This window comes from Acinetobacter sp. SK-43, from assembly GCF_015351505.1.
Taxonomy (GTDB): domain Bacteria; phylum Pseudomonadota; class Gammaproteobacteria; order Pseudomonadales; family Moraxellaceae; genus Acinetobacter; species Acinetobacter junii.
The window spans coordinates 1-51,799 of sequence record NZ_JADKPY010000078.1 but is presented as its reverse complement, the minus strand read 5'-3'; the positions used below and the strand labels follow the sequence as shown (position 1 = coordinate 51,799).

Sequence of the window (51,799 nt, the reverse complement as noted above, 5' to 3'; positions counted from 1 at the left end):
CCCCAAACATAATATGATCTTTGAGGAAACAAATATTTATTTGTTTCATAGTATCAATTCACTAGCGACCCAATTCCCTATCATAGACAAGATCGCAGTTTTTTTAGCGGATGATCTAAATACTGTTTTTATCAGTTTGCTGGTTCTGATGTTGGTTCTAAAATGGAAAACACATCATCTAATCTTTGCTAAAACCTTATTTATAGTGCTTATCTCTTTGATATTAAGTGACTTAATCGAATATTTTTATCATCATCCACGTCCATTTCAGTTGGATTTGGGACATAAGTTGATTGGGCATGGCCTGAGTTCATCTTTTCCTAGTCAGCATACGCTAACCGTTGTCATTATTGCATTTGCTTATCTACTTGCTGGATTTAAGACAATTGGAATTATTGGCTTGTTCGTCAGTCTGGTTGTTGGTTTATCTAGAATTTATGTCGGTGTTCATTTTCCATTTGATGTGGTTGGTTCGTTTTTAATCGGCTTTTTACTGGTTGTTTTTAGCAACTATATGTTGAAAGAAATGAGCTTGCGTATAAGACGAATGAGGCTACAGCAGTTGTTTGATTGAATTGAAAATGCGATTTAATATTCATTTTATCTTTTTGAATTTATGATTTTTTTACTGGATAGGTAAAATAATTTATAAAGTCTTTACGTTACAACTTTTGTTGCATTCACTAAGCTGATTAGATCGAAATAACTTAGGTCTATAGCCATGAGTGCAGCATTAGCTGAGATAAATTCTGCGACTAAAATTAATAATAATCTTCAACCCTTAGTTGCACGCACTAGGGTTAATGACTCCATTCATAATCACAGCTTCCTCAATGAAGTGGATAGCTATTTAGATACTTATCCTAATACTAAGCACATCGATATTTTCCTTTATGATCTCAATGGGCATTTACGAGGCAAAAGGATAGATATCAGTTGTCTCAAAAGTTTAGATAAGGGTTGTTATCTACCGCTGTCTATTTACGCCATGAGTTTGGATGGAAATGTTGTTGAGGAAACTGGACTAGGCAAGTTTGTCGGTGAACCAGATTATTTATGTGTACCTGTGTTGGGGTCATTACGTCCCAATCCTATAGATCCACATATCAATGCTCAGTTACTTTTAACGATGAAAGAAAATAATTTACAAGCTTGTCGTTATGAACCGCGCAATATTTTAAATAAATTGCTGAATCGATTACATCAGTTAGATTATTTTCCATGTATCGCTGCTGAGCTTGAGTTTTACTTACAGCCTCTATCCCAAGAGAGCCAAAAGTCAGCCATTCCTAAACAATGTTTTGATTTAAACCCACATGCGATATCCAAGCAGTGTTGGATGAAATAGAAACGATTGCTGAAATACAGGGAATACATATCACTGGAATCGTTTCTGAGTCATCGTCAGATCAGTATGAAATTAATCTGCCGCATGGAACTGATATTTTGAAGCTCTGTGACCAAATCTTGATGTTAAAACGGAGTATTAAACAAGTTGCAAATAAACATGGCTTTAAAGCTAATTTTTTAGCAAAACCAGATTTGCATAAAGCAGGGAGTGGAATGCATTTTCATATGAGTCTACTTGATGCTAACAGACATAATATTTTTAGCTGTTCTGAACGTGACTTTGCAAAGCCATTATTAAATGTAATCAGTGGATTGATTCATTTTATGCCAGATTCTATGGCGATCTTAGCCCCCAATTTCAATTCATATCGCCGATTTAAGTTGGGTCAGCATGTTCCTTTGGAAGCAAACTGGGGGTGGAATAATCGTAATGTCGCACTGCGTATCCCATGTGCGGATTCAGAAAATCAAAGAATCGAATATCGAGTAGCTGGAGCCGATTGCAATCCGTATTTAGCAGTCGCCATCATATTAATGGGAACGCTGCATGGCTTAACTCACATATCGGCAATCCCTAAATCGGTGAATCAATCTAAGCAGATTAGTAAACATTATTTTCTTCCGACAGAACAAATGGATGCATTGAAGCGATTTAAAGCTAATCATTGGATGTGTGAATATTTAAATCAAGATTTTGTTGCATTGTGGTGTACTGTTAAACAGGCAGAGTATCAGCATGTCTTGAGTCAGATCACTGCTATTGAAAAAAATTGGGATATTTAAGTCATCACATATTTTGATGTCGGACTCAAAAAAAAGCTGCTAAATGCTTTAATTGGAACAGCATTTATTTAGGCATAGCTTTGTAATGAGTTAAATATAGGCTCAAAACTCTATGAATTTTAAGGCATAACGCATCGAAGGACATAACAAGTCTTTATAGGACAAATAACACTGGTATATGAAAAACAAATTGACAGCATTCAGAAGAGGCTATAATTTAATCTTTAGTTCTAATTTGGAACTTTTTGTAGCCTCTATTTAATTTCAAATAGTTGAGCTAATGTTTTGATTGAAGTAGTAGATCAATAAGAGATGTAAGTCATAAGACTTGCTCATGTGATTTAGTGTTTGCTTACAGAAATGTTATGCGTGAGGAGAGCGACGATGTCAAATGATGTGAATACAATTACAGTGCGCCAAACGCAATTCAAAGCCGAAAAAATTACCACGCAATACACTGAATCTACTTTGATGTCACATTTTCTCACAGCTCTATCCATGAGTTTCCCACAGGGTGAACGCTTTTTTGTTGAAACCGTCCGAAATGTGCGTGATCAAATCCATGATGAACAGCTACAAAAAGATATCTCAGGTTTTATTGGGCAAGAGGCGCATCATGCGCGAGCACATGAGCAGTTTAATCAACTGGTGCAAAGCAATGATTATCATCTAAAAAAGTTTGAAAAGGCTTATGAGCAGGAAATGATCCGCTTAAGAACTTTAAGCAAGCGCCGTCAATTGGCTGCTACAGTTGCACTTGAGCATTTTACGGCGATGATGGCAGGCTATATGCTTGAATATCCAAATATTATGTTTAAAGGCTTATCTGAAAATATGAAGAATCTTTGGCTTTGGCATGCTGTTGAAGAAATCGAACATAAGCATGTGGCATTTGATGTATATCAGCAAGTCTTTGCCAACTTAGCTCAACGTCGTAGAAGTATGCGAACAATTACGGTGGGATTCATCAGTAGCACGATCATAATGACAGGTCATTTAGTCTGGCAAGATCGAAAGAATACCTTATATTCACCGAAGCAGCTGTTCAAGAACACACAAACACTTATGGGTCTTGTCCACATGATGTGGCGTTTATTACCTGACTATTTAGCATTTTATAAAGCAAGTTTTCATCCATCTGAGATTGATCAGCAGGATTTATTGATCAAAGCGAGAGCGTTATTAGCTAGCTAATTTAATGATTGAGATTTAAAAGTACTGTATTTTTTAGCGTTTGCTTGGTAAATAATTTACGGCATAAAAATGCGCATCTATTTTTGATTTTAAAAAGCTTAAATGATTTATCAACTGTTACTTCAATGTACAAAGCTGATCTTTTTATGCAGGGTATGAATTTCTATATCACTGGCGTAGACCATATTAAAAAATATTGACTTCAACAGCTAAATGGTGCGCTCAGCGGGACTCGAACCCACGTCGGTCGCTTAGGAGGCAACTGCTCTATCCAGTTAAGCTATGAGCGCATAATTAAATGATTATAAACAAAAAAGTGATTGCCTTAGCAATCACTTTTTGATGAAACCGACTAGCTGTATTTAGCTCTTATTTTTCAAATTTAAAACACGATAGAGCACAAACATTAGAACAATCCAAATAGGAATCATGAGCACAGATTCTTTAAAACCTTGCTGCCACATGATGTAAAGTACAACCGCAATAAATGCGAGTACAAGATAATTGCTGAATGGTGACCATAAAGCAGGGAAGCTCGTTGTTAATGCTTTTTGTTTGACCATCGCTTTAAATTTCAAATGCGTCAAACTGATCATTGCCCAGTTTAAAACTAAAGCACCCACCACCACATACATCAAATGACCTAAGGCATCTTCTGGTACGAAGTAGTTTAAAAGTACACATCCGAAGATGAGCAATGCGGAAAGCAATACGGCTGGAACAGGAACACCTTGTTTATTCACTTTAGCAAATACTTTAGGTGCATTACCTTGTTCAGCTAAACCAAACAACATGCGGCTGTTTGCATACATACCACTGTTATATACAGATAATGCTGCGGTTAAGATAATGAAGTTAAGTAGGTGAGCAGCCCAACCAATTCCCATTTGGCTGAAAATCATTACAAATGGGCTTTTATCTAAGCCACCTAAATCAAGCTGATTCCATGGCACAAGTGATAATAAAATTGTGAGTGAACCGATGTAGAAAATCAGAATACGGAACACTACTTGGTTGATCGCTTTAGGAATCGTTTTCTTTGGATCATTGGCTTCAGCCGCTGCCATACCGATTAATTCAATACCACCAAATGCAAACATCAAGAATGCCAGCATGAAGAATAGACCTTCAAACCCATTCGGGAAGAATCCACCATGACTCCAAAGGTTGGTAAATGAAGCCGTAGAGTTGGCATCCGCAGTGAACAGCAAGAACAGACCAAATAAAATCATCGCTACAACAGCGGTAACTTTAATAATGGCTAACCAAAATTCTGACTCACCATAGAATTTTACATTAGTGAGGTTGATCGCTGTAATAATCACAAAGAAGAATAAAACTGACTGCCATGCAGCAATATGGGGCCACCAGTAATTGATATATTTTGCGACTGCCGTGAGCTCACTCATCGCAACGAGGATATACAATATCCAATAATTCCAACCTGATAAAAAGCCTGGAAATTTACCCCAATATTGATATGCAAAATGACTAAATGAACCTGCTACAGGTTCTTCTACGATCATTTCACCGAGTTGACGCATGATTAAAAAAGCAATCAAACCGCCAATCGCATAACCCAAAATAATAGATGGTCCAGCAGACTGGATGACTTGCGCAGAACCTAAAAATAAGCCCGTACCAATAGCCCCACCCATCGCGATGAGTTGGATATGGCGGTTTTTTAGTCCACGCTGAAGTTTAGAAGAATCGTTGTTCAAAGGACTGAGCTCGACGAAGAATAAGTGGATTATTCTAATAGATTGAATGATTTTCGACTAGTAAAAGTACAGGCGGGCTATGACTGTAAAGTTGTTTTTAAAATTCATTTAAAATCTTATATTTGGGTGAATAGTAAACTAAGTGAAGTTTGTTTTCTGATCATTTAAATCGGGCACTAGATTTTTAAACCGCGTATAAATGTTTCGATGCCATTGTTAATCTGTACAAAAATACTCAATATAGTGAGCACATTTTACCCATAACAATTGACCGAAAAGCAATTGGTCGTATGGCATATTTTATTGCTGTGAAGTAATTTTAGACTCAAGATTTACTTGCACCAAGAACATGATAAAAGGATGAAATTGACATGAGCTCAGTACCGCAAATCAAAGTCCCTGCAACATATATGCGTGGTGGCACAAGTAAGGGTGTTTTTTTCAAACTTGATGATTTACCTGAAGCGGCACAAGAAGCAGGCAAAGCACGTGATCAACTTCTTCTCCGTGTGATTGGTAGTCCTGACCCATACTGTAAACAAATCGATGGTATGGGAGGGGCGACCTCAAGTACCAGTAAAACGGTAATTTTGGCTAAAAGTACACAGCCTGAACATGATGTTGATTATTTATTTGGACAGGTTTCAATTGATCAGCCTTTTGTAGATTGGAGTGGTAACTGCGGAAACCTCACTGCTGCTGTAGGTTCTTTTGCAATTTCAAATGGTTTGGTGGATGCAGCTCGTATTCCTGAAAATGGAATTTGCACAGTTCGCATTTGGCAGAAGAATATTCAAAAAACTATTATTGCGCACGTACCAGTGACCAATGGTCAAGTTCAAGAAACAGGTGATTTTGAATTAGATGGTGTCACTTTCCCTGCAGCAGAAGTTCAAATCGAATTTTTAGATCCTGCTGATGATGGTGAAGAAGGTGGGGATATGTTCCCTACAGGAAATGTTGTTGATGAATTGGTGGTACCTGAGATCGGTACTTTCCATGCAACTTTCATTAATGCAGGTATTCCAACTATTTTCTTAAATGCAGAAGCGATTGGTTATCAAGGTACTGAATTACAAGATCATATTAATGGTGATGCCGCAGCACTAGCTCGTTTTGAAAAAATTCGTGCGTATGGTGCTGTTCAAATGGGTTTGATTAAAGACATTTCTGAAGCTGCTGCGCGTCAGCATACTCCGAAGATTGCTTTTGTATCTCAACCAAAAACCTATACATCATCAAGTGGTAAAACAGTTGAAGCTGCTGATGTTGACTTATTAGTTCGTGCATTATCTATGGGTAAACTTCACCATGCCATGATGGGAACTGCTGCAGTTGCAATTGGTACTGCTGCTGCGATTCCTGGCACGTTGGTGAATTTAGCTGCTGGTGGTGGTGAGCGTGAAGCGGTTCGTTTTGGACATCCATCAGGCACGTTACGTGTTGGTGCTCAAGCTGAGTTGATTGATGGAAAATGGGCTGTGAAAAAAGCTATTATGAGTCGTAGTGCACGTGTTCTGATGGAAGGTTGGGTTCGTGTACCAGGTGATACCTTCTAAGCCGTTTTCATCAATTTTAAACACCTCCATTTGGGGGTGTTTTTATTTTGTATAGCTTGAAAAATACAAAGATAATCTATCGGGATAAATAGTGATATGATGTTGCCATTCTGACAGATGCTGTCACTTCTTCATTTATTCATTTTTCGAGGCAATTGTGTCGTCTATTTCTCCAGTTAATGCGGATGTTTTAAAACAAGCTCAACAACGTATTCAACAAGATTTATTGACAGCATTGGCTGCATTTTCTCTCCCAGAACCACTCAAAGCAGCTGTTCACCATGCCGTCATGCTTGGTGGTAAAAGAGTCCGCCCAGCTTTATGTTATGCGGCTGCTTCGTTACAAGCCAACCAAAACTTTGCTGCCGCACGTCGTGCAGCTGTCGCAGTAGAACTGATTCATTGCTACTCACTCGCACATGATGATTTGCCTTGCATGGATAATGATTTACTGCGTCGTGGTCAACCGACTTGTCATGTTGCATTTGGTGAAGATACTGCTTTGTTGGCAGGTGATATTCTGCAATCAATGGCATTTGAGATTTTAGGCAGTCGTTTATTTGACGACCAGGCACAAGGTACAGATGCAGCTATTGTTCTTAAGCAAATGCAAATCTTAGCTACAGCAAGTTCAAAGATGGTTTGCGGTCAGGTTTTGGATCTTCAAGCTGAAGGTAAGCATGTTGCCCAAAATGAATTGGAAAATATTCACCGTAATAAGACAGGTGCTTTAATTCAGGCTGCCATCATGATGGGGGCAGTGACTATTTACTCTGGCACAGATCAGGCGATTCCAAAATTACGTCAGTTTGGTCAGAGCATTGGCTTAGCTTTCCAAGTTCAGGATGACATTTTGGATATTACGGCGAGCACTGAAACCTTAGGTAAAACCGCAGGCAAAGATGAACAAGTCCAAAAATCAACATATCCTGCTTTAATGGGTTTAGAGCAGGCACAAGTCTATGCACAAACCTTACATGATCAAGCATTTGAAGCATTAGAATACTTTGGTGAAAATGCCAAAGAGCTGATTGAGATTTCTAAATTTTTATTAGATCGAAAAAATTAATTTGGGGAAGTATATGAACGTACAAGCTTTACGGTTTGTGGGAACGCTTGAAGGCATTTCATTTTTATTATTGCTCGGCGTTGCCATGCCGATTAAGTATATTTGGGGAAATCCTGTTTTTGTCAAATATATTGGGATGGGGCATGGTGTTTTATTTGTACTATTCCTTGTGATGCTTTTAGTTGTTTGTCATCGAATGAAATGGTCTCTGTCGATCTTTAATTTGGGCTTGATTGCTGCCATTTTACCATTTGGCCCTTTTATCTTTGATCGTAAAGTTAAGCAATTAGCCGAAAAAGATCATTCAACGTTGATCGCAGAGTAAGATGAACTCAAGCACAAAAAAAAGCCATGATGATCATGGCTTTTTTTGCAAATAAAACGTTAAAAACAATTAACGTCCCATAAGACCACGAATTGTATTTAAAACATCGGCTGGTAAAACCACTGTTTTTGCATTATTCGATTTCGCCATATCTTGCATAGCTTTTACATATTGTTCGCCCAATAGGTAAGCAACAGGAATTTCTTTGTCGCCAACAGCATTGGTCACCATATTAATTGCTTTCTCTGATGCTTCTGCAAGAACAACTTGAGCTTCTGCATCACGACGAGAGGCTTCGAGACGTCCTTCAGCTTCCAAAATCGCTGCTTGTTTTTCACCATCAGCTTTAGTAACAGTTGCACGACGCTGACGTTCAGCTGCGGCCTGTGCTTCCATTGCAGATTGCATCGTATGTGATGGTTGAATATCTTGAATTTCTACAGTTTTAAGTGTAATCCCCCAATCAGAAATATCATCTGAAATGGCAGCCTTTAATTTCGCTTTGATATGATCACGTGATGACAAGGCATCATCCAAATCCATTTCACCTACGATCGAGCGCAGAGAAGTTTGTACAAGATTTTGAATCGCCCAAGTATAGTTTTCGATACCATACACAGCTTTTTCTGGTGTGGTCAGATTGATATAAGCAACTGCATTCATCACTAACACAGCGTTATCACGTGTGATCACTTCTTGTGATGGAATATCTAAGACAATATCTTTCGTCGTGATTTTATATGCAACTTCATCTACATATGGAATCACAAAATTGAGACCTGGATTCAACGTGGTATGGTATTTACCAAGACGTTGAACAATCCATTTATAACCTTGGGGAACAATTCGAACCCCTTTAAAAATGGTTATACCAACAAAAGCGAAGAGCGCTAAAACAACAATAGTACCGACAGACATTAGAAACCCTCTTTATGTTTATGAAGTGCTATGCGGTTGAACAACTAAATCATTACCCATGATATCAATAACACGAACACGATCTCCGATTTTTACAGGAGCTGTGCTTCGACAGTTCCACTCATCAGAGCCGAGTACAGGCATTGGAAAACGCACCACGATTTGACTGTGATCCAGTCCAGTTTGGATGACCATCCCCACTTGACCAATGGTTGCTTCACGGGATAAACCCGCTTTGGTCTTATCAATTGAGAGTGGTTTTATAAATTTAAACCAAAGAATCGTACATAAAATCGATAAAATCCCCCAAGTGATCACTTGAGTGGTAAAGCCCATCATTGGGAAAAGCCAAAGTAAAATACACACCATCACTGCTGCTATACCAAACCATAGTGCAGCAAATGCAGGTAATACCAATTCTGAAAGAATTAACAAAATACCTAATACCAACCAGTGCCAAGGCTCAACTACAAATTCCATAGATTTGCTCGTATCGTTAAACGGTAAATAGAGGTGAAAAAATATTCACCTCTAGCACTGTAACAGATGATTATCTTTATGAATATATAAAGATAATGAATGTGTTTTAGAATTTTGGTCGAGGGGCAGGTTTGAATGCTGCAGGGGATTTTTTGAAGTTAGTAATTGCAGCTCGGATCGCTGTGATCTTGGCTTGAGCCGCCTTTTCACCTTCTAAGATAGCTTGGTTACTTGATTTTAGATCAAGTACACCGAGATGACCGACTTTCGGCTGAATCACGACAGTAGCTTGATTAAGTTCTTCGTTAATACTTTGCTGACCCATGATATTAATCGTCTGATCTAGTAATCCCCACATATTCATGGGTTTATCACCTGTAGGACGCGCAGAAATATCAACCGCGATTACGATATCAGCACCCATATCTTTCGCTGTTTTTACAGGAATAGGGCTGACTAAACCACCGTCGACATATTTGGTACCACCGATGACTGTTGGCACAAAGACATTTGGAATACTACATGATGCACGTACGGCTTGACCTGCATTGCCTTTAATAAATTCAGCTTTCTTGCCGTTGTCTAAACGAGTTGCTACAGCAGCAAAACGTATTGGGAATTTCTCAATCGGTTTGTTGGCAACTTGACTGTTGACATAATTCTGAAGTTTTTGCCCCATGATAAAACCTTGGCTATTTAAGGTGAGATCACGGATGTCAGACTCTTGTAGTTTTAATGCAAGACTTTGCATCTGATAAGGCGTTTGCCCACTTGCATAAATGCTACCAACAAAGCTGCCAGCACTGGTGCCGGTCACAATTTTAGCTTTAATGCCATGTGACTCAAGGACTTTGATGACGCCAATATGTGAAAAGCCTTTAGCACCGCCACCGCCTAATGCTAAAGCAATCACGGGCTCACGTGCTTTTAAGGTTGAAGTTGGTGGCGTTTTTTTTGCAACTTGATCACAACCAAATAATGTCAAGCTAACAAGTGCTAAACAGGAGAGTTGAGCAATTTTCATATCAAAAGGAGATAAAATCGACGAAAAGATGGGCACATCTCAGCAGATTTGCCCTCGATTTTCTAGTTTTTTTTCACAAGTTTTTGTAATGGCTCTGCTAACCAATTTGGATTTTTGGGAGAAAAATGTCCTTGGTAAAAACCCATAATTTTTTCAAGATCTTGTTGATAATGACCTGTTGGCGTAAAGGCACCTAAGCAGTAAATCGTTTTGTGGTCATAATCAAAAGAAAACATCACAATCGGAATACCTGCTGCATGTGCAATATGGTAGAAACCACTTTTCATTTTTTCGGCTTTTTTACGCGTACCTTCAGGTGCCATTCCGACCCAGATTCGATCGCACTTTTGAATTTCCGCAACGACCTGTTCAGTCAAACCATTGGTACTGTCACGATGCACAGGGATTAATCCCGCCCAGTTGAGAAGGGGCTTAAACGGAGGCTTAAATAGTGTATCTTTGCCTAGAACCGTAATCTTGAGCCCCAAACCGCCAATCGCAAGAAAACCGTACCACCCATCAATATTAGACGTATGTGGTGAGATAATAGCGACTGCTTTGGGTAAGTTTGGAATTTCACCAATCACTTTCCAACCTTGACTTAGAAAGAGTTTCTTACACAATGCACGGCTATAACTGGTTCCTCTTTGTGGTACTAGAGGCGGTAATTCAGGAAAATGTTGTGACATAGGTTCAGAAAAATAATGACAACTTTAATCATCTTAAACTTTCACTACCTGCATCGCATTGGCAAAAAATGAGATTTTAATGTGGTGGTTTTGAGAGGATTAGATAGTTGAACTTACAAAGAAATACTTTAGGAACAGCCTTACATGCCTAATCTTCGTCAAATCTATTTATTGCTATTTTCGTTGTATTGGGCACAAGGATTACCTGTCGGTTTTATGACACATGCTTTACCTGTGATTTTAAGATCTCAAGGTGTATCTCTGGCACATATTGGCGGTTTTGGATTATTGATGTTGCCGTGGTCGATCAAAATCTTTTGGGCTGTATATGTTGATCGTTATGCAATCTCGAATTTAGGTCACTATCGCAGTTGGATTATTCCTACTCAATTCGCTAGTGTCATTATTTTGGTGATATTGTCCTTTTTTCCGATTCATGCACTTGATCAACCTCTGTATTTATTAATCTTCTTTACTTTGCTGTTATGTATAAATCTTACAGGTGCGACTCAAGATATTGCGACGGATGCTTTAGCTGTTAATTTACTTAAAAATGATCAATTACACTGGGGTAATACCTTTCAAGTGATTGGTTCTCGGTTAGGGTTTATCGTCGGTGGAGGTGTCGTACTTTGGTGCTTGGATTGGTTATATTGGCAAAAAACATTTTTATTGTTGGCGGTTTTAGTATTCCTGAATACCATTCCTATTTTATTTCATAAAGAACCTGAACGAATTAAATCGATAAATTCAAATAACAGCTCAAATCATTCAAAAATTAATTCGATTAAACAATATCTTCATTATTTTAGCTCGTCTCCACAGTTAAAAGCATGGTTGCTAGTATTAATCACTTTTAAGATTGTTGATGGATTGACAGGGCCTATATTAAAACCACTTGCTGTTGATTTAGGTTTAAATTTTTCTCAAATTGGACTTTATATTACAATTTTAGGTGCTGTAGCTGCATTGGTAGGTGCAGCAATTGCAGGGGTGTTGTTGAAATATCTGTCTAAGGCTTATGCCTTGATTATATTTTCTATGTTAAAAATTCTAAGTCTATTTTTCTATGTTTATTTGGGTTATGTATTTGAACATCATAAAAAAATTGATTCTTCTATAATATATGTAATCAATGCCTTTGAGGACGCATGTTCCGCGATGTTGTTGGTAGTCATGCTCAGCTTAATTATGAACTACAGCCGTAAACACTTTGCGGGAACTGACTTTACTTTGCAGGTTTCAATTATGGCGACAGTCAGTGGTTTATTATATTTACTAAGTGGATTACTTGGTGATTTGCTTGGATATTACAATTATTTGTCTGTAATTTTTCTAATATCATTCATTTGTTTGCTACCAATTTTTAATTGGAAGAAATATGTAAATATTAATCAAGGTTGATTACAAATTTATAAAGCTTAGATATTAAACTGTAATATTTCAATGTGAGAATCTACGGCTTTTCGATAAATGTATATCTTCATTCAATTTTTTTTTAGCTCTATTTCTTGAGTTTGAAACATGATGGGTAATATTGTAAATTACTGACTAATAAATATTTTTTGGTGTGGATATAATAAAAAAAGATAAGGTGTTAGTCTCGGCTAAAAATTAAACTTTAGTCGAAAATGGAATAAATAAATAAGATTTTAATCGTTTTGTCATATAAGGTTAATGTGTAGGATTTGTTACAAATTTAACTAGGATGGCAAAAATGAAAATCAAAATTGTAACAGCAGCAGTATTAGGTTTACTTGCAACCTCTACTTTTGCAGCACCAACAATCTACGGTGAAATCGACGCGAGTGTTGATTATTTACCAGAAAAAAATGCGACAAAATCAAACAAAGATGTTTGGGAAATTAGTTCGAACATCACCTTTATCGGATTCAAAGGTGATGAGAAATTAACAGAGCGTTTAAGTGCTGTTTATGCTGCTGAATGGGGATTCAGTGCAGATGGTGACAGCAGTGATTGGACTCAACGTAACCGTTTTGTTGGCTTAAAAGACAGCAAGTTGGGTACAGTGAAAATCGGTAAACATGACACACCAGTCAAGCAACTCTCTAGTGTTGTAGATACCTTCAACAACTATGTTGCTAACAAAGCAGATGTAACAGGGATTTTTACTGGCGAAAACCGTATTGATAATGTAGTGATCTATGAGTCACCTGCAGTCAAAGTTCTTGATGGTGCATTTAAATTTAATGCTTTACTGGCAACAGGTGAGGCGACTGGAATTAAGCAAAGCAGTGGTGGTGCCAAAGTTGAAGGTCAGGGCTTAGGTGATGCTTGGTCAGCTTCGGTAACTTATGAAAACCCACTTTTTGTTGCGGGTCTCGGTTATGACAAAGCGATCCCAAGTACGTTCTTAGGTAAAGGTATTTTAAATGCATCTGATCCTGAAATTGCAGGCGGATCAGTGTTTGCTGCGGCAAATACAGTTCGTGCGATTGGCCGATTAAATCCAATTGAAGGTTTAGCGCTTAAAGCACTTTATCAAAGTTCAGAAGTTGAAGAAACTTCTTATGCTGATGCGGGTGATGCAACTAAATGGGCTGCAAAAGCTAAAAATATTGATGATGCACAAGGTTGGTTAGTCGGTGCTGAATATAACATTCCACAGTCTAAAAACTGGACAGTGAAAGCTCAATACAGCCAAAACGATACCAGTTTCAAAGACAACAGTGCAGACTTCAAAGCTAAACAAGTCATCGCAGGTGCGGATTATGCATTTAGTAAGCAAGTAAAAACCTATGGTTATGCTGGCTATTTAACGCTTGAGCAAGCGGATAAAAAAGACAAGCAACCTGTAGGTGGCCTAGGATTAGAATTCAAATTCTAATCTTATCTTTCCCAAAGCACTCAAAAGTTATTTGTTTTGAGTGCTTTTTTATTATTTGAATGAATTATTAAGATTTAAATAATATATGAATATTGAAAATGATTATTGTTAACTCAATTATTGTTTTAAATTTTTTGAAAAAAATAATAATATAGATAAAATTTATTAAAATTGGTTGCTGAAAAATTAATCATTTAAGTCATTTTTAAGTTTCAGCTCCTATTTTAATGTCACCCAAAATTATCATTTCTATCTATTGTGACGATGACTATGCTGCTGAAAAAACTAAGGGCAAAGCCTATTTCGCTACTCACGTTTAACCTATTGCTTTCAATTTGGTTAGGACTTTTCTTAAATTTTGCTTTTTATGAAAAGCTTCAGTCGCTTACACCTTATACAGGTATTAAAGCAGGGTTATTCGTAGCCGCTTCAGCTGTAGTCGTTATCTCAGCATATTTCTTTCTTTTTCAATTTTTGAACTGGAAATGGACAGCGAAGCCTGTTGCAATCGCCATGGTATTTATTGGTGGATTTGCTTCATATGCTGTCAGCACATTAGGGGTGTTAATCACTTCAGATCAGATTCAGAATTTGATGCAAACAGATATCGCTGAAGCAAGAGATACGTGGTCGATACATTTGGTCACTTGGACACTGGGCATGACCGTATTACCGATTATTGCTATATTGATCGTAAAACTGAAATCTGAACCGATCTTGAAGCAGTTGTTGAAAAAGGTCATGGCGACGATTGTATCACTAGCGATGGTGGGTGGGTTATTGTTCGTGTTTTACGTGGATTTTGCGGCAATCTTCCGTGAAAACCGTGATTTAAAAGGAATGATCTCTCCACAAAATATGATTGCTTCTTTTGTGTCTTATTATAAAAAGAAAGCGCCTAAAGAAAATTTACCATTGGTCACTTATGGGACTGATGCAAAACTTGTAAAAGAAAATTCTGCTCGTCCGAAATTGATGGTTTTGGTGGTAGGTGAGACAGCTCGTGCTGAAAACTTTTCTTTAAATGGTTATGCGAAAAATACTAACCCGAAATTATCAAAGCAAGACATTATTAACTTCTCTCAAGTAAGTTCATGTGGTACAGCAACGGCTGTTTCATTGCCATGTATGTTCTCTGGTATGCCTCGTAAAGATTATGATGAAGGGCTTGCCCGTCATCGAGAAGGTTTACTTGATATCGCACAACGTGCTGGCTATAAAGTCACTTGGATTGATAATAACTCTGGTTGTAAGGGTGCTTGTGACCGCGTTGAGCAGTTTAAAATACCTGAACCTATCAAGCAAAAATGGTGTGAAGAAGGTGAATGTTTTGACGATCTTTTAATTGATAGTTTGAAAACATATATCGCAACTATTCCTAATAATGATACGCAACCTCGATTGATCGTTTTACATCAAATGGGCAGTCATGGACCTGCGTATTACAAACGTGTTCCGCCACAGTTCAAAGTCTTTAAACCAACTTGTGATACCAATGCGATCCAAGGATGTAGTCAAGATGCACTGATTAATAGTTATGACAATACCTTGTTGTACACTGACTATGTGTTAGATTCATTGATTGAAACATTAAAAAATACAACGCAGTATGAGACAGGTTTGTGGTATTTATCAGATCATGGTGAATCAACAGGTGAAAGTGGTATGTATCTACATGGTGCACCATATGCGATTGCACCAAGTCAGCAAACACATGTACCGATGTTGATGTGGTTCTCTGATGCGTGGAAGCAACAAGCCAGTCGTCAAGTCCAGTGTTTAACACAGCAAAAAACTAAAGCATTAAGCCAAGACAATTTATTCCCGACTTTATTGAGCTTGCTGAATGTCAAAACGAAAGTAATTGATTCAAAAAATGACATGCTGTCTGCATGTTCAAATTCCTAAGAATGAGGAAATCATGACTAAAATCTTGATGATCGAAGATGACTTTATGATCGCAGAGTCAACCTTGACTCTATTGCGTTATCATCAGTTTGAAGTGGAGTGGGTCAATAATGGTGTGGATGGTTTAACGATGTTGACCAAACAACCATTTGACTTAGTACTGCTAGATCTAGGATTGCCTCTGATGGATGGGATGCAAATCTTAAGACAGATTCGTCAGCGATCTTCTATACCTGTTTTAATTATCTCAGCGCGTGATCAACTCCAAAATCGAGTGGATGGACTGAATCAAGGTGCTGACGATTATTTGATTAAACCTTATGAGTTCGACGAATTACTCGCACGTATTCATGCTTTGTTACGACGTGGCGGTACTGAGAATGCACAATATAAACAACAAACCCAATTGCTCAAAAGTGGTGATTTAGTTCTAGATGTGGAACAACATTTAGCGACCTTTAAAGGGCAGCAGATTGAATTATCCAATCGTGAGTGGGCGATCTTGATTCCATTAGTCAGTCATCCCAACAAGATTTTTTCTAAAACAAATCTAGAAGATAAGTTGTATGATTTTGACAGTGAAGTCACGAGTAATACCATCGAAGTCTATGTCCATCATTTGCGAGCTAAGTTGGGTAAAGACTTTATTCGTACTATTCGTGGATTGGGCTATAGATTAGGACAAGCATAAGTATTATGAAGGTATCCAAGCAATATTCCCTCAAGAAAAGATTAATCTGGGGGACATCAGTTTTTAGTTTATTGCTTGGATGTTTATTAATTTTCACCGCTTATAAGATCGCTTTGCATGAAGTTGATGAGATCCTCGATACGCAAATGCAATATATGGCTGAACGGTCTACTACTCAGCCTTTAACCACCATCACCAGTAAAATCGAATTGCATCGGACTTATCACGAGGAAGATTTACTGGTTGATATTTGGGCGTACAAAGATCAAAGTCACTTATGGCATCAAACACATCTATTGATTCCACCAGTGAAGCAAGCAGGTTTTTACACGCAAGAAACACCACAAGGAAAATGGCGTGTTTATGTCATTCCTTTAAAAGATTATCAAATTCAAGTTAGCCAACAAGAGCAGGTACGCAAGAACTTCGCTTGGGAGTTGGCAGGCAGTATGTTTGTGCCATATGTGCTGTTACTACCTTTTGCAATTATTATCTTAGCATTCATTATTAGTCTCAGTTTAAAACCTTTAGAAGACTTCAAGGCCGAATTGCGCAGTCGAGATTCGGATGGCTTAGCACCGATTGATAGCCAAGATTATCCGCAAGAGTTGATTCCAACCATTGAAGAAATGAATCATTTGTTTGGACGAATCCAACAGGCACAGGCTGAACAAAAGCAATTTATTGCAGATGCTGCACATGAACTCAGAACACCTGTAACGGCATTAAATCTACAAACCAAGATTTTAATGAGTCAATTCCCTGAGCACGAAGCCTTAATTAATCTAAGTAAAGGATTGGCGAGGATTCAGCATCTGGTGACGCAATTACTGGCATTGGCTAAACAAGATGTAGGTTTAAATTTGATTGAGCCAAATACGGAGTTTCGTTTGAATGATGTTGCACTCAATTGCGTCGAGCAATTGGTCAACTTAGCCATGCAAAAAGAAATAGATTTGGGTTTTGAGCGTAATGATGTGATTGAAATGAATAGTTTGGAGTCAACGATTCATTCGATTATTTTTAACCTGATCGATAATGCGATTAAGTATACGCCTAATCAAGGCATCATTAATATTTCAGTCTATAGTGACCAAGACAATTTTGCATGTGTGCAAATTGAAGACAGTGGTGTTGGCATCGACCCTGAAAACTACGATAAAGTATTAAAACGTTTCTATCGTGTGCATCACCACCTAGAAGTGGGCAGCGGCTTAGGACTTTCCATCGTTGATAAAGCTATTCAACGTTTAGGCGGTACGCTGCAACTGTCTCGTAGTATTGATTTGGGTGGCTTATCCGTTTTAGTGCGCTTACCTAAAATTTTAAATCATCACTGAGTCACTTTGATTTAAGCATTGCTTTCTGCATGCTCTCGAAGATAACGCAGAAACAACACACATTTTTGGATGCGTTTACCATCATTGCCAACACGGTTTACGTTGAGTCTGAGCACCCAGTTTAAGCGTTTTCCAACTTTGCAAATGTCTTTATACACTTGTGGTTCAGCGAGTAGAGCTTGGTAAAGGATATAGCTTGCATCATTAAGCTGTTCAAATTCGAAATGATAGGCCGTCGAGAAAATATATAAAATCCAATCACGGACAAAACAATCGTGCAAGCTGAGCACAGATGCAGGATCAGTTTCGAAATCAATAAAACTAAAATGTCTTTCTTGATCGACTAAAATATTACGTGCAAAAGCTTCGCTTAAATAACCACCTTGCAAATGAACATATTGAACGGCTTGAATCGCTTGGGTAAATAAAGTGGTTTTAGCTGCTAAATCATCTTTGCAGTATGCAAGTGCTTGATCTAATTGTTTAACTTTACTTTGATGTTGAGCGCCAATATCTTCCAGTAAAATCCCTTTGTCAGAATGAGCAAGTACATTAGGTGTTGATACACCAAGTTGTTTGAGCTGTTGAATACGCTGATATTCACATCGAATCGCCGCCGCACCACCTTGATTCGGGACAGGCATAATGGCACCAAGATTGAAAATCTTGGCAAGCCATTTCAATGGCGTATATAACCATAGACCATGACGTTCAGATGCTTTTTTTAACCATACTTTACCAGTATCGAGCTTATAAGCCTGAATAGATGCTTGTTGGGTTTTTAAGGTATTGTCTAAAAAAGTCTGAAAGTCATCCATTCGCAGCAAACTATAATTAGGTGATTGTATAAGGGTATTTGAGTAATCACTTTACCACATCAGGCAAAACTTTCGGAGTATCAATTATGTTCGAGCGTATGAGATGGCGTTGGTAGGTTAAAGCATATACAGCAAGATTGATTGCAAAGCAGATCCACGCTGTCCATAAATTATGGCTGAGAAAATGAGCACCACGCATCATCTGCGCCCATCCCATCGCAAAACCAAGTAGGATACCTGCAAATAAATAAAACCATGCTCTTTTTTGTTCATCGAGTCGATAGACAAAATAACCTGTTACCAGTGCAAAGCCTGTACTAGCATGTCCACCAGGAAAACAATGTCCTGCTGTAGCAGAAAAATCCCATGTGAAGCCTGTGGTTGTTGCAGTCGTCATCGCCCAAGGACAAGCATGAGCAGCATTTGCTTTGATTAGCCCGATCACACAAGTACATAACATGCTGACCCAAAACATATAGCCATATTTCCAGCGCTTTGCTTTGAGTTTTTCAACTTTGAAAGATGCTATCCATAATAAGAAAAAACTAATGTAGACCAGCGTTAAAACCTTTTTGACATAGGTATGATTGAGTTTTGCTAGATACCAATCGCCTTTTAGCGCAAAATCACCAAATGTACCCACCCAAGGTTGGATTAGGTACATATCTATGTTGCCCCCTACAGGAAAGACCCACCACAAAATAAAAAAACTGATTAAAAGTAAGAAACTGGTCAGTAGAAAAAATGGCGTTTTAATAATCATAGGATTAAACGTCGAAAAGTAAACAATCTATGATTTATTAAACTGTTTTAATCTTAAACAGCTCTTAAAATTGACATAAAAAAAGCGGCGTTTCCGCCGCATAAAACATTAAAACTTAAAACATTGATTCTTCAGAATTCGCTGAAATCTTATGAATCGAAAGGTCAGCACCACGATACTCATCTTCTTGAGATAAACGGATGCCCATAGTGACTTTTAAAATGCCATATACGACAAAACCACCTACCAATGCGATGGCAACACCTAAGCCAGTTCCGATGATTTGAGAAATAATCGATACTCCACCCAAACCGCCAAGCGCTTGCTGGCCAAAGATACCTGCTGCAATACCCCCAAAAGCACCACAGACACCATGTAATGGCCAAACACCCAAGACATCGTCGACTTTGAGTTTGTTTTGCGTGTAAGTAAATAGATAAACGAACATGCCACCAGCAGCTCCACCAATAACCAATGCACCGATAGGATGCACGATGTCAGAACCAGCACAGATCGCCACTAAACCAGCTAAAGGACCATTGTGCAAGAAGCCTGGGTCATTTTTACCCATAAAGTTAGCTGCCAAAGTACCGCCAACCATCGCCATCAATGAGTTGATCGCAACTAAGCCAGAGATAGCATCAACACGTTGAGCACTCATTACGTTGAAGCCAAACCAACCTACGATCAAAATCCATGAACCTAAAGCAAGGAATGGAATAGATGAAGGAGGGTGAGCACTTACACGACCGTCATTTTTATAACGACCATTACGCGCACCTAACAAGATCACCGCAGCTAAGGCAATCCACCCACCCATCGCGTGTACAACCACAGAACCAGCGAAATCATGGAAAGTTGCACCAAAAGAGCTTTCAAGCCATTTTTGGAAACCATAGTTTCCATTCCAAATCATCCCCTCAAAGAACGGGTAGATCAGGGCAACTAGAAGTAAAGTTGCGATCGCTTGTGAACGCATTTTGGCACGTTCAGCAATACCCCCAGAGACAATCGCTGGAATGGCTGCAGCAAAGGTCAATAAAAAGAAGCAACGCATCAGGTTATAACCATGATCAGCAGCTAAAACTTCGCCTGCATGAAAAAAGTTTTGTCCATAGGCAATCCAATAACCAACAAAGAAGTAGGCAATTGCGGAAATGGCAAAGTCAGTCAGAATTTTACTGAGTGCATTGACTTGGTTTTTGTGACGAACGGTGCCTAGCTCTAAAAATGCAAAGCCTGCGTGCATTGCCAAAACCAGTACTGCACCGAGCAGTAAGAAAAATAGATCTACGTTTTGCATAGTGGTGCTCAAAAAAAGTGCTAAATTTTATTTTGGTGCAAGTATTTGATTCGTTTTTGCACCAAAATGGATTTAGTAAATCTAAAAACCAAGCTGTAGCGTCACAACTCAATTTGATGGATTTTGTGATGCAAAAAACGCACCAATTTAGAAAATAAATTGTAAATATGATGAAAATTGGTGCGTGTTGTCTGAAAAGCATAGGGCCTTAAAGATTGATACAAAGGAAGGCGAATCATTTGTATCAATAAAACACTTGAGAGCATGAGTTTGCACTTTGTTGGATTTAGTGTAGAAGTCTGAATCAGTTGCGATCAAATTTATTTGATTTTAATGAGTAGTTCATCTAATCCGAACATAATTCATAAAAAATACCTGATATATTTGAGAGATCAAAAAATCATTTGCGATAGGGAGCAATGAAAAAGAATATGTTCCAAATCGACACCTTTCGTAATCGTTTACTGATTGTATTTGCAGGCATGGCCCTTATTCTAGGGTTGTGTATTACCTTGTATATTGGATATAAAGCCTCAGCGCAAATGACTCAATCCAGTGGTCAAACGCTGTACGCGACGGCAAAAAATATTAGCAATACTTTGGCAAATTCTCTGACAGAACGCGAGCGGGAGATGGTGCTTTTAAGTGAGTCTCCATTTTTTATAGATACCGACTTTAAAAATCCTAAACTGCAATTGAAACTCGATCAAGTACAACAGTCGTATAAGTATTATGCATGGTTAGGAATTGCAAACCCTAGTGGGAAAGTAGAAGTTGCGGCCAATAAACTACTAGAAGGGGCAGATGTTTCAGCAAGACCATGGTTTATTGAAGGCTTGAAACATGTTTATTTGGGCGATGTACATGAAGCAGTTCTGCTTGCGAAAAAATTAAAAGCCATTAATCCCAATGAACCCATGCGTTTTATTGATTTTGCAACGCCAATCTACGACCCAAATACCAAAGTATTGAAAGGTGTTTTGGCCGCACATGCAGATTGGAGTTGGGCTCAGCAAGTTTTAAAAACAGCTTTGCCAGAAGATGCAGCTGAAAAAGGCATCGAGGTATTTATTGTCAATAAGCAAGGGGAGATTCTTTATCCCTATAAAAGTATTGGACAAGTTCAATTACCTGCGATCTCGCAGCAGCACAATCATTATTTTGTTGATACTTGGAATGAGGGACAGAAGTATTTGACCACAGATGTTGCCGTGATCTCAGATACAGAAATGAGCTTAGGATGGCATGTCATAATCCGTCAACCCGTGTCTACAGCACTTGCGGAGGTTCGTGCTTTACAGCAACAAATTGTGCTGATTGGTTTAATCGTCACCTTATTCATGCTTACTCTCACTTATCGCTTAGCCAATCGTTTTAGCCGTCCAATTGAAAATTTAGCGAAAAGTGCACATGCGGTCGAAGAGGGACAAGAAGATATTCATTTTGAGGTAAATAGTAGTATTCGAGAAATTACAGGTTTATCACAGTCTTTAAATAGCATGACTAAAACGCTGTTAACCCAAAAACATCAGCTCATGGATGCCAATATCACGCTTGAACAAAAGGTACAAGAACGCACGCAGGAACTCGAACAAGCCAATATTGAATTAGAAAAATTGGCTCGGTACGACGCATTAACGGAATTATATAACCGACGCGCACTCACGGATTATTTAGATTATTTGTACGCACAGTTTGCACGAAGTCATTTGGCTTATGCGGTGTTGTTAATGGATGTCGATTTCTTCAAAAAAGTGAATGATCAATATGGGCACGAAGTAGGCGACTTTGTTCTGAAAAGCGTAGCGCAACAGTTGTCCTCGACGGTGCGTGAGTCTGACTTTGTTGCCCGTTATGGTGGTGAAGAGTTTGTAGTGTTGTTACCTGCTACATCGCTTGAAGGGGCAGTAGCTTTGGCGGAAAATCTGCGACAGGCGGTAGAAAATGCGCCTATTTTGGATCATCATCCAATTTCCATCAGCATCGGAGTGAGTGTGGTACAGGCTGGGGATAGTGATGCACAGGCTGCGATGCGTCGTGCCGACCAATATTTGTATCAAGCTAAAGCACAAGGTCGTAACCGAGTGATTGGAGCTTAATTGCCTGCTTAGTGATGTAGCAGATCGGGGTGATCTGTTACACTACGACCTTCTGTTTTATCTTCTTCTGTTGCATGTCTTTCGATATAAAAATAAGCCGATCATCTAAAGATGAACCTTCACCACAGCAGAAAAAGCTGAATCGCCTGATTGCTCAAATTGAACAGCAAAAAATCAGCCTTGCTGCATGGCAGAATGCACAAGCTGAGATTCAACAGCACACACGGCAAAAGCTGATGCCTGTGTATAGCGAGCTGCATGAAATCCTGTTTCAGCAGTTAGATCAGCTTTGGATGCTGTTACAACAGCATGAGTTTTCCAAAGCGGATATGCAGCAACTCGATGAGAAAATCGCACAACTTGCCCGTATGTTGAAACGTTCACAAATGTTGAATGAAGTACAGCTCTCACTTGTGAAGCAGATCGATACTTTTTATCAGCAACATGCCCAGCAATCCGTTAAAAAGAATAAAAAAGTACAGTCAGCCAAGTTTGAACTTCATGAAAGCTCTGACCAAAGTTCAGAATTTGAACAAGATGACTTTGAGCAGTATGCTGCCGAGCAACAACAGGCACGAGAACAAGCTAAGCAACTGAGGCAGCAACAGAAACGTGAACAAGCTGAGCAGATGGCAACGCAGTCGCTGAAAACGGTTTATTTAAAAATTGCTGCCATGATTCACCCCGACCGTGAGCAAGATGAAACCAAGAAAGAAGAAAAAACTGAGTTGTTCCAACAGGCGAGTCAGGCTTATGAACAGCAGGATTTGTTTTATTTATTGAAACTTCAATTACAGCTTGAACAGAATAAAGGTCTAGGAACTAAAGAGCTTTCTGCGGAGCAAGTGAAGTTTTATAAATTGGCATTGGATGCACAAAGTCAGCAGCTTGAAAGTCAAATTGAAGAGATTTTAGATTCTTTTCAGTTGGCGAAGAGAGTAAAAGCCGAGCATCTTCATATTAATGATGTGTATAAAGCTATAGATATTGATTGTGCTGAATTAAAGCAGCAGTTGAAATGGGAAAAAGAGCGTTTAAAGCATATGAAAAAGGTGAGTGGGGTGGAGATGTTGTTGGGGCATGGGGCGCTTTGATTTTACCTCACCCCCTTGCGAAGCAGTGCTTCTCATCCCTAAGGGAGAGGTAATAATAAAAATGATAGACCCACAATTATTAGAATTCGCAAAAACCATGCGTAGTAATGCGACAGATGCCGAAAATCTGATGTGGCAATTGCTTCGCGCTAAACGATTTATGAATCTGAAATTTCGCCGTCAGCATGTGATTGCACCATATATTGTAGATTTTTATTGTCATGAATTAGGTTTGGTTATTGAGTTAGATGGTAGTCAGCACGGTACTAACGATGGAAAAGAATATGACGCTGAACGAACTAAGTTTTTAGAAGCTTTGGGTTTGAAAGTCTTGCGGTATTGGAATCATGATGTGTTGCATCAAACGGATATAGTTTTGGAAGATTTGTGGCGGAGATGTTCTGAATTAAAACGGAACTCTCGCTAACCTCTCCTAGAAGGAGAGGGAATATTTAACTAATTCAGCTCGGTAATTTGAGTATTTTCATTAATTATTAAATCAGCAGATTGCTCACTAGAATCTGATTTTTTATTAGCTATTCCAAAAGGAATATGTACAGAAGCAATACTATCAGCTGTTTTTTCTAAATGGCTGACTTGATCATCAAAGAAAATATGGGGATTTAAAATTTCTAAAACTTTGCGTTTTTCTATGCCTCCCAAGAAAAATGCTTCATTTATTGTATCTATACCCCATGATCTCAAAGAATTAATAACTCTTTTATGTGCAGGAGCATTTCTTGCTGTGACAATCGAAAGTCTTAATCTACTTCTATAATCAGAATTTTGTGACTGATATTTAATTTCCTCTTTCTGTAGAGTCGAGAGTTCTTTTAATAATTTATGTAAAGGACCAATATTTGCAGGTTGGTTGGCTAAATTTTCTTCATTTTCAATAAATGCTGAAAGTCCATTTTCTTTATAGACTTGTTCTGAGGAATCATCTGCGATGACACCATCAAAGTCGAAAGCGATTCGTAATTCTTCATCGTGCTCAATATCAAAAATATTGCCTTTTAGAATTAAGCCAGCAGGGTAACCAGCGGTAATTGCTTGGTTTACATCAGTTTCATTAGCAGACAAAAATAAACTGATATTCAGAGCATCAATATATTTATGAGGTGTTCGACCTTGTAAAAAAATTGCTCTTTTTATATTTAAGCCATAATGCTCGATAGAGTTCATAACCCGTAAACCAGTGTTTGGGTCATTTCTAGAAAGTAAAATAACCTCTACAAATGGCTTATCTTTAGGAAAAATACTATTTAAACTTAGAAGGCGCTGAATAAAAGGGAATGCGACGCCTAAGTCTAGAATCACATTTTCATTTTTATGCTGGTATTCTCGGTATACAAGTTCACCTTTTGTTCTAAATACTTCATCGGATTCTTCTAAATTAAATAATGCACTTGAAGCTAAACCGATAACGAGTTTTTGTTCTAAATCATATCCACTCATTTAATTACTCCTTTAGCTTCAATTTTTTGACCATTAATTGATAATTCAATATTAATAGGTTGATTATTATTGATTTTTTCAAAATCTTTAATTTGAATGTTTAGTGGGGTAGCTGTATTAATAATTGGTTTATCAGCTGAAAAATAAATTTCTTGCTTAGCCGCTTCTTTATGAGTAGGAAAACCTCGTAAAAAACTTTCATTCAAATTTTTATCTTCTAGCCATTTGTTTGGGAACCATAATGTAGATATAAATAATAACCCCCACGCTATCATAAAAAATCTTCCAACACGAATTGGAATTTTACTTACAGATGGTTTATTTAAAATTAGTTCTCTACTATAGATAATTTTTAAAAATGTAAAGTAAATTATAACTCTTAGATTTAAGATGTAATTCCAAAAATTATTTAGTTTGCTCGTAAAACTTTCATCTTTAGTATTCCTATCTAATTGCTTTATAACATCATTATTTATTTCAGATTGCTCTGTAGAGAACAATTGATAAAATTCAGTTAGATTATTATCTACAGCAAGATTCTTATCATCTTTTTTATAAAATTTTAAAAGATGCTGTTCTATAGTTTCTAATTTTTTCTCCCAAAATTCTTGCCAATATTTAGCTCCCGCCGCTACAGCAGTCTGAGAATAGGCAACATAAAATCCTACCTAACAAAGAATTAGATGGACGTATGGGACAGTATTGCTTGAGTAAATTAAGCATGCAAATAAAACACCCTGAAATATCATAAAAAAATTATTTCTTTGAACTAATTGTCCAATTTCTAAGTTTCTTGTTGCTATCGTAATTTCATAAACACTTTTTAATCGACTTAGATGTTCTTCATCCTTTGTTTTCTCAAATGGATTATTTTGACCTTCAATTACAATATTATTGTTAACAGTTCTATTATCGTTATTAGTGATATTTTTGGTAAAAAAGTCTTGGAAAAAATCTTTCATATGGTTAAAAATAAAGGGCTGAATATTCAGCCCTTTATACACAAAATAGATTAAATTAACAACACATTAAAGCGCAGCAATTTGCTCCATACTTGCTTTAATTTTACTTAACTGATCAGCAAACTCAGCGAGTTTCACTTTTTCACCTTCAACTACGGCTGCTGGTGCTTTAGCGACAAAACCTTCATTTGCAAGTTTATTGGCAATTTGATCATGCTGCTTTTGAACCTTATCCAAGTCCTTCTGCAAACGACCCAATTCAGCTTTAGGGTCAATTAAGCCTTTCATCGGTACAAATACAGAGGCATGGCTTACAACACTTGAGCATGAAAGAGGTGGCTCTTGCTCATTGGTCAAGAACTCAATGCTTTCAACTTTTGCGAGTGCTTTGAACAACGCTTCGATACGGATGATTTGTTCACGTTCTGCATCAGAAATATTCTTAAGCAATACTGGCAATAAACGCGCATTACCCAAGCCCATTTCACCACGGATGTTACGCACCGCACCGATCAAACCTTGTAACCACTGCATGTCCGCTTCAGCTTGCTCATTGATTTTCTCTTGAGCAGGCACAGGGTATGCCGCAGTCATAATGGTTTCGCCTTGAATGCCGAGCATTGGCGCAAGGGTCTGCCAAATTTCTTCAGTCAAGTACGGCATAATTGGGTGAGCTAAACGTAAAGATGCTTCCATCACCGCAAGAAGTACACGGCGCACTTCAGCTTTACGCTCTTCAGATACATTGGCATCATTGAGAACAGGCTTAGTTAACTCAACGTACCAGTCGCAGTATTCATTCCAGATAAAGTCATAGATCGCTTGTGCAGCAAGGTCTAGACGATATGTTGCAAATGCTTGATGTACCGCAGCTTCTGCTTTTTGCAAACGGCTGATGATCCACTGTTCTGGAAGTTCCCAAAGATCAGGGCGTGCTTCTTGACCAACCGTTTGACCTTCAACATTCATCAGAACGAAACGAGTTGCGTTCCAAATCTTGTTACAGAAGTTACGGTAGCCCTCAACACGTTTTAAGTCGAACTTGATGTCACGACCTGTGTTTGCAAGCGCACAGAAGGTGAAACGTACTGCGTCCGTACCATAAGCATTGATGCCCTCTGGGAATTCTTTACGAGTTGATTTCTCAATCTTCGCAGCATCTTTTGGATTCATTAAGCCAGTAGTACGTTTCGCAACTAGGCTTTCTAAATCAATACCGTCGATCAAATCTAATGGATCAAGGACGTTACCCTTAGACTTCGACATTTTCTGACCTTCACCATCACGTACTAAGCCGTGAACGTAAACCGTCTTGAATGGAACTTGTGATGAACCATCTTCATTCTTCATGAAGTGCATGGTCATCATGATCATACGTGCAACCCAGAAGAAGATAATGTCAAAACCAGTCACCAACACATCTGTTGGATGGAAGGTTTTAAGGAAATCATTTGCTGCATCTTTTTGTGCGTCGCCAGTCCAACCTAAAGTTGAGAATGTCCACAGTGCAGATGAGAACCATGTGTCCAAAACGTCTTCGTCTTGTTTCAGTTCTACGTCAGCAGCGATGTTGTTTTTGCTACGAACTTCTTCTTCGTTGCGACCCACGTAAATGTTGCCTTCTGCATCATACCAAGCAGGGATACGGTGCCCCCACCAGAGTTGACGAGAGATACACCAATCTTGAATATCACGCATCCAAGACATATACATGTTGGTGTATTGCTCAGGAACAAATTTGATACGACCATCTTGAACTGCTTCAATTGCAGGCTCAGCAAGTGGTGCAATTTTCACATACCATTGGTCTGTCAATAATGGTTCAACGATCACACCTGAACGGTCACCGCGTGGTGCTTTTAAATCATAAGGTTGAATTTGATCTAACCAGCCTTCAGCCTCAGCTTGTTCAACCAATTTCTTACGTGCTGCAAAACGCTCTAAACCGATATAGTCAGCAGGCGCAGGAAGTAGTTGTGAAATTTGCTCACCCGCTTTAGCGATGTATTCAAACTCAGCCAAAACTTCTGCATTTTTGTTGAAGATATTGATAATCGCTAGACCACAACGTTTACCTACTTCATAGTCATTGAAGTCATGCGCAGGCGTGATTTTTACACAGCCTGTACCGAAATCTTTTTCAACGTATTCATCAGCAACAACAGGAACTAAACGACCTGTGATCGGTAGAACAATGTTTTTACCGATAAGGTGTGCATAGCGTTCATCTTCAGGATGTACCGCTACGGCTGTATCGCCCAACAATGTTTCAGGACGTGTCGTTGCAACTACAAGGTAGTCATTGCCATCTTTGGTTTTAAGCGACTTGTCTTCAAAGAAATATTTAAAGTGCCACAATGAGCCTTTTTCTTCTTTGCTTTCAACTTCAAGATCAGACAGGGCAGTTTGTAGTTTTGGATCCCAATTCACCAAACGCTTACCACGATAGATCAAACCATCTTCGTGAAGTTTAACAAACACTTCTTTTACAGCATTGGATAAACCTTCATCCATCGTGAAGCGTTCACGTGACCAATCGACTGATGAGCCTAAACGACGGATTTGACGTGTAATTGTTCCGCCTGATTGTTCTTTCCATTCCCATACTTTGTCGATGAACTTTTCACGACCTAAGTCATGGCGGTTAATCCCTTGTAGACCAAGTTGACGCTCCACAACCATCTGTGTTGCAATTCCAGCATGGTCGGTTCCAGGTTGCCACAAGGTATTTTTACCCATCATACGGTTATAACGAGTCAGTGCATCCATGATGGCATTGTTAAAGCCATGACCCATGTGCAAGCTACCCGTAACGTTTGGTGGTGGAATCATGATACAGAATGATTCACCTTGACCTGATGGTTTGAAATAACCGTTTTGTTCCCAGATTTGATACCACTTCTTTTCGATCTCGGTTGGATCGTAAGTTGTTGCGATATTTTGAGCAGATTGAGCGTCAGTCATAGTACAGAAGATCAAAATAGAATAAAAAATTGCATCTATTGTAGCAAAAAATCCTCGCTTCTGTAGGCATTTCGGTCATGTGGATCGGTTTCAAATCTAAGCAGATGCATTCTTATTTAGATCGATCCATCCAAGTGATCAACTTGTTATGTGTCATCATAAATTAGCCTTACTTTTTCAGTTTAAAAAATAAGTGGTATGTCTCCGAATGAGAGTAGATACGATGCTGTATGTGCTTAATTCAGAAAGCCGACGAAATGCGGTGGTTTTTTAGACAAAAACGTTAAATTTATGTGTACTGGATCACATAAATAAAAGATGTAGATGCATAAAACAACAATATAAAAATGCGAACATAATAGGCATAACGGGTATGAGCTATTCAATTTTGTTGAAAATTGACCAAGGTACACATGGACGATTCGAAGCTATTCGTCAGCAGTTAAATCTAGGGATCAAAGAAAGTCAGTCACGTGTATTGGGTGAGGTTCTTTCAGAAATTGCATGTGATATCGTCGAGCAAGTTTTTTCTGTGTTATTGATTCAAAATCGTCAACCAACTTTGCTTTCACAAAAATACACTGCTGAATCTGAGAAGGTGATTCAGCAAATTCTTGCTGCTGTGCGTAAATATATGCCGTGGTCAATCGCATTATTTAGCAATTAACGTTTATGTCCTTTTGTGAATTATTTTTCGGATATGATCAAATATCACGATGAACAGGTCTATGTATCTTATCCGATTGATCGTGGATTGGTTCAACAGGTACATTCATTAGCCAATCGACTTCATAATAATGAAATTCATGACATGGTAGATGTTTTTCAGACCCTGATTCAAATCGTGGACTCAGGGGTGACGAATCTAATTCGAGAGCCAAAGAAATGACTGAATTTCAATATGATGATTGATAAAACTTTAAATGGTGTCATCAATATGACCGCAGATTTAAGTTATAAGCGATTGGAAAAAATGAGTGATCAAGTCGATAGTAGTGCGGCATCAGATTGTGTGAATCACTTTTTGGCATTTATGCATGTTGATCGTGAATAGAATGTGGTAAATTCAGCATTTGAAAAGCCAAAAATGAAAGAAAAACAGAATCTAAGGATGAATAAGGGCTTATTGAATAAGCCCTTATTTTATGGAATCTAGAATAGGGTGATTAGAATGAACACTGCCGTTTTTTTAAATATTCATGCCGATACATACGCGCGATTTGCTCACATCCGTACGCAGCTCTTACAGGGTAGTAAAGAAAGCCAAGCAAATGCTTTGGGGGCAGTTTTATCTGAAATTGCATGTGAAGTGATAGAACAAGTTTTTATGGTGCTATTGCAAGACAATCAACATCATTCACTCACAGGTGAATCTGAAAAAGTGATTCAGCAGATTTTAGAAGCAATCCGAAAATATATGCCATGGTCAGTGTCATTCTTTGGGAATGATCGTCTAGTTCCATTGATTGAACATTTATCTAAAACAATTCGAGTTGAAGATGAGTCGGTATATATGACTTATCCGATTGAGCAACAGTTGACTCAACAGGTTAAAGCTTCGAGTCAAAAATTAGCTGAAGGGGAAAGTCGGGAAATTGCCAATTCACTGAAGTTGCTCACAGAAGTGATTGATGTAGGTGTCACTCATTTAATTCGTGAGCCGAAAAAGAGCCTAAAATTTAATTTTGTAGTCGATAAAACCTTAAATGGCGTCATTAATATGACGACACATTTAGGGTATAAGCGTTTAGAAAAATTAGGTACTAAACTTGATCAACAAGCTGCGGCAACTTATGTAGATCACTTTCTTAAATTTATGCGTTACCCTGCATAAATAAAGGAGATATATGACATGGCGAAACTTAAAAGTCTTGAAAATAAAGTCGTATGGATTACAGGTGCATCTTCGGGCTTAGGTAAAGCTTTGGCACGAGAGTGCGCTTTACAAGGTGCTCAAGTGGTACTGACCTCACGTCGCTATGATGAATTGGAGTCTGTTCGTGTTGGTTTACTCAAGCCTGAACAACATCTTTCGATTGCAGCAGACATTACGGATGAATCACAAGTACGTCATGCCTATGAACAAGTTCTCGCGTGTAAAGGACGTATTGATTGGCTGATTAATAATGCAGGTTTGAGTCAACGTGCATTGATTCAAGATACGACTATGCAAACTGAACGTGCGATCATGGAAGTAGATTATTTTTCACAAGTGTTTTTTACCAAAACTGTGTTACCAACCCTGTTAAAGCAAAAATCTGGACGAGTTGTTTTTGTATCGAGCGTTGCGGGTCTATTAGGCACCCAATATCGAGCAAGTTATTCTGCAGCGAAAGCAGCGATTCACATGTGGGCAAATAGTTTACGTGCTGAGGTTGTGAAAGCAGGTGTGGAAGTTTCTGTTGTCTTCCCTGGTTTTGTGAAAACCAATGTTTCGTTTAATGCTTTAAATGGTGAAGGTAAACCACAAGGACATCAGGATGAAGCGATTGAAAATGGACTTGAAGCCGATGTATTTGCTGAACGAGTGGTGAGTTCATTAATGGCAGGTGATGAATATATTGTTGTTGGCGGGAAAAAAGAACAACTCGGAGTATTGGTCTCTCGCTTATCACCAAGCTTGTTATATAAAATGATTCGTAAAACACGAGTTAAATGATAGTGCAAACACCTAAGAAAGCCGTTTTTAATTGGAGTGGCGGAAAAGATTCTGCCCTCGCACTTTATACTGTCTTACAGCAAAAACAATTCGAAGTGGTTGCTTTGTTGACCACAGTCAATGAGGAAACGGAATTGTCATCTATGCATGCGATTCCATTTTCATTATTGATGAAACAAGCTGAAAGTATAGGTATTCCACTTTACCCTGTATTTTTACCCAAGAACCTGCCTGTTTATGAACAGCGCATGTTAGATGCTGCTCAGCATTTCAAGGCACAGGGGGTAGAACACTTTATTTTTGGTGATATTTATCTCAGTGACGTGCGTAAATATCGAGAAGACCGTTTACATCCTTTAGGAATTGAAGTGGTCGAGCCAATCTGGAATCTTGATTCGACTGAAGTGATGCAAAACTTTTTGGATTCAGGCATTAGAACTAAAATCATCGTCACAGATGCCAGTAAATTGGATCGTTCTTTTATTGGTCAAGATATAGATGCAGCATTGATAGAACGGATGCCTGAGGATGTCGATATCTGCGGAGAAAATGGCGAATACCATACTTTTGCTTATGCTGGAGCATTGTTCAAACAACCCGTTGAATTTGAGATTGTAGAAACTCGTCAAATGTCTTATGACTTTAAATTAGAGAATGGGGAAGAAAAAACCTATCACTATTGGCAAGCGATTTTTGCAGGGTAACGGAGTTGTCCTGATGCAGCATGTGCAACAGGACATACGTCTTCAAGATGGCTGATAGATCGCTGTTCCATATGCAAAGACTTCAACCATCCCACCTTGCATACCGAGTTCAGTTGTGCTGAGACGAACCCCCATGATATGGCTAGCACCAATTGCATGTGCTTCTTGTTTGAGTCGAATGATTGCTTCACGTCGTGCTCGTTCAACAATACTTTCATAACTGGTCAGACGACCACCTAGAAAATTTCTAATTGTCGCAAGCACATATTTAAAGTAGTCATGTGAAATGACGACATTGCTACTTACCAGTTGTCCATTTGATTCAGTTTCGACGAATCGATTGCTATCAATGCGAATATGAGCAAATTGTTTTTCTTTTTCATCCAATTCACGCAGATGTTTTTGTTCGATATGACGACCGAATCCCCAACCTACAGTGAACAGAATTAAGAAAAGAACGATTTGTAAAATTAAACCATCCATATATTTGCCTATGCACTAAATGGGTCTGGAAGTGTGGGTGCTTTAGGTTGAACAATAACCGCAGTGCCGTAAACAAAAAGTTCTGATGCGCCTTGTGCGATATTTGATGTCGAGAAACGAATACCGACGATAGCGTTGGCACCTAAAGCACGTGCTTTATCGATCATACGTTGTGTCGCTTCTTGGCGAGATTCTTCAAGCAACTCTGTATAGCCTGTTAGTTCACCACCAACAATGTTTTTTAATCCTGCCATAAGATCTCGACCAACATGTTTACTGCGTACCGTACTGCCGTAAACGACATCTAGCTGACGTAAAATCTCGTGACCAGGAACTGATTCTAAACTGCTTAATAACATAGCGTTTTTCTAAGTCTTTAATATTTCAGTATTGAAGATAAGAAATATTCCGCATGCATGCAATAAAAAAGCTCACCGAAGTGAGCTTTTTTATGACAAAGTTTTTTATTATTGAGCGCTATTTTTTTCAGCGCTAGATGGTTGGCGTGCAATCGTCTCAGTTGAAGACGCTTTGAGTCCACCACCCAATGTTTTGTAAAGCTCAACTTGGTTGTTCAGGTTTGCCTGCTGTAACAGCAGTAAACCTTGCTCAGCCGAATACGCTGAACGCTGGGCATCCAACACGGTTAAATAACTATCAATACCTGCACGGAAACGGGCGTTAGACAGCTTATAGGTAGTGTTGGTTGCATCCACTAAACGGCGTTGCGCGGTTAAACGATCACCAATGTTGGCACGGGTTGCCAAGGCATCATTCACTTCACGGAAAGCAGATTGAACTGACTTTTCATAGTTTGCCAAGGCAATTTTCTGATCAGTCTCTGAAATCTTGATGTTGGCTTTACGTGTACCCCAATCGAAGATTGGCAAGCTAATATTTGGCCCAATTGACCAAAGCGCGTTGCCAGATTTAAACAAATCACTTAAATCTGTTGATGCATAGCCTGCTGAACCCGTCAAACTAATCGTTGGGAATAGTCGTGCTTTCGCAGCACCTATATTTGCACCCGCAGCACTCAGTTGATACTCAGCCACTTTGACGTCAGGACGATTATTGAGCAAGTCACTTGGTAAACCAGCACTTAAAGCGCTTTGTTTGGTAATTTGAGAAATTTGCTGTTGTGGCAATAAGTTTTGAGGAACTGTTTGACCAACAAGTAAATTTAACAAGTTTTGTGCTTGTGCGATCTGTGTTTTGTAGTTGGCAACATCATTACGTGCGGTTTCAACCGAAATTTGCGCCTGACGTAATGGAATCTCACTATCAATTCCGACATCGAAACGTTTTTTGTTCAAGTTAAACGACTCTTGCTGTGCTTTGAGCGTTTGCTCTGCAAGTTTGAGTTGTGCACTGGCGAATGAATAATTCAACCATGCTTGTGTCACTTGTCCAATTAAGCTGATCTGAGTTGCATCACGTGAACTTTGTGTCGCAAGATAACTATCTAAAGCAGCGTCTTTCAAGCTACGAACTCGACCCCAGAAATCTAACTCGTAAGCCGTTAAACCTAAGCCAACTTGGTAAGTCGAGTAGGGGTTGTTTGGATCACGAGATGGCGTGACTTGGCGAACCGCACTACCACTTGCCCCAATCGTTGGTAATTGGTTGTTTTCTGAAATTTGGTACTGCTGTTGAGCTTTTTGAATATTCAACGCCGCTGTACGCAAGTCACGGTTATTGGCAAGTGACATATCAATCACTTGTAATAAACGAGGGTCAGCAAAGAAGTCTTTGTAGCCTTGTTCTGCGATAGAAGTTCCAGAAGCATTACTATATGACGCAAAGCTTTCAGGAATCGCTGTGTTCACAACAGGCTCTGGCCCACGCATGCTTTGGCAGGCAGCCAAAGACAGCGCGAGTGCAGAGATTGCAATGCCACGACTGGAAATAGACCAAACAGTTTGCATCACGATCAATGCTCCTGAGTATTTAAAGTTTTAGGTTTGTACTTAAAGATACTACGAATCCACACGAAGAATACAGGGATGAAGAAGATACCTAAAAGTGTTGAAGAAATTACGCCACCCAGTACACCATAACCAACAGAATGTTGACTACCTGCACCCGCACCACTTGCAAGGGCTAATGGTAAAACACCAAATCCGAATGCAAGTGTAGTCATGATAATCGGACGTAAACGCATTTTTGCAGCATGTAATGTTGCTTCAAATAACTCTTCGCCTTTTTCTTGCAGCTCTTTTGCAAACTCTACGATCAAGATCGCATTTTTTGCAGAAAGACCAATCACGGCTACGATTGCGACTTGGAAATAAATGTTAAAGGATAAGTTTGGATCACCTTTAATTACCATTCCTAACCATGTCATCGTGAAAGCACCAATAATACCTAGTGGTACAACTAACAATACCGAAATTGGAATCGCCCAGCTTTCATACAATGCTGAAAGACACAGGAACACGATCAATAATGAAAGAATGAGTAATGGAACTGTTTGGTTACCAGAATCACGCTCTTCCAAAGATAAGCCTGTCCATTCATAGTCGAAACCTTGTAAGCCCATCGATGGTAACTTACCAATGATTTCTTCCATTGCTAACATCGCGTCACCTGAGCTGACACCTGGTGCAGGAGAACCTTGAATGTTCACAGAAGATACGCCGTTGTAACGTTCTAAACGTGGTGAACCATACGTCCATTCACCTTTAGCAAAAGCTGAGAATGGAACCATTTCACCTTTGTTATTGCGTACATACCATTTGTTTAGGTCTTCAGGCATCATGCGAGTATCGGCTTCACCTTGAACATAAACTTTTTTCACACGACCACGATCAACGAAGTCATTGATATAAGAACCACCCCAAGCCATGCTCATGGTGCTGTTAATATCACTAATACTCACACCCATTGCACCAGCTTGCGCTTGGTCAACTGTGATTTTGTACTGAGGAGTATCCTCTTGACCATTCGGACGTACACCTGCAAGACGTTTGTCTTGTGATGCCATACCTAAAATAGCGTTACGAGCAGCGATCAGTTTTTCATGACCTTGACCACTTACATCTTTCAACTGAATATTAAAACCAGACGATACGCCCAATTCAGGCATTGCAGGAAGCTGTAATGGCATGATGTAAGATGCATCTTTTACGATCATGTTCAATGCCATACCACGTTGAATGATGGCACCAATTTGTGATTCAGGTGTTGTACGCTCGCTCCAGTCTTTCAATTTGATGAAAGCAAGACCAGCATTTTGACCAACCCCTGTAAATGAGAAGCCAGACACAGTAAAGATCGACTCTACATGCTCTTTTTCCTTATTTAAGAAGTAATCAGTCATAGTGGTGATGACTTTATCTGTTCTTTCAAGACTTGCACTCGGTGGTAATTGAACAAGTGTCATAACAACACCTTGGTCTTCTTCAGGTAAGAAAGACGAAGGCAACATCTTGTATAAACCAACTAAAGCAGCAATAACAATGATATAAATGACTCCAGAGAACAACTTATGATGGGTCATACGGTTGACGCCACCTTGATATTTCTCTGAAAGTTTTTCGAACCCACTATTAAAACCACGGAAGAAACGCGCAAAGATACTGTTGCTTTGTTCTTTGTTTGGATCGTGTTGTTTTAATAACGTTGCACAAAGGGCAGGGGTAAACGTTAACGCAACGATCAAAGATAAAATCATTGCCGTTACTAAAGTGATAGAGAATTGACGGTAAATTACACCAGTTGTCCCCCCGAAGAAGGCCATTGGTACGAATACCGCCGTTAATACACTAGTGATACCAATCAAAGCACCAGAAATTTGACCCATCGACTTTTCAGTAGCAGGTACAGGTTCAAGGTGTTCTTCTTGCATAACACGTTCGACGTTCTCGACGACTACAATCGCATCATCGACCAACAGACCAATCGCAAGCACCATCGCAAACATGGTGAGCGTGTTGATTGAGAAGCCGAAAATATTGATTACCGCAAAAGTTCCCAATACAACTACAGGGACTGCGAGTGTCGGAATGATCGTCGCACGCCAGTTCTGTAAGAACAGGAACATGACGATAAATACCAGAACAACAGCTTCAATCAGTGTTTGTACTACACTTTCAATCGAAAGCTTAATGAATGGTGTCGTATCGTAAGCAAGTTTATCTTTTAAACCACTTGGATAGTTAACACGTAATTCTGATAAACGTTTTTCAACTGCAGCAGCTGTATCTAGCGCATTTGCACCCGTCGCAAGTTTAATCGCGACACCACCTGCAGGATTACCATTGAACTTAGAGTCAAACTGATAGTTGTCTGAACCTAACTCAACACGTGCAACATCACTTAAACGCACTTGTGCGCCATTAGCAGCATTTTTTAGGAAAATGTTTTTAAACTGCTCTGGAGTCTGCAACATACTTTGTGCATTAACTGTCGCATTTAAAACTTGTCCCTGAACTGCTGGGGCACCACCTAATTGACCTACCGCAACTTGCGAGTTTTGTGCACGAATAGCAGTTGCAACATCATTTGGCGTCAAGTTAAAGCTAGTCAGCTTTGCTGGATCTAACCAGATACGCATTGCATATGAACCACCAAATACTTGGAGTTCACCTACACCTGCCACACGACTCAGTGGCTCAGAAATATTTGAGTTCACATAATCTTTAATGTCAGAAGCAGAAAGGCTGTTATCTGGCGAATAAAATGCAATAACTTGCAAGAAGCTTGCACCAGACTTCGTCACTTTTACACCTTGACGTTGTACGTCAGCAGGTAACAGTGCTGTTGCTGATTGCAGTTTGTTTTGAACTTGTACTTGGGCGATATCAGGATCAATGCCTTGTTCGAAGTTTAAGTTGATCGATGCTTGACCATTACCCGCACTGTTTGAAGAGATATAACGCAAACCATCCAAACCATTCATTTGCTGTTCAATGATTTGAGTAACCGTATTCTCAACAGTCTGAGCTGAAGCACCTGGATATGTTGCAGAAATTGTCACCGTGGGCGGTGCAATTGTTGGGTATTGCGCAACTGGCATTTTGGTGAGGGTGAGAATACCCGCCAGCATAATTACCAGTGCTATCACCCATGCAAAAATTGGGCGATGGATAAAAAATTGAGCCATGCAATCTACCCCTTAAGCTTGTGAAGTAGCTTTTTGTTCAGCTTTTGCTGAATCGGCTTGCTTTTGTTGTTCAGCGGCGGCTGGTGGTGTAGCATTTTGACCTTGTGGTGCTTTTGCCTGTGGCTGGTAAGGTTTTACAGAAACTTGCTGGCCTTCCTTAACCTTGGCAACACCATCAACCACAATCTTGTCACCCGCCTGTAAGCCATCGGTGACAATCCAGTCCTGAGCTTTCACACCAACCGTTGTGATTGGGCGCGCTTCAACCGTATTCTTCGCATTTACAATCAAGGCAATCGCCTGTCCTGTTGGTAGACGTGACACAGCCACCTGTGGAATCAGGTAGGCATTTGGAATGATGCCCTGTGAAATCTTGGCAGTTGCATACATACCTGGTAACAACAGGTGGTTTGGATTTGGGAAAACGGCACGTAAAGTGACTGATCCTGTTTCAGGGTTAACACTCGCACCAGAGAATGCGAGTTGTCCTTCGATAGGATAATCTGAACCATCTTCAAGTGTGAGTTTGACGCGCGTATTATTACTACTATCTAAACTACCTTTACTCAACTGCTGACGTAAACGGAGCATTTCAGCACTTGATTGATTGATATCTACATAGATTGGATCAAGTTGTTGGATTGTCACCAACGGATCTGCTTGGTTTGCAGTAACTAAAGCACCAGAAGTTACCGAAGAACGACTAGATTGCCCTGAGATTGGTGCGCGAACAGTTGAATAACCTAAAGTAATTTCAGCATTTTTCAATGCTGCCTGAGCTGCAGCTACATCAGCTTCAGCCAATTTTACTTGAGCATTAATATCATCATATTCTTGTTTAGAAACGGCGTTAGTACCAACCAATTGGCGATAACGATTTTCTTTCACACGCAATGCATTTAAATTAGCTTGCTGACGCAATAAAGCTGCACGAGCATTGTCAGCAGTTGCACGGTTGGTATTAGCATCTATTTGATAAAGCGCTTGACCTGCTTCGACATAACTGCCTTCAGCAAATAAACGCTTTAAAATAACGCCTCCCGTTTGTGGACGAACTTCTGATATTTGATACGCAGAAGTGCGCCCAGAAAGTTCAACATTTTGTTCAACACTTTGTGGTTGAGCAACGATAACACCAACTTCTGGAGGCGGCATTTTTTGAGCAGCAGCAGCTTGCTGTTCATCTTTAGGATCTTTGCTACAACCAACAAGCGCAATGCTTGTTGCTAATGCGCAAGCAGTGAGGGCAGGTGCCCAAAGCTTAGCCGACATCATTGTTCCACCTCAATTTAGATTTTTTATCTAAAAACAAATTGTTGCTGAAATTGCTTTGATACAGCCAAAACCAAAGCAACGAAGTCAAAATCAACCCAATACCCCAACCAGCCAATACATCAGTTGGGTAATGAACCCCTGCATAAACTCTAGATATCCCCATGATTATTAACCATAAAACAGATACTAAAACGATACTGGAACGATATTTGTGCTGTTGTGATAGCAACAGAACTAAACTCGATAGGGTTGCAGCATACAGGCTATGGGCACTTGGGAAGGATGCTCCATAACTTTGAACTAAATGATAAAACGCCAATGGTCTTGGTCGATCAATGCCCCATTTCAGAAGCCAACCAATCACAATGCTACCGATCACGCTCAGGGCGACAAATATGACCTTTTTATAGTTTTTCTTTCGAATTTGATGGATACAAAAAAACGACGTTAAAACCAGTAAAAAGGGCATGCCTCCTAGGCGAGAAAACAGAACGGCTACGTGGTTAAGCGCAAACGAACGGTGTTCAAATAGCATTTGAACACCTCTAAGGTCTAAATTTGATATGCTTGGAGAAAACAGCCCAATCACACCGATTATCAAAAAAATGCAACCAATACAAAGCAGTAGGTACGGCATGCGAACCTCATTATTTGCTTAACCATTGTTCAGGGTTATATAATGTTTGAAAGTGTACTTTCGAGTACACTTTTGGTCAAGTCTTGAAATTTTATGATAATTTCATTTTCAGATTTTTTTAAGGTTCAGTAAAAAAACATAACAAAAATTGATTAATGTCTCACTTTTTGTTCACTTGATGCATCATCATCTACTTCGATTGGTTGTTTTGGTGGCCAAAAGAAATCACTTGGTCGTGTTAAGAAGTGGGTGAGTACCAATTTTGCCAATGGTTTCCATTGTGCGAAACGTACTCGACGAGCGCGCAAAGCAACAATAATAGTCAGAGTAAAGCTAACAAATAGGTTGGTTAAACCAATAAGCATGACACCAAGAAACGATACAAGGATTAGACCAATATCAGGTGATCCACTAATAGTCATTAAGCCTTGTATAAAATTTGCAGATGCAAAGGCAATGTGACGAATATCTAGTGGTAAGCCTAGAATAAAACCAATGGTTCCCATACTTCCAAGCATGATACCGAACAAGAAGTTACCAGCTAAAGCACCTAAGTTGGTTTCGATATAATTAGCAAACTTATCCAGTCTTTCTTGTCCCATTAAACGTTTCAAACGAAGATGCTGTTTTAAACGAGGACCTACCTTTCGATATACGGCTAGGTTATCGAAATATCCTGCAAGTAAACCTGATAAAAATAAGCACACACCAGCAATTGCTGCATGTGGAACGGCCAAAGAAGTGAATGGATTTAAGGAGTGCAGTGTTTTACTTGCTTTAACAGGTGAAAGCAAAGGTTCATGTAAGTTGTATTGCCATAAGAAAGTAATAAGTGCAGCTACTGGAATCGCAATCGAAATATTGCCGAGGATAGCCACAAATTGAGTACGAATAATATTAATAATTAAAGCTGCGAGTTCAGCAATTTGTGCTGTTTTACTACCTTTTTGATGTTGCACTGTTGCTGCGAGAGCAGCAGCTGTCATTGCTGGTTGTTTAGTTGCAACTGTGAAATGCAGAACATGAATCAGCATAAAACCCAACGCATAGTTCATGCTATATAGAAATGCATGTCCAAATGGGGCCAAGACCAAACGCGCTGTCAGTATTTTTAAGGTTGCCATAGTCGCAATAATTGCACCTGCACCCGCAGCAGCCTTATACATTCCCCAAAAGCCAGTTTTGTCAGTACTTACATAATGTTCGCCTGTCTTACTTGCATTCTCAGTAACTTGTAACGCAATTAACTCACTGGTAGAGCTGAGTAAGTGACGCACACTTTTTTCATCATAATTCGCTTGAGTTAGATCTGTGATTAACTCACCCAATGATCGGTATCGAATTTCATTTTTGCTGACCAATAAACTAAGCAATAATTCAATTCGATCAAGTGCTTGTTCTAAAAGCGAGAGTAAATAAGTCAAACTGATACTTACACCAATACGCTTGGTTGCTCTGCGGATTTTGAGTACAACTTCGCGACATTGATCCAGCATAACAAATGCTTGTGATGCATCAGGAGGCGGGAGAACTACAATGCTATCTTGATCTTCGATCTGCTTTTTATACTTCTCAATAAATTCGACAATTTCTCGGTTTTGAACCAGAAAAGGAGATTCGTATTCAATAATGTCAGGTAAGGCATTAATAAACTCAGGATATAAGCCAATGCCACTGATTCGATATGAAAGAACAGTAATCGCTTTTATTAATTCATTTTTAGAATAGAGTTTTTCTTTACTATTGCTATGACTTTCACTGATTAAGCTAAATAAACGAATCCAATCTTGTGTATCAATTAAAGCTAACCAATCGCTATCAGTTTCTTGGTGAAAAACTTTACCCACTAATGTTCTGAGTTGCTGACCATCTTCAATTAAAGGAAGAAAATGAGCGCCTAATCGTTGGCTTAACTGGTTCCAAAAGCCATCCAAAGAGAGAATGCCACTGTCGGCATACAAGCTAATTTGTTTATATTGGCTAATCAGGCGCAATAAAAAGTTTTGAAGCAAAATGGAGGATGCAGGAGTGAGTAATAAAATCCTAACCAATGCATCAATACGTGATTTTACTTCATTGGCATCGTTAGGATCAGATGGTCGTATACGATTGACCAGTTCAATAATTAGGTTTTCGTCAAGAGCAGCTTGAGGTAGTTCAAGCTGTTCCTGCATTTTTAAAAATAAATCAGATAAATTTAAATGCATAGGCAATTAGAACATCATTGAAGTCGGTGTAAGGCCATTAAGGTCAAATTGATCAGTGCTTGTCGATATTCATTATCAGGTAAGGCTTTTAAAGCCTCTAATGCGCCATCCGTTTCTTGTTGGGCACGCTTTTGGCAATATTCGATTGCGCCCGAGTTATGCACGATTTGAATAACTTTATCTAGATGCTCGATACCACCAGTGGCGATACTACGACGGATAATCTCATGTTCTTCACCCGTCGAATGAGCCAATGCTGAAATTAACGGTAAAGTAGGTTTACCTTCCATCAAATCATCACCAATATTTTTACCTAATGTTTCAGCATCAGATGTGTAATCCAAAATATCATCAATAATTTGAAAGGCATTTCCAAAATGACCAGCGAAGCGACGAAGAGGTTCACGGTACTCTTCTGTACCTGCCAAAATAGCTGCGCCTTCAGTAGCAAGTTCAAACAAACGAGATGTTTTACCATGAATAATGCGCAAATATGTTTCTTCGGTTGTTTCAGGTTGATGCTGAGATTGAAGTTGTAAAACTTCACCTTCAGCAATTTCACATGTGCCTGTAGAGAAATCTTTTAATAGTGTGATGTTATTTAAATCAACCAATAGATCAAATGAACGTGCTATTAAGAAATCACCCACCAAAACAGCAGTTTGATTGTTCCACGTTGCATTTGCTGTTGGGCGACCACGGCGGAGGTTTGATTCATCGACTACATCATCATGCACTAAAGTTGCAGTATGAAGCATTTCAATGATGGCAGCTAAATGTTGTGCTTGCTGCATATTTGCCAATCCACAAGCTTTTGCAGCCAGTAAGCACATGATTGGGCGCATACGCTTCCCACCAGCTTCTACGACGTGTTTGCTTACAGACATGACTAAGCCAACTTTAGAGCTAATTCCTTCATTGATCAGGTAATCCATCGCAGCAAAATCTGTCGCAACAGGGGAAAGAACGTCTTGCTTAAAATCGATAACCATATGAAGAAAAACCTCGTATAGGTGGGTAATGCGCTAAGTGTATCAATTAATCTGTTGCTAAACAGTTATACAGGCTGTGTAATCCGTCATTTAAAACATTATGATGAGTTTTTTGGTCTTAATTTAGACAGAAAAAAGAGCTTGCCCACCAAACATCATTACTTTACTTATGACTTTGTAAAAACACAGTTTGTTATTGTCGCAATTTGTTTTTAAAAATGTATTGCAAATCACAGAAAGAATCAATCAAAACTGTAGAACTTCAATCTAATTGATTTTATTAGAAAATCTAAAAATTGATTGAATCTATTTGCATTTGTATAAAATGACTTGTTGTTTGATCAAATTTCACTTAAAATTTGTCCCCTTGTATAACCCCAGTGGCGTTCGTTTTAAGATCGATATATCCCTTTATCGACACGACGACACGGGCATGTTGGAGTACATATGTACGCAGTAATCCAAAGCGGTGGTAAACAGCACCGTGTTGTTGAGGGTGAAACCCTTAAAGTAGAATTATTGAAAGCTGAAACTGGCGCGACTATTACGTTTGATGACGTATTAATGGTTGTTAACGGTGACAACATTCAAATCGGTGCTCCAGTTGTAGCTGGCGCAAAAGTAACTGCAGAAGTAGTTGGCCATGGTCGTCACGACAAAATCCGCATCATCAAAATGCGTCGTCGTAAACACTACCGTAAGCAACAAGGTCACCGTCAATGGTTTACCGAGTTGAAAATTACTGGTATCGCAGGCTAACACGAGGAGTAAATAGACATGGCAACTAAAAAAGCCGGTGGATCGACGAAGAACGGTCGTGATTCGAATCCTAAGATGTTAGGTGTTAAAGTTTACGGTGGTCAAACTGTAACTGCTGGTAACATCATCGTTCGTCAACGTGGTACTGAGTTCCACGCTGGTGCGAATGTTGGTATGGGTCGTGACCATACTTTATTTGCTACTGCTGACGGCGTAGTAAAATTTGAAGTGAAAGGTCAATTTGGCCGTCGCTATGTAACTGTTGAAGCGTAAGTTTTAATAGTTCAGAAAAACCCGCTTTTAGCGGGTTTTTTTATCGGTATACAATTTATAAGGTGTCTAATTAGAATAGTGTCCGAATTTTCCTGTCTTAATATCATCATAAGCCTGTAAAATTTCATCATAACTATTCATGACGAAAGGCCCTTGTCCATTAATTGGCTCGTTTAAGGGCTGTGCTGATAAAAATAATAAATCACAGTTTTCTAGAGCGTTGATTTGAACGCCAGTTCCTAAGCTCGACATGACAGCCATCGCTTGTTCTTCGAGAGATTCTTCATCAGAAGAAAACTGTACTTTACCTTTACGCAAGTAGATCAAGGTTGTCGTACCCTCGGCAGCAGGAAATGTAATTTGTTGGTCTTTCACAAGATGTATGTCAAAGACATTCATCGCAGTAAATGTTTTTGCGATTCCAGTTGTTTGATTTAACTCACCAGCAACTATGCGAATATAGCTAGTTTGATCATCGAGAATAACTTTAGGGATATCTTCATTTAATAAACTTTGATAGCGAGGGGCAGACATTTTGTCTTTGGCTGGTAAATTTACCCAGAGTTGTACCATTTCAAAGGGACCACCACTTTCACGAAACTCGGAACTAAACTGTTCTATGTGTTGTATTCCTGAGGCAGCAGTCATCCACTGAACATCACCTCGTTTGATCAATCCACCGCCACCTGTGGAGTCCTTATGTTGTAATTCACCCGCAAATACAAAGGTCACGGTTTCAAAACCGCGATGCGGATGCTCATTTACACCTTTCTTTTTGCTTTTAGGTTCGAGTTTTCCTGGTCCTAAATGATCGAGCAGTAGAAAGGGCGATGTTGTATTACCAAGTTCATGGTAAGAGAATACTGAAAGTGCAGGGTAAAAGTCGCCAATAGCGAATCGAGTGTCATTTCGATGGATGAATGCAAGACTTTTCATAGTTTATGCTTATTTTATAAATTCTAGTAAGACTATCAAAAAGTTGATTCAGGTCTAGTCTATTCTTTATTAATAATTTCTATATCTAAAAATTTAGCTACATGATTGATTTTAAAATCTTGTCAAATTGTGGATTTGCATCCTTACAATTTCTACATAAAGACCGCATCTTCATACATAATGCTGAACTTTGCGACACGAAATACACAAAACCTGTGCTTTTCTTCATTTTTTTAATGATCAAAAACAGTAAGATGTCGTCATAACAGTAGAAATCTGATAGAAGGTTCATTTTATGAATTTCGTAAAAAAAATGGCATATGCTGCAACAATTGGTGCAATGACACTGGCTCCAGTTGTGAGTACACAGTTATCTGCTGCACCAACAGCCGCATCTGCTCAGCAAGCAACCTCAAGTTTGGTGAAGCAGTTATCTGGCTTGCAACGTTTAACAGCAGATTTTGAACAAACTACAAAAGTTACGAACAGTAAGCCGAGCAAAAATAAAAGCTTAACTGCACAACATATGAATCAAACTTTCAAAGGTACAATGAAAGTAGAACGTCCTGGAAAGTTTTATTGGGAAACGACTAGCCCAGCGAAGCAGACCATTGTGACCACAGGTAAGCTTGTTTGGATTTATGATCCAGATTTACAACAAGCTGTTCGTCAGAGTTTAGATGATCAAATTGCCAATACACCAGCATTATTGTTATCAGGCAATACCAATCAGATCATGCAGTCTTATCGTGTGACGCAGCCTGACCGTACTAAACTTTATTACACTTTGTATCCAAAACAAGAGGACAGCGCTTTCCAAAGCATGACGATTAGTTTTGGTGCAAATAAAGCACCAAACCTGATGATTTTACAGGATTCTTTAGGTCAAACGACTTATGTTCGATTCAGCAATATTAAAGTCAATCCAAAGATCCCTGCATCAGTATTTAATTTTGCACCACCTAAAGGTACAGATATTATTGATCAGTAATCAGTTAAAAAAAAGCCGCATATTTGCGGCTTTTTCTTGTCTGAAAGATACATTTTTAAATTTTATATCCTCACAAGGCTTTGTATAGTGAAGAAAAACATCAGAGACTTGCATGACGATGAATACTTCACAATTATCAAAACTTATTCCAATTCTTATAGTTGTTGCTTTAGTCGGATGCCAACCTAAACAAGAATCATCCAAAGAAACTGCAAAATTAGACATACCATTAATCCAAGCAAAAGTAATTCCAATTAAGCTTCCCAAGCAAAAAGTTTGTTTGGAGGATGGTTGTACCAATTACGATTTGCAAACCGTCGAAACCAATCAAAAATGGATCGATGAATATTTTGTCAATCGTATGAAAAAAGCTGAGCCGAATGCTTTTGCTAATCTTCCTGATCAGAAAGTTAAAGTTCCTGCAGATGAACCTTCATTGAGTGAGAGTAGTACATACGTTCGTTTTATAGGACAAAATTATAATTTAGCGACATTTGCGATTCAGTCGTATTCATATTCTGCGGGCGCAGCACATGGTATGTCACATCAAGAGTTTGTGAATTTTGATCTTTCTAATAAAAAACATATCACCGTCAGTGAGTTGATTAAACCTGAGATGAATACCAAACTGCGTGATGAACTATATGCGTCTAATCAGAACTGGTTAGAAGATCATAATATTAAAAAACAAGATTTACAGCTCAGTGACAATTATTACTACGGAGTGAATGGTATTGTTTTTGTCTATCCTTTATATGAGCTTGCATCTTATGCTGAAGGAATGAGTGAGTTAACGTTGCCCTATTATGCAGCGAAACAGTTTATTAAAGCTGAATATTTACCAAGTTTACCAAAAGAACCCAATTAATTGATTTTCAGCATCTCAACATGTGTAGGTGCTGAGTCTTTGTTGTCTATCGCTGTATTTTTTTGGGTTAAAGCCTTACACTATAGCCAGTTTTTTCTCTATTCATGATTGATTATGATTGACCCAAAATTACTCAGAAATAATATTGAAGCAGTAAACGCTGCTTTAGCAAAACGTGGTGTTCAGCTTAATGCGCAAGAATGGGCTGATTTAGAAGTTCGCCGTAAAGAATTGCAGTCAAAAGCTGAGAATTTACAAGCTGAACGCAATGCGGGTGCTAAACAAGTTGGTCAAATCAAAAAGTCTGGTGGAGATGCTTCCGAAATCATGGCACGTATGTCTGCCATTGGTGACGAAATCAAAGCTGCTGAAGTTGCTTTGGCAGAACTTCAAACTGAGTTAGAACAAAAATCACTGGCGATTCCAAACCTGCCTGATGAATCTGTACCTGAAGGTAAAGATGAAAGTGACAATTTAGAAATCTTGAAATGGGGTACACCACGCCAGTTTGATTTCGAAATTAAAGATCACACTGATCTCGGTGAGTGGATGGGTGGTCTTGAATTTGAGACTGCAACAAAACTAACAGGTTCTCGCTTCAGCGTGTTGAAAGGTCCATTGGCTCGTTTGCAACGTGCCCTGACTCAATTCATGCTAGATACACATACGCTTAAAAATGGTTATACCGAAGCTTATGTACCTTACTTAGTAAATGCAGATACTTTACGTGGTACAGGACAATTACCTAAGTTTGAAGAGGATTTATTCAAGCTTCAAGGTGAAAAGGAATACTACCTGATTCCTACTGCCGAAGTGCCGATTACTAACTTTGTGCGCGATGAAATCATTGATGCAGATCGTTTACCGTTAAAATATGCTGCACATACACCATGTTTCCGTAGTGAGGCTGGTTCTTATGGTCGTGATACCCGTGGTTTAATTCGTCAGCATCAATTCGATAAGGTCGAAATGGTGCAAATCGTTAAGCCTGAGCACTCTATGCAGGCACTTGAAGAATTAACTGCACATGCAGAGGGCATTTTACAGGCACTTGGTTTGCCATACCGTAAGATTTTGCTCTGCGGTGGTGATATGGGCTTTGGCGCAACTAAGACTTATGACCTCGAAGTGTGGGTACCGAGCCAAAATACCTATCGTGAAATCTCTAGTTGTTCAAATATGGGTGATTTCCAAGCGCGTCGTATGAAAGCTCGTTATCGTGTAGATCAGAAGAAGATTGAATTGGTGCATACATTGAATGGTTCAGGTCTTGCGGTGGGGCGTACCTTGCTTGCGGTAATGGAAAATTATCAACGTGCTGATGGTTCAATCGAAATTCCAGAAGTTTTACGTCCATATATGGGCGGCGTAAGCTTCATTGATTAAAACATGCATCGATTTTGTGCATAGTTTTTGCTTTAGTTCAATCAGATAGAAAATATAGAAGAGGCTAGATGTGGAAATATTTCCAATCTCTTTAAAGTTGCAACAGCAACGTTGTCTGATTGTAGGCGGTGGGCGTATTGCCTATCGTAAAGCTAATTTATTGATCAAAGCAGGTGCAATCATTGATGTGGTTGCACCTGAGATTGAACCTGATTTAATGATTTTAGTTGAGAAATCAACAGGTCAGTATATCCAAGAAAGCTTCTCAGAATCTGTACTTGATACTCGCTATCGCTTAGTGATTGCTGCGACAGACCAAGCAGATGTAAATAAAGCCGTATTTGATTATTGTGAGCAGCGCAATATTTTAGTCAATAGTGTTGATGACATACCTAATTGCCGTTTCATGGTACCTGCAATCATTGATCGTTCACCTTTAGTGATTTCTGTTGCGTCTAATGGGGCATCGCCAGTATTGTCTCGACAATTGCGTACACAGATTGAAACTATTGTGCCGCACGGGATGGGTAAACTCGCTGAGTTTTCTGGACAATGGCGTAAGCAAGTTAAAGAAAAAATTTCTAACCCAGATGAGCGACGTATCTTTTGGGAAAATTTATATGCAAGTCCTCTAAAAGAACAAGTTTTCAATGACAATCTTGAGCTTGCAAACCAACTGATCCAGCAAGCTCTAACTGAATGGTCTGCACCTAAAGGTGAAGTATATCTCGTTGGTGCGGGACCTGGTGACCCAGAGTTATTGACATTAAAAGCGTTGCGTTTGATGCAACAAGCTGATGTTGTGATCTATGATCGTTTGGTTTCAGGTCCGATTTTAGATTTGTGTCGTCGTGATGCCGAAAAAATTTATGTGGGTAAAGCACGTTCAAATCACTCTGTTCCGCAAGAAGGCATTAATGCTTTGTTGGTTGAATATGCACAACAAGGTAAGCGTGTTTGCCGTTTAAAGGGCGGTGATCCATTCATTTTTGGGCGTGGTGGTGAAGAAATTCAAGAATTGGTTGAAGCCAATGTGACATTCCAAGTTGTGCCAGGGATTACTGCGGCTTCAGGTTGCTCCGCTTATGCAGGAATTCCGTTAACACATCGTGATTATGCGCAAAGTGTCCGGTTTCTAACAGGACATTTAAAAGAAGGTTCACCAGAGTTGCCTTGGAGTGAATTGGTCTATGAAAACCAAACTTTAGTTCTGTACATGGGCTTGGTCGGATTAGAACGCATTTGTGAGCAACTGATTGCACATGGTCAACGTCCAACGATGCCTGTTGCATTGATTTCTAAAGGTACAACGCCTGAACAAAAAGTTGTTGTTGGAACTTTGGCTGATATTGCAACAAAGGTATCTGAACATCATATCGTAGCACCGACTTTAACTATTATTGGTGAAGTTGTGAGCCTACGAGAACAGTTAAAATGGCAATAAATCTTTCCTAATCCCACTTTAAAAAGAGGGGAAGTTCCTCTCTTTTTTCAAAGGGTGACTAGGAGGGATTATGAAAAGTAGAGAAAATTTGTGATTCATGTGGTCCTATACGAACCTGAGATTCCAGCAAATACAGGTAATATCATTCGTTTATGCGCTAATACAGGTGCTCAGCTACATTTGGTCAAACCTTTAGGTTTTGAGCTAGATGATAAAAAATTGAAGCGTGCAGGTTTGGACTATCATGAATGGGCAAGAATGTTGATATGGGACAATATTGAGTTGTGTCTTGCTGATCTCAAATCTAAAGGTGTTGAGCATGTCTTTCCACTTACGACCAAGGGCAGTGCGACACCACATACAGTTGATCTCAATCGTCCAGTTGCTTTATTGATGGGACCTGAAACTAGAGGTTTACCTGAGCATGTCCGAATGATGTTCCCACAAGAGCAGTGGATAAGATTACCAATGGCTGAAAACTCAAGAAGTTTAAATCTATCTAATGCAACTGCTGTTATTGTCTATGAAGCTTGGCGTCAACAAGGATTTAAAGCTTTAGTTTAATTTATTGCTCAAGTGCTAAAACGACTTAAAGTGATCTACTTTAAGTCGTTTTCTTGTTTAGGGCTTGAATCAAATTTTTGTTGAGCCGATATCACTTTTTCAATATTAGTTTCAGCCCAATCTTTTAACTGAAATGCCATTTTGGCAACTTCATGTCCTAACGATGTTAATGAATAATCAACACGTATTGGAGAGGTATTTTGGACTTGTCTTTGGATAAAACCATCTCGCTCTAGCATTTTTAGTTTTTGAGACAGTACTTTAGGTGAAATACCTTGAATATTTTTCTTTAAAAGATTGAAGTGCTGAGTTTCGTCTGCGAGGACATTGATAATCAGTAAAACCCATTTGTCAGCAATTTTTTCAAAAAATAACCGAGCAGGGCAATGTTGTTGATAAATATTATATTTTAATGCGGTATTCATCTTTTTAACCCAGTATTTAATGCGAATAGCAACATAGTTACCAATTGGTAACTAATTGACACCTAGTTTCTAAAATATATCATTAAATCGAACTTTTTTGAAATTATAAGGATTCTCTCATGTCAAACATTGCTGTGGTTTATTATTCTGGTTATGGACATACGAAAGTTGTTGCTGAAACATTTGCTCAAAGCATACAAGCAGATTTAATCGAAATTGATCAAAATGGTGATATTTCAGAACAAGATTGGCAGCTGCTAAATCAAGCACAGGGGATCGTTTTTGGTACACCAACATATATGGGAGCAGCGCCTTGGCAATTTAAGAAATTCGCTGATGCATCTTCGAAAATCTGGTTTACACAAAGCTGGAAAGATAAAGTTTTTGCAGGTTTTACCAATAGTGCAAGTTTAAATGGTGATAAACAAGTTACCTTAATCCATTTACAAACTTTAGCCTCTCAACATGGTGGAGTTTGGGTAAGTTTAGGCTTATTACCAGCAAATACTAAAACAGCAACCCGTGAGGATGTGAACAATTTAGGTGGTTCTGTTGGTTTATTAGTACAAACTCCATCAGATGCAGGTGTTGATGAAATTCCTTCAGGTGATTTGGAAACAGCTAAGCTCTATGCAAAACGAGTTAAAGATATTGTTGAAAAAATTCATGCATCTTAATGGATGACAATAAAAAAGGCGCATAAAGCCACTGCTGTCCCACAAATATCAA

45 protein-coding genes, 1 tRNA gene and 2 pseudogenes are annotated in these 51,799 nt (G+C 39.0%); 26 read left to right on the top strand and 22 right to left on the bottom strand.

Annotation, left to right across the window (positions count from 1 at the left end):
- Positions 1-13: 13 nt before the first annotated feature.
- The 3 genes and pseudogenes from IRT38_RS14860 (at position 14) to IRT38_RS14850 (ending at position 3,327) form a co-directional block, all read left to right on the top strand.
- Positions 14-574 carry a phosphatase PAP2 family protein gene (locus IRT38_RS14860; protein WP_004963780.1) on the top strand — a complete coding sequence of 187 codons (561 nt, stop codon included), beginning with the start codon at positions 14-16 and terminating at the stop codon, positions 572-574.
- Positions 575-721: 147 nt separating this feature from the next.
- Positions 722-2,133, top strand: a pseudogene (locus IRT38_RS14855) (glutamine synthetase family protein).
- A 384-nt stretch (positions 2,134-2,517) separates the two neighbouring features.
- Positions 2,518-3,327, top strand: coding sequence for a metal-dependent hydrolase (locus IRT38_RS14850; RefSeq protein WP_151738800.1), 810 nt, complete (start codon positions 2,518-2,520; stop codon positions 3,325-3,327).
- 214 nt (positions 3,328-3,541) lie between these two features.
- Here the strand turns inward: IRT38_RS14850 and IRT38_RS14845 are convergent.
- Both IRT38_RS14845 and IRT38_RS14840 read right to left on the bottom strand, forming a co-directional pair.
- Positions 3,542-3,617: transfer RNA gene (locus IRT38_RS14845), tRNA-Arg, on the bottom strand.
- A 72-nt stretch (positions 3,618-3,689) separates the two neighbouring features.
- Complete coding sequence (locus IRT38_RS14840) at positions 3,690-5,048, bottom strand: amino acid permease (RefSeq protein ID WP_125272782.1); 1,359 nt, start codon at positions 5,046-5,048, stop codon at positions 3,690-3,692.
- A gap of 371 nt (positions 5,049-5,419) precedes the next feature.
- Between IRT38_RS14840 and prpF the strand changes: the two genes are divergently transcribed.
- The 3 genes from prpF to IRT38_RS14825 all read left to right on the top strand — a co-directional run bounded on the left by prpF (position 5,420) and on the right by IRT38_RS14825 (position 8,001).
- Positions 5,420-6,607, top strand: coding sequence for a 2-methylaconitate cis-trans isomerase PrpF (gene prpF, locus IRT38_RS14835; protein WP_194598116.1), 1,188 nt, complete (start codon positions 5,420-5,422; stop codon positions 6,605-6,607).
- Between the two features lie 157 nt (positions 6,608-6,764).
- Positions 6,765-7,676, top strand: coding sequence for a polyprenyl synthetase family protein (locus IRT38_RS14830; protein WP_194598115.1), 912 nt, complete (start codon positions 6,765-6,767; stop codon positions 7,674-7,676).
- A gap of 13 nt (positions 7,677-7,689) precedes the next feature.
- Positions 7,690-8,001 carry a DUF3817 domain-containing protein gene (locus IRT38_RS14825; protein WP_004963712.1) on the top strand — a complete coding sequence of 104 codons (312 nt, stop codon included), beginning with the start codon at positions 7,690-7,692 and terminating at the stop codon, positions 7,999-8,001.
- A gap of 69 nt (positions 8,002-8,070) precedes the next feature.
- On the opposite strand, the gene IRT38_RS14820 is transcribed toward IRT38_RS14825, so the two are convergent.
- The 4 genes from IRT38_RS14820 to IRT38_RS14805 form a co-directional block, all read right to left on the bottom strand.
- Entirely contained in the window at positions 8,071-8,919 is an 849-nt protein-coding gene (locus tag IRT38_RS14820; protein ID WP_004908506.1) for an SPFH domain-containing protein, read from the bottom strand.
- Between the two features lie 18 nt (positions 8,920-8,937).
- Entirely contained in the window at positions 8,938-9,399 is a 462-nt protein-coding gene (locus tag IRT38_RS14815) for an NfeD family protein (protein ID WP_194598114.1), read from the bottom strand.
- A 106-nt stretch (positions 9,400-9,505) separates the two neighbouring features.
- Entirely contained in the window at positions 9,506-10,423 is a 918-nt protein-coding gene (locus IRT38_RS14810) for a patatin-like phospholipase family protein (RefSeq protein WP_005402178.1), read from the bottom strand.
- Positions 10,424-10,485: 62 nt separating this feature from the next.
- On the bottom strand, positions 10,486-11,112 hold the full coding sequence (locus IRT38_RS14805; RefSeq protein ID WP_087540586.1) for a lysophospholipid acyltransferase family protein: 627 nt from the start codon (positions 11,110-11,112) through the stop codon (positions 10,486-10,488).
- 144 nt (positions 11,113-11,256) lie between these two features.
- On the opposite strand from IRT38_RS14805, the gene IRT38_RS14800 reads away from it, so the two are divergent.
- The 5 genes from IRT38_RS14800 (at position 11,257) to IRT38_RS14780 (ending at position 17,899) form a co-directional block, all read left to right on the top strand.
- Positions 11,257-12,516: an MFS transporter gene (locus IRT38_RS14800; RefSeq protein WP_194598113.1), complete on the top strand. Its 1,260-nt coding sequence runs from the start codon at positions 11,257-11,259 to the stop codon at positions 12,514-12,516.
- A 313-nt stretch (positions 12,517-12,829) separates the two neighbouring features.
- Positions 12,830-13,960, top strand: coding sequence for a porin (locus tag IRT38_RS14795; protein ID WP_194598112.1), 1,131 nt, complete (start codon positions 12,830-12,832; stop codon positions 13,958-13,960).
- Positions 13,961-14,230: 270 nt separating this feature from the next.
- On the top strand, positions 14,231-15,868 hold the full coding sequence (locus IRT38_RS14790) for a phosphoethanolamine transferase (protein ID WP_194598111.1): 1,638 nt from the start codon (positions 14,231-14,233) through the stop codon (positions 15,866-15,868).
- Between the two features lie 13 nt (positions 15,869-15,881).
- Complete coding sequence (locus IRT38_RS14785; RefSeq protein ID WP_194598110.1) at positions 15,882-16,559, top strand: response regulator transcription factor; 678 nt, start codon at positions 15,882-15,884, stop codon at positions 16,557-16,559.
- Positions 16,560-16,564: 5 nt separating this feature from the next.
- Positions 16,565-17,899: a sensor histidine kinase gene (locus IRT38_RS14780; RefSeq protein WP_194598109.1), complete on the top strand. Its 1,335-nt coding sequence runs from the start codon at positions 16,565-16,567 to the stop codon at positions 17,897-17,899.
- Between the two features lie 11 nt (positions 17,900-17,910).
- Here IRT38_RS14780 and IRT38_RS14775 read toward each other — a convergent pair whose 3' ends face one another.
- The 3 genes from IRT38_RS14775 to IRT38_RS14765 all read right to left on the bottom strand — a co-directional run bounded on the left by IRT38_RS14775 (position 17,911) and on the right by IRT38_RS14765 (position 20,783).
- Positions 17,911-18,717 carry a serine/threonine protein kinase gene (locus IRT38_RS14775; protein WP_099949052.1) on the bottom strand — a complete coding sequence of 269 codons (807 nt, stop codon included), beginning with the start codon at positions 18,715-18,717 and terminating at the stop codon, positions 17,911-17,913.
- Between the two features lie 46 nt (positions 18,718-18,763).
- Positions 18,764-19,480, bottom strand: a complete 717-nt coding sequence (locus IRT38_RS14770) for a phosphatase PAP2 family protein (RefSeq protein WP_194598108.1) — start codon at positions 19,478-19,480, stop codon at positions 18,764-18,766.
- A 115-nt stretch (positions 19,481-19,595) separates the two neighbouring features.
- Positions 19,596-20,783, bottom strand: coding sequence for an ammonium transporter (locus IRT38_RS14765; protein WP_004908475.1), 1,188 nt, complete (start codon positions 20,781-20,783; stop codon positions 19,596-19,598).
- A gap of 431 nt (positions 20,784-21,214) precedes the next feature.
- Here IRT38_RS14765 and IRT38_RS14760 point away from each other — a divergent pair, with 431 nt between their 5' ends.
- The 3 genes from IRT38_RS14760 to IRT38_RS14750 all read left to right on the top strand — a co-directional run bounded on the left by IRT38_RS14760 (position 21,215) and on the right by IRT38_RS14750 (position 24,403).
- A complete protein-coding gene (locus IRT38_RS14760; RefSeq protein WP_194598119.1) occupies positions 21,215-22,882 on the top strand; it encodes a sensor domain-containing diguanylate cyclase in 1,668 nt (555 codons plus the stop codon).
- A gap of 74 nt (positions 22,883-22,956) precedes the next feature.
- Positions 22,957-23,976: a molecular chaperone DnaJ gene (locus IRT38_RS14755; protein WP_194598107.1), complete on the top strand. Its 1,020-nt coding sequence runs from the start codon at positions 22,957-22,959 to the stop codon at positions 23,974-23,976.
- Between the two features lie 61 nt (positions 23,977-24,037).
- A complete protein-coding gene (locus IRT38_RS14750; protein WP_194598106.1) occupies positions 24,038-24,403 on the top strand; it encodes an endonuclease domain-containing protein in 366 nt (121 codons plus the stop codon).
- A gap of 29 nt (positions 24,404-24,432) precedes the next feature.
- Here IRT38_RS14750 and IRT38_RS14745 read toward each other — a convergent pair whose 3' ends face one another.
- The 3 genes from IRT38_RS14745 to IRT38_RS14735 form a co-directional block, all read right to left on the bottom strand.
- Entirely contained in the window at positions 24,433-25,434 is a 1,002-nt protein-coding gene (locus IRT38_RS14745; RefSeq protein ID WP_194598105.1) for a 5'-nucleotidase, read from the bottom strand.
- Entirely contained in the window at positions 25,431-25,934 is a 504-nt protein-coding gene (locus IRT38_RS17595; protein WP_227592178.1) for a hypothetical protein, read from the bottom strand. The genes IRT38_RS14745 and IRT38_RS17595 overlap by 4 nt, the downstream gene beginning before the upstream one ends.
- Positions 25,935-26,462: 528 nt before the next feature.
- The gene (locus IRT38_RS14735; RefSeq protein ID WP_194598104.1) at positions 26,463-29,360 is read right to left on the bottom strand and encodes a valine--tRNA ligase; all 2,898 of its coding nucleotides are present in this window, start codon (positions 29,358-29,360) and stop codon (positions 26,463-26,465) included.
- A gap of 373 nt (positions 29,361-29,733) precedes the next feature.
- Here IRT38_RS14735 and IRT38_RS14730 point away from each other — a divergent pair.
- The 4 genes and pseudogenes from IRT38_RS14730 to IRT38_RS14715 all read left to right on the top strand — a co-directional run bounded on the left by IRT38_RS14730 (position 29,734) and on the right by IRT38_RS14715 (position 32,723).
- Positions 29,734-30,414 (top strand): annotated as a pseudogene (locus tag IRT38_RS14730) (hypothetical protein).
- A 117-nt stretch (positions 30,415-30,531) separates the two neighbouring features.
- On the top strand, positions 30,532-31,194 hold the full coding sequence (locus tag IRT38_RS14725) for a hypothetical protein (RefSeq protein ID WP_194598103.1): 663 nt from the start codon (positions 30,532-30,534) through the stop codon (positions 31,192-31,194).
- 18 nt (positions 31,195-31,212) lie between these two features.
- Positions 31,213-32,019, top strand: coding sequence for an SDR family NAD(P)-dependent oxidoreductase (locus IRT38_RS14720; protein ID WP_194598102.1), 807 nt, complete (start codon positions 31,213-31,215; stop codon positions 32,017-32,019).
- Positions 32,016-32,723 carry an adenine nucleotide alpha hydrolase gene (locus IRT38_RS14715; RefSeq protein ID WP_194598101.1) on the top strand — a complete coding sequence of 236 codons (708 nt, stop codon included), beginning with the start codon at positions 32,016-32,018 and terminating at the stop codon, positions 32,721-32,723. The genes IRT38_RS14720 and IRT38_RS14715 overlap by 4 nt, the downstream gene beginning before the upstream one ends.
- A 42-nt stretch (positions 32,724-32,765) precedes the next feature.
- Here IRT38_RS14715 and IRT38_RS14710 read toward each other — a convergent pair whose 3' ends face one another.
- The 8 genes from IRT38_RS14710 to sdsA form a co-directional block, all read right to left on the bottom strand.
- Positions 32,766-33,206, bottom strand: coding sequence for a YbjQ family protein (locus IRT38_RS14710; protein ID WP_075696745.1), 441 nt, complete (start codon positions 33,204-33,206; stop codon positions 32,766-32,768).
- Positions 33,207-33,214: 8 nt separating this feature from the next.
- Positions 33,215-33,565, bottom strand: coding sequence for a YbjQ family protein (locus IRT38_RS14705; RefSeq protein ID WP_004950740.1), 351 nt, complete (start codon positions 33,563-33,565; stop codon positions 33,215-33,217).
- A 108-nt stretch (positions 33,566-33,673) separates the two neighbouring features.
- A complete protein-coding gene (adeK, locus tag IRT38_RS14700; RefSeq protein WP_194598118.1) occupies positions 33,674-35,134 on the bottom strand; it encodes a multidrug efflux RND transporter AdeIJK outer membrane channel subunit AdeK in 1,461 nt (486 codons plus the stop codon).
- Between the two features lie 5 nt (positions 35,135-35,139).
- Positions 35,140-38,313 (bottom strand): multidrug efflux RND transporter permease subunit AdeJ, encoded by a 3,174-nt coding sequence (gene adeJ / locus IRT38_RS14695; RefSeq protein ID WP_194598100.1) that lies wholly within the window; start codon positions 38,311-38,313, stop codon positions 35,140-35,142.
- A 12-nt stretch (positions 38,314-38,325) separates the two neighbouring features.
- Complete coding sequence (locus IRT38_RS14690) at positions 38,326-39,588, bottom strand: efflux RND transporter periplasmic adaptor subunit (RefSeq protein WP_194598099.1); 1,263 nt, start codon at positions 39,586-39,588, stop codon at positions 38,326-38,328.
- Positions 39,575-40,225 (bottom strand): phosphatase PAP2 family protein, encoded by a 651-nt coding sequence (locus tag IRT38_RS14685; RefSeq protein WP_004908447.1) that lies wholly within the window; start codon positions 40,223-40,225, stop codon positions 39,575-39,577. The genes IRT38_RS14690 and IRT38_RS14685 overlap by 14 nt, the downstream gene beginning before the upstream one ends.
- 152 nt (positions 40,226-40,377) lie before the next feature.
- Positions 40,378-42,432 carry a site-specific recombinase gene (locus IRT38_RS14680; protein ID WP_194598117.1) on the bottom strand — a complete coding sequence of 685 codons (2,055 nt, stop codon included), beginning with the start codon at positions 42,430-42,432 and terminating at the stop codon, positions 40,378-40,380.
- 14 nt (positions 42,433-42,446) lie between these two features.
- Positions 42,447-43,424, bottom strand: a complete 978-nt coding sequence (gene sdsA, locus IRT38_RS14675) for an All-trans-nonaprenyl-diphosphate synthase (RefSeq protein ID WP_004950751.1) — start codon at positions 43,422-43,424, stop codon at positions 42,447-42,449.
- Positions 43,425-43,871: 447 nt separating this feature from the next.
- Here sdsA and rplU point away from each other — a divergent pair, with 447 nt between their 5' ends.
- Together rplU and rpmA are read left to right on the top strand one after the other, a co-directional pair.
- The gene (gene rplU, locus IRT38_RS14670; protein ID WP_004652230.1) at positions 43,872-44,183 is read left to right on the top strand and encodes a 50S ribosomal protein L21; all 312 of its coding nucleotides are present in this window, start codon (positions 43,872-43,874) and stop codon (positions 44,181-44,183) included.
- Between the two features lie 18 nt (positions 44,184-44,201).
- Entirely contained in the window at positions 44,202-44,456 is a 255-nt protein-coding gene (gene rpmA, locus IRT38_RS14665; RefSeq protein WP_004640422.1) for a 50S ribosomal protein L27, read from the top strand.
- A gap of 66 nt (positions 44,457-44,522) precedes the next feature.
- On the opposite strand, the gene IRT38_RS14660 is transcribed toward rpmA, so the two are convergent.
- Positions 44,523-45,392 (bottom strand): pirin family protein, encoded by an 870-nt coding sequence (locus IRT38_RS14660; protein ID WP_194598098.1) that lies wholly within the window; start codon positions 45,390-45,392, stop codon positions 44,523-44,525.
- 295 nt (positions 45,393-45,687) lie between these two features.
- On the opposite strand from IRT38_RS14660, the gene lolA reads away from it, so the two are divergent.
- The 5 genes from lolA (at position 45,688) to IRT38_RS14635 (ending at position 50,645) form a co-directional block, all read left to right on the top strand.
- The gene (lolA, locus tag IRT38_RS14655) at positions 45,688-46,383 is read left to right on the top strand and encodes an outer membrane lipoprotein chaperone LolA (protein ID WP_004908434.1); all 696 of its coding nucleotides are present in this window, start codon (positions 45,688-45,690) and stop codon (positions 46,381-46,383) included.
- Positions 46,384-46,495: 112 nt separating this feature from the next.
- The gene (locus tag IRT38_RS14650) at positions 46,496-47,251 is read left to right on the top strand and encodes an RsiV family protein (RefSeq protein WP_168154240.1); all 756 of its coding nucleotides are present in this window, start codon (positions 46,496-46,498) and stop codon (positions 47,249-47,251) included.
- 114 nt (positions 47,252-47,365) lie between these two features.
- Positions 47,366-48,637: a serine--tRNA ligase gene (gene serS, locus IRT38_RS14645; RefSeq protein WP_004908431.1), complete on the top strand. Its 1,272-nt coding sequence runs from the start codon at positions 47,366-47,368 to the stop codon at positions 48,635-48,637.
- A gap of 70 nt (positions 48,638-48,707) precedes the next feature.
- Positions 48,708-50,081, top strand: a complete 1,374-nt coding sequence (cysG, locus tag IRT38_RS14640) for a siroheme synthase CysG (RefSeq protein WP_194598097.1) — start codon at positions 48,708-48,710, stop codon at positions 50,079-50,081.
- Positions 50,082-50,171: 90 nt separating this feature from the next.
- Positions 50,172-50,645: a tRNA (cytidine(34)-2'-O)-methyltransferase gene (locus IRT38_RS14635; protein WP_004908427.1), complete on the top strand. Its 474-nt coding sequence runs from the start codon at positions 50,172-50,174 to the stop codon at positions 50,643-50,645.
- Between the two features lie 35 nt (positions 50,646-50,680).
- Here IRT38_RS14635 and IRT38_RS14630 read toward each other — a convergent pair whose 3' ends face one another.
- Positions 50,681-51,070: a winged helix-turn-helix transcriptional regulator gene (locus IRT38_RS14630; protein ID WP_194598096.1), complete on the bottom strand. Its 390-nt coding sequence runs from the start codon at positions 51,068-51,070 to the stop codon at positions 50,681-50,683.
- 119 nt (positions 51,071-51,189) lie between these two features.
- On the opposite strand from IRT38_RS14630, the gene IRT38_RS14625 reads away from it, so the two are divergent.
- Positions 51,190-51,747 (top strand): flavodoxin family protein, encoded by a 558-nt coding sequence (locus IRT38_RS14625; protein WP_194598095.1) that lies wholly within the window; start codon positions 51,190-51,192, stop codon positions 51,745-51,747.
- The last annotated feature ends 52 nt before the right edge of the window (positions 51,748-51,799 follow it).

Bases quoted from the DNA above. Each gene is read 5' to 3' on its own strand.
- IRT38_RS14860 (WP_004963780.1), top strand. From the start codon at position 14: ATGATCTTTGAGGAAACAAATATTTATTTGTTTCATAGTATCAATTCA.
- IRT38_RS14850 (WP_151738800.1), top strand. From the start codon at position 2,518: ATGTCAAATGATGTGAATACAATTACAGTGCGCCAAACGCAATTCAAA.
- prpF (WP_194598116.1), top strand. From the start codon at position 5,420: ATGAGCTCAGTACCGCAAATCAAAGTCCCTGCAACATATATGCGTGGT.
- IRT38_RS14825 (WP_004963712.1), top strand. From the start codon at position 7,690: ATGAACGTACAAGCTTTACGGTTTGTGGGAACGCTTGAAGGCATTTCA.
- IRT38_RS14820 (WP_004908506.1), bottom strand. From the start codon at position 8,919: ATGTCTGTCGGTACTATTGTTGTTTTAGCGCTCTTCGCTTTTGTTGGT.
- IRT38_RS14815 (WP_194598114.1), bottom strand. From the start codon at position 9,399: ATGGAATTTGTAGTTGAGCCTTGGCACTGGTTGGTATTAGGTATTTTG.
- IRT38_RS14810 (WP_005402178.1), bottom strand. From the start codon at position 10,423: ATGAAAATTGCTCAACTCTCCTGTTTAGCACTTGTTAGCTTGACATTA.
- IRT38_RS14805 (WP_087540586.1), bottom strand. From the start codon at position 11,112: ATGTCACAACATTTTCCTGAATTACCGCCTCTAGTACCACAAAGAGGA.
- IRT38_RS14800 (WP_194598113.1), top strand. From the start codon at position 11,257: ATGCCTAATCTTCGTCAAATCTATTTATTGCTATTTTCGTTGTATTGG.
- IRT38_RS14795 (WP_194598112.1), top strand. From the start codon at position 12,830: ATGAAAATCAAAATTGTAACAGCAGCAGTATTAGGTTTACTTGCAACC.
- IRT38_RS14790 (WP_194598111.1), top strand. From the start codon at position 14,231: ATGCTGCTGAAAAAACTAAGGGCAAAGCCTATTTCGCTACTCACGTTT.
- IRT38_RS14785 (WP_194598110.1), top strand. From the start codon at position 15,882: ATGACTAAAATCTTGATGATCGAAGATGACTTTATGATCGCAGAGTCA.
- IRT38_RS14780 (WP_194598109.1), top strand. From the start codon at position 16,565: ATGAAGGTATCCAAGCAATATTCCCTCAAGAAAAGATTAATCTGGGGG.
- IRT38_RS14775 (WP_099949052.1), bottom strand. From the start codon at position 18,717: ATGGATGACTTTCAGACTTTTTTAGACAATACCTTAAAAACCCAACAA.
- IRT38_RS14770 (WP_194598108.1), bottom strand. From the start codon at position 19,480: ATGATTATTAAAACGCCATTTTTTCTACTGACCAGTTTCTTACTTTTA.
- IRT38_RS14765 (WP_004908475.1), bottom strand. From the start codon at position 20,783: ATGCAAAACGTAGATCTATTTTTCTTACTGCTCGGTGCAGTACTGGTT.
- IRT38_RS14760 (WP_194598119.1), top strand. From the start codon at position 21,215: ATGTTCCAAATCGACACCTTTCGTAATCGTTTACTGATTGTATTTGCA.
- IRT38_RS14755 (WP_194598107.1), top strand. From the start codon at position 22,957: ATGTCTTTCGATATAAAAATAAGCCGATCATCTAAAGATGAACCTTCA.
- IRT38_RS14750 (WP_194598106.1), top strand. From the start codon at position 24,038: ATGATAGACCCACAATTATTAGAATTCGCAAAAACCATGCGTAGTAAT.
- IRT38_RS14745 (WP_194598105.1), bottom strand. From the start codon at position 25,434: ATGAGTGGATATGATTTAGAACAAAAACTCGTTATCGGTTTAGCTTCA.
- IRT38_RS14735 (WP_194598104.1), bottom strand. From the start codon at position 29,360: ATGACTGACGCTCAATCTGCTCAAAATATCGCAACAACTTACGATCCA.
- IRT38_RS14725 (WP_194598103.1), top strand. From the start codon at position 30,532: ATGAACACTGCCGTTTTTTTAAATATTCATGCCGATACATACGCGCGA.
- IRT38_RS14720 (WP_194598102.1), top strand. From the start codon at position 31,213: ATGGCGAAACTTAAAAGTCTTGAAAATAAAGTCGTATGGATTACAGGT.
- IRT38_RS14715 (WP_194598101.1), top strand. From the start codon at position 32,016: ATGATAGTGCAAACACCTAAGAAAGCCGTTTTTAATTGGAGTGGCGGA.
- IRT38_RS14710 (WP_075696745.1), bottom strand. From the start codon at position 33,206: ATGGATGGTTTAATTTTACAAATCGTTCTTTTCTTAATTCTGTTCACT.
- IRT38_RS14705 (WP_004950740.1), bottom strand. From the start codon at position 33,565: ATGTTATTAAGCAGTTTAGAATCAGTTCCTGGTCACGAGATTTTACGT.
- adeK (WP_194598118.1), bottom strand. From the start codon at position 35,134: ATGCAAACTGTTTGGTCTATTTCCAGTCGTGGCATTGCAATCTCTGCA.
- adeJ (WP_194598100.1), bottom strand. From the start codon at position 38,313: ATGGCTCAATTTTTTATCCATCGCCCAATTTTTGCATGGGTGATAGCA.
- IRT38_RS14690 (WP_194598099.1), bottom strand. From the start codon at position 39,588: ATGATGTCGGCTAAGCTTTGGGCACCTGCCCTCACTGCTTGCGCATTA.
- IRT38_RS14685 (WP_004908447.1), bottom strand. From the start codon at position 40,225: ATGCCGTACCTACTGCTTTGTATTGGTTGCATTTTTTTGATAATCGGT.
- IRT38_RS14680 (WP_194598117.1), bottom strand. From the start codon at position 42,432: ATGCATTTAAATTTATCTGATTTATTTTTAAAAATGCAGGAACAGCTT.
- sdsA (WP_004950751.1), bottom strand. From the start codon at position 43,424: ATGGTTATCGATTTTAAGCAAGACGTTCTTTCCCCTGTTGCGACAGAT.
- rplU (WP_004652230.1), top strand. From the start codon at position 43,872: ATGTACGCAGTAATCCAAAGCGGTGGTAAACAGCACCGTGTTGTTGAG.
- rpmA (WP_004640422.1), top strand. From the start codon at position 44,202: ATGGCAACTAAAAAAGCCGGTGGATCGACGAAGAACGGTCGTGATTCG.
- IRT38_RS14660 (WP_194598098.1), bottom strand. From the start codon at position 45,392: ATGAAAAGTCTTGCATTCATCCATCGAAATGACACTCGATTCGCTATT.
- lolA (WP_004908434.1), top strand. From the start codon at position 45,688: ATGAATTTCGTAAAAAAAATGGCATATGCTGCAACAATTGGTGCAATG.
- IRT38_RS14650 (WP_168154240.1), top strand. From the start codon at position 46,496: ATGACGATGAATACTTCACAATTATCAAAACTTATTCCAATTCTTATA.
- serS (WP_004908431.1), top strand. From the start codon at position 47,366: ATGATTGACCCAAAATTACTCAGAAATAATATTGAAGCAGTAAACGCT.
- IRT38_RS14630 (WP_194598096.1), bottom strand. From the start codon at position 51,070: ATGAATACCGCATTAAAATATAATATTTATCAACAACATTGCCCTGCT.
- IRT38_RS14625 (WP_194598095.1), top strand. From the start codon at position 51,190: ATGTCAAACATTGCTGTGGTTTATTATTCTGGTTATGGACATACGAAA.